The sequence below is a fragment of the Pseudomonas sp. EB271-G4-1 genome, assembly GCF_058791355.1.
Map to the genome: position 1 here is coordinate 1 of NZ_JBYTEO010000010.1, position 57083 is coordinate 57083.

Genomic DNA, 57083 nt, shown 5'->3' on the forward strand with positions numbered 1-57083 from the left:
AATGAGCGGTCACGCGTTAGCGAAAGGGTCGGTCACGATGTACCGAAACGGGCGGTCACGATGGGCCGAAATACGCAGCATTACGTAACTCTGCTAAACCATTAGCCGGTGAGTAACCCAAGCTACGCGCATCTAGTGCAGAGTGAGCCGCCGCGATGACATGTTCTGGAGGACTGAAATCCGGCTCGCCCAGCGTCAGATCAATGACATCGTGCCCTGCTGCTTTTCGGTCATCTGCGCGTTTGGCCATAGCCAGGATAGGGGATGGTGGAGGAAGTGCGATGCTCATGGGACGTATACCTTGCCTGGAGTTACAGACAGGGTATGGAGTGAAATGATTAAATAAAAACGGGATATTTTTAACTGACCGGTGAGAAAAACTAATCAGTTCGCAACGCCTTCGCTAGCACCCTAGTGAGGTGCTGCCTGCCGCTTTTTTGGTGTTCTAAAAGAACAATACGGCGGATGATTTGCGGATCTCCAAAAGGCAGCAGCGTGACACCTTGAAGCTTTTTCAGGTCTTCATCAGACAGTGGAACGACAGCAACTCCCAAGCCGCGAGATGCCATACGAGAGAGCGCTTCCTGGCTATCAAGCTCCATCTCCTCCGTGACTCGAATACCCATCCTGCTGAGCTCCTGCTCAATAACTCTACCCGCCCATGCGCGCTTATCGAATCGTAAGAAAGGTTGCGTCTCCAGCAGATCGACAAGACTGCTTCCTTGCAAGTGCTCAGCAGCGACTGCCCAGAAAAGATCCTGGTACAGAACAGTGACGCGCAAATTTGAAGGGAATGGTTTCACAGGCTCTGTAGTGATGGCGGCGTCTAGTCCCCCATCTTCTACCATGCGAGCGAGTTCAGAGGACATACCGGATACCACACTGATGTGCAGCTTGGGATGATGGTTTTTGATCCAGACCAGCGCGTCAGGTAGTGCGCCAGCAAGGGCCGTCTGGATAGCTCCAATTTTCAATCTGCCGCTCAATCCCGGGCCGACATAGAGCTGATTGGCCATGTCGTCGTACTGAGCAAGGATGACTTCCGCCTGAACTAGAGCGAGCTGTCCGGCTTCTGTCAGAGTGACCTGACGTCTGCTGCGATCAAACAAAGAGACCCGCAGCTCATCCTCTAATGATTTTATCTGGAGGCTGATGGCAGATGGCGTAAGGCTGAGAATATCCGCAGCTTTGACAAAACTGCCGTGCTTGGCAATGGCGATGAGCGAGCGAAGAGCCTTTAAAGACATTGATACACCACTTAATCCAGCCAATCTGTCGTGAGAATACGTGAAGGAATCTACGCTTGCGTCTGGAAATTATCGTTTAACTGGCGCTCATCACGAAGGGGTCAGAGAAATCAGCATTGCCAACCTGAGATTTTATGTACCTACCTACCAGTTGCCGTCGGAAACCGGGCCAAACCCTGAGACTATGTAAGCTGCTGGTCGGAACATGATGGCCGAAAAGAAACCAAGAATTGCTCGATCGAGTAGGAGGCGGATTCACATCCGCCGTCCTCTCACACCACCGTACATACGGTTGCCGGGTGTGTAGAGGACTTTCACCTCCAAGTCACCAGCGTGGCCACCATAGCCAAGCTGGTTGCGCTTGCGCGCAACGCGCCATGCCTGGCGCACAATGAAAAAGGGCCCTCGAAGGGCCCTCTTGTACTCAAACCAAAATCACTTGCTCAGCCAGGACTCAGCAGTCGCCTGCTAGGGAAACCCTGAAGAAGACTTCGTGATTTTGGCAAAATACCCAGATTCCACCCGCTGAGTTTTCCGATGAAGCAGATGACTTTCGCCGATGCCGAGTACGCCGGCAAACGCAAGTAGACCCGTAAAGAGTTGTTCCTGATCGAAATGGATCGGGTGGTTCCGTGGAAGGGTTTGATTGCTCTGATCGAGCAGCACTACCCGAAGGGTGATGGTGGTCGTCCGGCCTATCCGCTGATGGCGATGCTACGCGTCCACCTGATGCAAAACTGGTTCGGCTACAGCGATCCGGCCATGGAAGAGGCACTGTACGAGACTATTATTCTGCGCCAGTTTGCTGGGCTGAGCCTGGAGCGAATTCCCGACGAAACCACCATCCTCAACTTCCGTCGCCTGCTGGAAAAGCACGAGCTGGCAGCAGGGATTCTGGGCGTGATCAATGGCTATCTGGGTGATCGGGGCCTGTCGCTGCGCCAGGGCACCATCGTCGATGCCACGCTGATTCATGCGCCGAGTTCGACCAAGAACCAGGATGGCAAGCGCGACCCGGAAATGCACCAAGCCAAGAAAGGCAATCAATGGTACTTCGGCATGAAGGCCCATATCGGCGTTGATGAAGAGTCAGGCCTGGTGCATAGCGTGTTGGGTACGGCGGCGAATGTGGCAGATGTCACGCAGGTCGATAAGCTGCTGCACGGCGACGAAAATGTGGTCTGTGCCGATGCCGGTTATACCGGAGTGGAGAAACGCCCCGAGCATGAAGGTCGCCAGGTCATTTGGCAGATTGCCGCACGGCGCAGCACCCACCAGAAGCTGGGCCAGCGCAGCATTCTGTACAAAGCCAAGCGCAAGATCGAAAAAGCCAAGGCGCAGGTCAGAGCGAAGGTCGAGCACCCGTTCCGGGTGATCAAGCGCCAGTTCGGTCATGTGAAGACGCGTTTCCGTGGTCTGGCCAAGAACACGGCACATCTGGTGACGCTGTTTGCGTTGTCGAATCTGTGGATGGCCCGCCGACATTTACTGAGCAATGCAGGAGAGGTGCGCCTGTAATGTGGGGAATAGCCGCCGCGAGGTGCTCGCAGCGGCTAAAAAGCCAGGAATGAGTGAGTGATCTGAGCGTTTGGATCGGCTCACTACTTTCAAAATCGGCGGTGACCGAAGTCAGTCAAAAACACATGGCTACTTCAGACCATCCCTAGGTCACCGTTCCAGGTTTACACCCAAAGATAGAAGTCGCTCTATCTTTTTAGTAGCCTCGCGCATCAACTGAGTTAACGATGGAAGACTACGCTCATCTTTGCGGTACTGAGGAATCGTGGCCGAAATTGACCCGCGTATTTTACCGTCTGCAAAAAATGGCACAGCCAAGCCGAATGCGCCGATTACACGCTCACCGTCACCTGTGGCCCAGCCTCTATCGTGAATGACTTTCAACTCCGCCTTGAGCACCTCACGAGAAGTAATGGTTGCCTCGGTAATTTTTTCAAGCTCGATAGAATCGACTAATTTTTGATCACAGAAAGCTAATACAGCTTTACCAGCTGCACCGGCATAAAGCGGTACTTCCACGTTGACCTGTAGCTTGTACTGAATCGGTCGCCATCCTTGAATTACGTCGAGAAACTCAGCTTTCCCAGTGGTTTCGTCAAAGGCTAGAAACGCGATTGTCTCACCGGTCTCTTGGACTAATCCTGACAAAATTGACCGGGTGAGATCAGCGAGGTTGCGATGATCGCCGCCAATCCTGGACGCCCATTGATAGAGTTTTGAACCAGGAAACAGGGTTGAGCCAGATAAACTAACAATCCCCGCCTGGACTCCAGATTGAATCAATCGTTTGGCAGTCGCCTCATTGCATAAGAGTTGATCAGTCAACCCCACAGAGTATTTCAACCCATCCGGAAATGCGCAGGCCAACAGTAAAAGCCTTTCGAGACGAGTAACGGTGGACTTCGTCTCCTCGATCAATATGTCCGGCGCGCGCTGAGTGCTGCCCAGCAGTCGAGACTTTACAGCCACTTCTATCTGCTCTGCGACTCGCTGTACATGTGCATCAATTTGCGAGGTCTTTTTTGACCCGACGCTACCAACGGAATGCACAGAAACTGAAACGACCAGCCCATTCGCAAGACTTCTTGTGGCAATCGATAACGCGCCGGGAAATTCTGCCTCTGATAACAATCCCAGGGCATCGTGAGCCCTCGAACTGCAGTCTGCATCAGCGTTACCTTGCACATTTGAAGGTGATGAATCGGCTTCGATAAATTCAGCAAACTGGCGACCGATATCCCCGAATGTCAGCGGAAAGATCACGCCCAGTTCAGGCCTGAATGTAAGCGTAGCTTTGGCTTCGCGGCAGGCAGCTATGAAATAACCGTTACTCGGACGGCAGTACACAGAGATGAGTGCAGTGCATTGTGAAGCATCAGCTAGCTCACTCAGCGATGCCCCGCTCAACCCCAGAAGCAGACTTGCATCGCCAAGCGCTTTCGTAAGAACGCTTATCCTTGGCCCTAAGCTGTATTTGCCTATCGCCGCCTCAATGGCAAAACCATTTTCAACCAACGAGACCAGAATCCGATTAACGGTACTTCGACTCTCTGAAAGCTCTGCCGCAAGCTCTCGAACCCCCCATGGCTCCCCCCCCGCTCTCCTGACAAGTGCGTCCAGTACCTCTATCAGCCTGGTATGGCTGGACGCAGGGGTAGCGGGCGTAGAAGCGGAAATAGAGCGTTCTGATTGAGCCATCATTAGTTAGATCGAGGTTTCGGGCCCCCATTCTGGGGTTAAAAGCTGCCCAACAGCAAATTGCACCTGACTGTTGACAACAATCACGAGGTTCTAGAAGCTAGACAAAACAAAAGCAGGACAGTGTCCCATTTTTTGAATGGCCAAAGTCCGATAACCTCCGAGGTGCCCATGAACAACAATAACGTGATGGCGGAGACTGCCATGCTGCCTGCCGAAGAAACGGAGCAAACGAGGAAAGCCAAGAAAGCCACCAGGGCAGCTGTATTCGGGACGTTTGTTGAGTACTACGACTTCAGCGTTTACGGATACGTTGCTGCGACCCTGGCAATGGTTTTCTTTCCTGCGGACGATGCGACAACGGGTCTACTAAACACATTCCTTGTGTTTGGTTCCGCATTTTTGGTACGGCCTCTCGGGGCTATCGCTTTCGGCTGGCTTGGTGACAAAGTTGGTAGACGTGCAAGCTTGATAGCGAGCATCACCTTGATGGGTGCTGCAGCCACGCTAATTGGTCTACTACCCGGCTACGCGACGATTGGTGTGTGGGCTCCCATCCTTTTGGTCGCATTACGCATGCTCCAAGGGTTTTCCGCCGGTGGAGAGATCGGTGGCGCCGCGAGCTACATACGTGAATGGGCGCCAGCTTCGAGGCGAGCGCTGTACATCTCATTCCTGCCTTCCATTGCTCAATTCGGCAAAGGCCTCGCCGCAGCAATTGCTGGTCTTGCGGCAGCGACTCTCACTGATCCTGAGATGCTCGACTGGGGCTGGCGCATTCCGTTCCTGCTGGCCTTGCCTCTTGGCATCATCGGCTTGTACATGCGGCTGAGCATTGAGGACAGTCCAGAGTTCGAGTCCAAGAAAGACGATGCTGAAGTCAAGAAAAGCCAGCCGTTCAAGGAATTAATTCGCGACTATCGGATGCCTCTGACCAAGGTAATCTTGATTGCGTTGGTACAGAATGTTGGCACCTACATCGGCACCGTATTCATCGCCGCGTATTTCAGTTCGATTCTCGGGTTCTCCAAGGGACAGGCATCAACCATCGTCCTGATCGCTGTGATTTTGGCCGCATTCCTAATCCCACTCGCTGGTCAGCTGGGATCCTATAAAGGTGGAAGGGCCATCCTGCGTTACTCCTATATCGCCTACGCCGTAGTGTCGATCCCTTCGTTCATGCTGATGCAGCAAGGCTCGGTCAATCTCGCAATCGCAGGTTTGGCACTGGGCATGATTCCGTACGCGCTTTGCCAAGCCGGCACCTACTCAGTGATGCCTGAATTCTTCCCAATGCATATCCGCCACACAGGTGTCGCTTTCGGGCACAGCGTGGGAGCCGTCATTGGTGGAGGAGCTGGCCCCTTCTTGGCGACATGGCTCATTGGTGCAACCGGTAATCAATTTACGCCTGCCTTCATCTTGTGCGCCGCAGGCGTGATGGGGCTGATCGTCATTTCGACCGTTCGCAAAAATGCCCCTGCTGACTCCACCTGTCATCAATTCTCCTGAGTTCAAATCATGCCTTTAATTTATGTCACCAGCCCGATCCATGAAGACGTCCTGCAGCAGCTTTCTACCTTAGGCGAGGTACGACTCGGCTACGGCGCCAATGCAGTCACTTACCAAGAGATTCAGAATCAGGTAGACGCGGTTTTTCTCAGAGGCGGCCATTTGACCGCTGAGATGATTGCGGCTTCTCCCAGGCTGCGAATCATCGCGCGCCATGGTGCAGGTTACGACAACGTCGACTACAAAGCTGCCGCAGAACTTGGGGTATGGGTAACCAACACGCCTGGCGCAAACAGAAGAAGTGTTGTGGAGCATGTATTTGCTTTGCTGCTGGGTATTAGCCGCAAGATTCAACTGGCAACGGATCAGACCCGCAACAACATTTGGGCGGCAGATCGACTGTCTCTTACAGGTATCGAGCTTGAGGGTCGCACTCTGGGCTTGATTGGATTTGGCGACATTGGTCGGCACGTTGCGCCAGTTGCTGAAGCTTTCGGCATGAAGGTTCTGGCGACTGACCCGGCTTATGATTCGAGCTTCGATAAACGCTTGGTAGATCTCGATACCTTGTTGGCTCAGGCAGACGTGGTGAGCCTCCACGTGCCTCTGCAGACGGGCACTGAGAACCTCATTGGCGGGGCTGAAATCGAGAAGATGAAAACAGGCGCCATCCTGATCAACACCAGCCGTGGTGGAGTGATCGATGAAGCGGCGGTTGCTGACGCACTACGCAGCGGCAAGCTGGGTGGCGCAGGAGTCGACGTGCTGGCCGCAGAAAACAGCGACATGATCACCCCGTTCAGCTGCAACACCTTTCCCGTTTCAGACCTGCCCAACCTGCTCGTCACACCTCACGTTGCAGGGCAGACCAATGAATCACTGCTGCGCGTTGGCATGAGCGCAGTAGAGGCGATTTCTGCAGTTTTGCACGGCGAAGCCCCCCTACACCCAGTCAACAAACCTGTATCCAAGACGTTCAACTAATAACGCATCAAACGGATTCACGCCGAGGTCACCATGTTTATCAATGTATCTGATGAAAGCATCACAGTGAGCGAAGATTGGGAACGCGCATCCCTTAAAGAAATTAAAGAGATATCGCATTACCCGGTCGCGCTAATTGGCGATGTTTTGCAGCGCATGGGAATGATGGCTTCCGCTATCCACCATGTTGCAGGTAAAGCTTCGTTCTACGGAACGGTACTACCTATCCTCACGTGGGAAGGTGACAACCTGGCCATCCACAGGGCATTGGACGATGCCAAGCCAGGTGATGTTCTCGTGATTAATGGCAACGGTGAAACTAACCGTGCTGTTTTTGGTGATCTGCTGGGTGAGGTTTGTCTTGCCCGCGAAGTCGCAGCTGTGGTCATCGACGGCGCAGTTCGAGATGTGGAGGAGCTGAGCGTCATGGGGCTGCCGACCTATGCGCGGGCTGTGAATCCAGCCGGCCCATCCAAGTACGGCCCTGGACAGGTCGGGGCGCCTGTCGCGTGCGGCAATGTAGTGTGCAACCCGGGCGACGCAATTTTGGGGGACAAAGACGGAATCATCGTTATCAGCCGCCACTTGGTTCCATCGCTCGCCGGCAAGCTCAAGATCCAAGATGGGATCGAGAATAGTTTTAGAGAGAAAGTCAGGGCGAGCATTCGTTGAGGGTCGTCGACGTTTGCAAGGGAGGTGCTATCAAACCTCCCTTAGATGTCACTTGATCATCCAAACATGCCCACGGGCATCGCACCTCCCCTACCGCCAACACGTAGTCAGTCAGAAAAGCCGCATGCCGGTTGGAGTTTTTATCATGATCGCCCGGTTGCTTCCGTCCAAAAATCAAAGCGTGAACTACGACGAATTTCTGAAGCAGCTCACTATAGCGGGCTTCCGGGGAGATATCGCCCACAGCTATGGCCAGCGGATGGTGCTTGCAACAGACAACTCGATTTATCAGCGTCTACCTCAAGCCGCCGTATTCCCCGTAGATGCTAAGGACGTAGAGATTCTCGCGACCTTGGCGGCTGATCCCGAGCATCGAGCTGTTGTCTTGACACCACGAGGTGGCGGAACGGGAACCAATGGCCAGTCGCTGACCGACGGCATCGTCGTCGACCTGTCACGTCACTTGAACAGCATTCTTGAAATCAATGCTGAAGAGCGCTGGGTGCGCGTTCAGAGTGGCGTGGTAAAGGATCAGTTAAATGCTGCGCTTAAACCCTACGGACTGTTCTTCGCGCCGGAATTGTCCACTTCCAACCGGGCAACGATTGGCGGCATGATCAACACTGACGCCAGTGGACAGGGAAGTTGCACCTACGGCAAAACCCGTGACCACGTGCTGGAGCTTTCTACGGTGTTGCTTGGCGGTGAATTACTCCACAGCGGCGTGGTGGGTCAAAGCGCTCTGGTGCAAGAAACTGCGCGTCAGGATCGGATCGGTGAGGTTTATCGATGCGCTGTAGGCATTGCAGATAACCAGGCCGATCTGATCGAACGTACCTTTCCGAAATTGAACCGTTGCCTCACCGGCTATGACCTGGCGCATCTTCGCGAGCAGGGTGGCCGGTTCAACCTCAACAGTGTGCTGTGCGGCTCCGAAGGATCGCTGGGTTTCATTGTTGAAGCCAAACTCAACGTCTTGCCGATCCCGAAGTATTCGATCCTGGTCAACGTCCGTTATGCAGGCTTCATGGACGCGTTGCGTGATGCAAAGGCGTTGATGCTGCTTAGACCATTATCGATTGAGACCGTGGACTCAAAAGTCCTGATGCTGGCGATGAAGGACATTGTCTGGCACGGCGTCGCCGAATACTTCCCAGAAGATCCAAGCACACCGACCTTGGGCATCAACCTCATTGAGTTCAGTGGCGACGACGAAGTCGCCGTCCAGCAAAGCGTTCATGATTTCGTCTTGCACCTGCAGCGCGATACGTCCGTGGTGCGGCTGGGCCACACGCTCGCCATTGGCGCCGATGCACTCAAGCGCGTCTATGCGATGCGTAAACGCGCGGTTGGGTTGTTGGGCAACGTCAAGGGTGAAGCCAGGCCGCAGCCCTTCGTTGAGGACACCGCTGTACCGCCGGAAAATCTTGCTGACTTCATTCAAGAGTTCCGCGCGCTGCTGGACAGCTATGAATTGCAGTACGGCATGTTCGGCCATGTCGACGCTGGTGTACTCCATGTACGACCGATTCTCGACATGAAAGACCCCGTCCAGGCAGCCCTGATCCGTCCCATTTCCGACGCGGTTGCAGCCTTAACTCAAAAGCACGGCGGCTTGCTGTGGGGCGAGCACGGGAAGGGATTGCGATCCCAATATGTGCCCGATTACTTTGGCGAACTTTACCCGGCCCTGCAGGAGTTGAAAGCGGCGTTCGACCCTTGGAATCAGCTCAACCCCGGTAAAATCGCAACACCGAAAACACGGCCTGACACCCGGCTGACACGCGTTGACGAAGTAACGTTACGCGGTGAGCTCGACCGCACCATTGATGAAAGGATTTGGCGCAGCTACGACACCGCATTGCACTGCAACGGGAACGGCGCGTGCTATAACTTCGATCCTGACGACGCCATGTGTCCGTCCTGGAAGGGCACGCGCAATCGGGTGCATTCACCTAAAGGACGTGCCTCGCTGATTCGCGAATGGCTGAGGCTGCAGGGCCAGCACGGTATTGATGCAGTGGCTGCCGGTAATCAAATACGATCAACCAGCAATGTCGCAGGCATCGCAAGACGAGCCGTGAACACAGTCGCCCAAAAGATGGGCCAGCAAGACTTTTCCCACGAAGTCTACGAGGCAATGGCTGGCTGCCTGGCGTGTAAATCCTGCGCAGGGCAATGCCCAGTCAAGGTCAACGTGCCCGAGTTCCGCTCACAGTTTCTAGAGCTGTATCACAGCCGCTATCTGCGCCCGCTGAAGGACTACCTGATCGGCTCGCTGGAATACACGATTCCCTACATCGCACGCTTCCCGCGTCTGTACAACTTCGTCATGGGTGCTAGCCCCGTCCGGCTCATCCTTGAGCATGTGGCCGGAATGGTCGATAGCCCTTTGCTCAGCATGACGGACTTTGACGCTGTATGCCGTCGATGGGGTGTTGAAATCGCCACCCCTGAACTTCTATTGACACTGGAGAATGAACAGCGCGCTCGCAGCGTAATCCTCGTCCAGGATGCTTTTACCCGTTACTTCGAAACCCCTGTGCTATCGGATTGGATCGAACTGGTCTCAAGGCTTGGCTACCAGGTTTACATTGCCCCCTTCGCGCCCAATGGGAAACCTCTTCAGGTGCAAGGTTTTATAAAAGCGTTTGAAAAAGCAGCTCATTACAACAGCGAAGCTCTTGGTCAGCTTCAGCGCTACGAAATACCGCTTGTAGGACTCGATCCCGCGATGACGCTTGTGTATCGCCAGGAATATTCGAAGACACTGGGCGGCGATAAAGCACCCACCGTATTACTACCTCAGGAGTGGCTCGCCGGTGCGCTTCCACAGGCTCAAATTGTCAAAGACGCCGCCCCGTATTACTTCCTTCCCCACTGTACTGAAAAGACAAATGAGCCGAGCAGTATCGGCCTTTGGCAGCAAGTCTATGAGCGAATGGGGCTGCAACTGAACGTTCAAGCCAGCGGATGCTGCGGCATGTCTGGCACGTATGGACACGAGACGCAGAACGCGAAGATGTCTGACATTATCTACGGTCAGTCTTGGAGCCCGCTGGTAGAAAAATTCAACCGTTCGGGGCGCCTGTTGGCGGATGGGTATTCTTGCCGTAGCCAAGTTAAACGCAAGGATGGTGTGACGATTTTGCACCCGCTGCAGGCTCTTCTCGCTGTCGTGCGGGAGAAAAATCACTAAGTTAACGCTATCTCATGTCATTCGCATGAGGCAGTTCAACCGCATCTCTCGTATGGAATGCAAAGGCCCTCGAAGGGCCCTCTTGTACTCAAACCAAACTCATTTGGTCAGCCAGGACTCGACAGTTGCGGAGCCGTCTGCTTTCCACTCTTTCAGCATCTTATGATTGCCGCCCTTGGTTTCGACGACTTCATCGGTGTGAGGTTTTTTATAGACCTTCACTTGGCGTGGTTTACGGCTGCCAGACTTAGACTCTAGTGCTGGAGCGCGACGGCCTGCTTGTGGATCCTGCAGGTTAATCACGTCTTTCAAGCTGTAGCCGTACTTGGCAAGCAATGCACGAAGCTTCGTTTCGAATTCGATTTCTTGCTTCAGACCGGCATCACCCTTTAAAGCTTCGAGGGCCTGGAGTTGCTCGGCTAGATGTTTTTCGAGTTGACGGAATTCTGCGAGCTTAGACATGGCACTGCATAACAATGATAATCTGCAGTTGCGGATGCAGGTGCGCTTCCGGCTCTTCAATCAACAGCAGCTTATGCAGTGTTCGCTCCGGGCCCTCACCATCTTCGACGATCGATTCGGCGAGGATGGAGGCGATATAGAGCAGATTGTTGTAGCCCAGACTGTTCTCATCCAGCGAGCGGAACTGCGACAGTTCGGCTGGTGATCCATTGGGAAAATACAGCAAACGTAAACCTTCGACGATCCTGGTGAAGTTGGACTCTGAAAACTGGATCGTCGTGTTTTGCGACAGCCTTTCTCCGAGGGCTGCACGCAGGCTACTGGAAATCAGGGCATTCGCCCGTTGTGAATTGAAGTCGGCGACCTTCACTTCAAGCGGATGCAACGTTCCGCTCTTGGCGCACGCCTGTAATTGGTCCTTGCACAACGCCTTCATCAGCCCGGTGAGCCTTGACTGTCGTCCCTCCCGCAACTTCTGCTCCGCATCGCGCAGCGGGGCAGATAGATGCAATGAATCAGGTCCAACGTCTGTTGATTAAATATCCCCGTCCTGATGGCTCCGCCCCCGAGCTCCTGGCTGTAACGGCCGCGCATTTCGCGGTTAAGCACAGTTAAATTGAGCACTGCTTCGTCCTGCTCGCCACGCCAAGAGTCGACCGCTATTTTCTCGCAGACACTGAGGTCGCCGAAAATCGCCTGGATGGCGAAACTGGAGGCAGGCACGGCGTCCAGCTCGAATGACTTGTGGAAATCGCGTTCATTGACCGAACGTTTTCCCGACTCCGAATCCTGAAAAAGCTGGCGCAAAGCATTGATCACACCTGTTTTGCCCGCGCCGTTCTCCCCAACCAACACGTTCAGCCCTGCATGAAACTCAATCGTGAAACGCCTACCGAAACTCTTGAAGCACTCGATCTCTAGCTGTCTCAGATACACTAAATTTCATCCCTTAAATTTAACGCTCGGCACGTGCGCTGGCTTGCGCGCGCCTGGTGATACTGACCAATGTCGTTAAATACCCTGGAGATGTACATAGGCCATTAGCGGCAAAGTTGTGACTGGTGCAGGAACAATCCCAGCACTGGCGTACCGGACGCCGCATCTCCTGCACCGTCCGTGTCAGTTGTCGGTGAGTTTGTCGATAGTGATCCAGCGTATGGTCTTCCCCGACATTTTCAGTCGAGCTGACGTCAGGAGGACTGGTCATTCAATCCAGAGCGTGAACAACCGCTCTTGGAGCGCCACCGATCGTGATTTTTCTTGGAGAGAATGACTGGGGTATAGCCAATCCTCATACGCCCGCACCGGATACAGACACTTAGCGCCGTGACACTGACAGCTCATCCAGCAGTGCCTCACCAGCGCATGTTGCAGGGTTATTCAACCACCTACACCGCTAACGGCGCAGGTCTCCAAAGGGCGCGGTGGTATCGATGTAACGCATGGCCGACTTCACATCCCGCCAACCGACATAGTCCATCAGTTGCTTGGTGCTCCAGTTGTCATTGTTCGCCCAGGTCGCAAATCCTCGGCGCAATGAATGCCCGGTATAGGCCGCACCATCCAGACCGCTGCAAGCAAACGCCTCGCGCAGCACATAGGTCACGCCATCGGGCTTGAGGCCTTGCGGACTGATTTGCCCCCACTGGTTGATGGGACGAAATACCGGCCCATCCTGCAGTTCGCTGATCGACAGCCAGTCCTCGTAGGCCTGCACCGGACACAATCGCCTCAATGCCGGCAACACGACCACCTGCCCTCGATTTTCTCGATCAGTTTTGCTGCTGCTCAGGAACACCTCCAGCTGTTTTCCGCTGCATAACGTATTGTGCTCCACCCGCAGTCGACACAGTTCATCGGCGCGAAATGCCCGCCAAAAACCCATCAAAATCAACGCCTGATCACGGTAGGCACGCAGCCGTGCCACTGGGTTTTCATTGGCGAACCGTTCCTGCAGGCCGGCAACGCAGCGCTCCAGCTCGATCAACGGCAGAGGCTCGGCCTGTTTGACCAGGCGTGGGTGTTGCGCGCGAATGTTGCGCAGCACCTGGCGCACCTTGACGTTTTTGGTGGGATCGTCAAAGCCGTGGCGTTGATGCCACTCCGCGAGCGCGGCCAAGTGTAGGCCCAACGTGCTGCTGGACAACGTTTCGGCATGTTCCACCAGATACCGCACCACCATGTCGCCGGACGCTGGCAAGCAAGCGCCCCAACTCTGCTCGAAATAGCTCAGCACCCCCTGATACCGACGTTGGGTGCTGTCGCGCTGCACGGGCCGTAAATAACGATCCGCCGGGTCAGTCATGAAAGTTCCTCCTCGCGTACCGCGAAAAAGCCCCATTTTCAAAAAATCCTGCATAACTCCGGAGAAATCGGCATTCTCCAGAGTTATTTCGTCGCCCCGCCCGCTGCGATACGGGCTTTTGTACACCTGTACTTCCATACTGCGTAAAACACCACGAAATCGTCGGAGACCTAGCCATGGCGCGCGGCGGCATCAATAAGGCGGTGGTCAAGATTGCACGCAACGCCCTGCTCGCCCGCGGCCTGCACCCCAGCATCGACGCTGTGCGCGTGGAGCTGGGCAATACCGGTTCGAAGACCACCATCCAGCGCTACCTCAAGGAGCTCGGGGAAGCCGAGGCGCCAGCGCCGGAGATGCCGCTGGATGAAGAGCTCAGTCGCTATATCGCCAGTGTAGGCGCGCGCATCCAACAGCGAGCCGAAGAGGCGCTGGCGACCGATCGAGCGGCCTTCGACCGTCAGCAACTGGCGGCCCGGCAACAACGGGAGGTGGAAGCGGCGCATTTGGAGCATTTGCAACAGACTCACGCCGCCCTGGTTCAAGCCCGACAGGCAGGCCTGGTCCACGAACAGGCCCTGAGTGGCCAGTTACAGGCGTGTGAGCTGGAACGTCAGCGCTTGCAGGAGGCCCATGAACAGCAACTGCGCCTGCTGGAGGATCGGGCAGGACAGATCCTCTCTTTGGAGGGCAAACACCGTCTTACTCAGGACGCCCTGGACCACTATCGGGAACAGCACTTGTTGCAGCGCGAACAGGAAATCCAACGCCACGATCAGCAACTCCAGCAGTTGCAGCGTGAAGCACGGATAAACCGCGACCAGTTGCTCAGCAAACAGGAAGAATTAAGCCAGCTGTATCGTGACCTGGAGCGAATGAGTGGCGAGCAGTCGCGCCAGCATCAGGAGATGCGCCGCCTGGAACAGGCCCTGCAAACAGCTCAGGAGCAGGTGCAGGCCGCCGAGTTCGAACATCAGAGCGATCTGCGACAATTGCAGACCATTGCCCACCAGCTCACGGTCTTGCGCGAGAAGACCAAGCAGCAGTTGCTCAAACAGCGACAGGCCCAACGTGAGCTGCGGGCCCGAACTCTCCACATTAACCAGCTGCAGACGCTGGTGGAGCACCTGGCTAGATCAGCGCCGACCGACCTCGATTGAGGTTTTTTGTACCCCAGCTCCTTCCGTTCGCCATTTCGGCTTCCGCTGAACTGCCCCAAGGTATCGGCAGCCAAATACCCTGTGCTCCATAGACAGCCCCAGTTTGGCTGCCTTATCAAGCAGCCCGCTTCTCGCGACGCTTACCGTCCGTTTGTATGTCTTCAAGGTTAATTTGCAGGGTCGGAGACAAGTAGCGCATTTCCTTGGAGGTCAACACCCGCCGGTTCCAGTCGGCATCCCAGTACAAGCCATAGCCATAGTTCACCGCCTCAAAGCCTTCCGAATCCTTACAGAAAAAACCCAGTTCGAGCTCCCCTTGAATGCCAGCTATTTTCATCAACTGGCGCGGCAACACACGGAAACCGCGAAGCTGTATGTCAAAAGCCTCGGCACTGACCGGCCACCCGATCGATGGCAGGTGCCCCTCACGGAAATGATAATCCAGCAACGGATACAGCCATTTTTGGGCGCCGCTGAATTCGGGCTGCACACAGATCAGGAGGAGATAGACGAAGAACCGCTCGCGCATAAACTCGCGCGCCCAGCGGTATTTCTCGACAGCACCCGCCAGAATCACTAACCAAAATCCCAGATCTTGCCAATAGGCAGCCGTGATGCGCCGCTGTAGCCGCCGGCGCTGTAGTCCATGCAGCGACTTGCCATGCAGTTTGAGCTGGGTCACCAATGTCCGGCCATAATCGCTCGACACTTCCAGCAGTCGCAGAATCTCCCAGAGTGGGTTGTCCAACACCTGCTTCAGCATTGGAAACTCTGCGATCAAGGCAGTCTGCAGCTTAGGTTCCGGCATAACGCCTTGAAGGTATCTCTTCCATTTATTTGTGAACCCACCCCCAGGTCGAACGAGGCCCGCCCTCACTTCGAAGGCTTCACCCCAGCGCTCCAGCGCGCTTGGATTTCTGCGGCATTTAGCCAGCAGAATGAGGTGATTAATAAAAACAATCGCCTTCAACTGTTCGACAAGCCGCCATAGACGCTGTTCGGGGCTGACCATTTAAACCGTCCACCCACGTTCGTTTTATCGAACACAGTAGTTTAGTGCGTTCTACCCATAAAGAAAATTTAAGGGTGGCCAAACGATGCCATTCATAGCGAAATGATGGCATAGGATACACAAGTGTAAAGATGGCTAGAAAAGAAGATACTTCGAGCAGAAAGGCGAAAATGAACGATGAAGCCGCACAAAAATGGCGGATTAAATAGGATTCCCGGGATTATTTATTTTGGAGCCTTGCGTTAGGAATCCATTCCTTTATGGGAAACAGAGGGTGAATAATTTCCCTCGTCCCAAACCGGTTGTCGCTGGAGTTGACGTCGATTTCAATTCTTCTTCACGACCGTCGTGGGCACCATTGGTCCTGACCATCGAGAGCAACCTTCCTGAGTCGGTCAATGATGGCACATGAGGTTCGAAAACGAACATAGCAGCGAGCAGCACCGGCAGGCCGTACATCATCGCTTGGTGTCCGGCCCTATCAGCGCACTAGAGCTGACTCTAGACGCGCGCCTCACAGCACGTCCTAACGGCGTGCTACGGGAAACAATTGCGACGGCTGCGCTTTATCAGCCGAGAGCACGGGTAGGCCCTCACAGTTAAGGAGTCCTCGCATCATGAACTTAGACATCACCAACAAATCCAGCGCATCTGCCTCCATCCTCATCGAGACCAGGCAGATCACTTCAAACATGGAAAAGGCTGACGGCCTACCAGGCCTGCGCTGTTTCCTCTCGACGGCATGGGATCTGCAGCACGACTGCCCCATCGACCAGCGTATTACCTATGATGGAACGTTGGCCAAGGCAACGATCCAGTCGCCAGAAATGCTGACAAACTCCCCTAGCGGATCTAATTGTAAAGCGAGCCGCTGCCATCTCAGGCGCTGGTACCAGTTCCAAGGCGTCCGCCATGAAATATTGATCATTCGCAATGGCTGCGTCTGGTTGCGGCCAGTTGAATCGAAGCCATCCGCGGAGCGGCGGGTGGCGGCCCCGACCGAGGTTCGACAAGAGCCGGCCCCAATCCACTTTCTGCATAAGTCCTATGCGTCTCTTACGCAACAGCCATCCGCAATTCAACGTCTCGTGGGCTATTACGCCGAGTCGATGTACTGCGGCCGAGGCTTGAAAAAGGCTGAAGCGAGCCGGCGGATGCAGTCGGAAATTCAGATTATGAATCTCTCTCGTCGGCGTGATGACCAGCTGAAAATTCCGCCTCAAAAGACAATGTGCTTGTTCATCGACGAGTACCTTACCCGTGCACTGTCCGATGGGCTCGCTGCCAGGCGCTCGATGGTGAAAATGTTCTCAGGTGTAAGCAGTAAGCCACTAGATCGGCCAGTAATCCACACGGCAGAGCAGTCAACGCCCAAACTTGAACCGTAGCGGCCATAAGCGTGCGCATTGCGACGGCGCGAACATCAGCTACTGCGAACTACCGAAATAGCACTACCTCCACCGTTATTCGTTCAGGGCGACATAATGACTACACCCAGTCGATGACGGTGGTAGGCCAACTACCTGATTACGGAGAACATAAATGAAAGTCTTGCGACCGTCCACGCGCCATAACAGCCGACATGAACAAAGTGGCGGCAATGCATAGAGGAGCGAGCGTCCACCCGAATGTCGGCGGCAAAGACTGAACATTTGCATGAAGGTCGCCGCTCTCAGAGGCTCCTGCTGATCGCCGCCGGCACGTTCACCGTGCGGTGACCACACCAATAATTCCCGTTAGGGCTCGGCGCACACAACATCCAACGGCGCAGAGGGGCACACGTTCACGCGCATCTTTGACCTAGTCAAAGCGAGCGCCCTGCTGCGTCGACAAAACGCCGCTTAGGTAGCCGTCATTGTTCGATTCACTCATACGAGAGGAGACGAAAAATGTTCGCAGCATGCCGTCATCTTACAGAGCGACTTACCCGTTCGCCGTTAAGCAAAGGGCGTCCAGGCAGTCGCGTTACGTTTTTTCCATCGCAAAAAAATGGAGGTCCCGTCGCTTGCGGCAATCTGCAGCAAGCTGGCTACTGCGTCCTCATGGAGTACCAACCGGAAGTTCGTTCCTATCAATGCCGACCTCCAACTTTGCGCCGCGGCGATGTGCGCTACAAGGCCGACTTTCTTGTGTTTTTGAACAACGGCAGGGAGGTTTACCACAAGTTTCAACCGCCACCTGAAGCATTTAGCGCCGGCCAGAAACAAGCCGTCGAAACCATGCTTGTTGATAACGGCCTGTTTTTTCATTGGCTGATGCCCGAAGACTTGCCTCATCCCTTGGTCCATACCAATTTGCGCTTTCTCTATCACCACGGTTTTGGCAGCTCCCGACATGCTGTCTCTAGGGTGCGCAAACAGGTTCTAGCGCAGCCTGAGCGACAGATGTCGTTCAAGGCACTTCTGGCAAGTGGCGCAATACCCACTGATATCAGTCATGCCATTTTCCTTGATGAACTGAGGATCGATCTCGAACAACGCATCACATTAGAAACCATGATTTATGGAGGACATGATGGACATTGTTAAATTCAAGATCGGCGAACACTACCGCTATCGCGGTCAGCCTTTTCAGATTGTCGATTTACAGGGTGAGTGCGTACAACTGCGCGCCATCGAGGGACGAAAGATCGTACTGCGCCAGACTCAGGAGATTCTGCTTCGGGCGATGAGGCGGGGAGATTTTATCAAAGATCAAGAGGCTCCCATCGAAAAGGAGGCGGGAAAAATTATCTCGGGGCTTTGCAAATCAGTCGCCACCGTATTCGATCGACACGTGCAATACGTGGATCCGCTGATGAAGGAGCTCCATGGACACATGCCAGCGCGGCGCGCCCAATCTATCATCAACGCAGTGGCGAAACAGATCAGAGATGTCAGCCCGCCTAGCCTGAGTCTCGCGCGCAGTTGGATCCGAGGATATTGCAAGTCCGGATACAGCTACCTCTCTCTTATTCCCAAGCGAAAACAGAAAGCAAAACATCGCCTTGACCTTCAACCTTGGGAAATTCAACAGATCATCAAACCGCTGGTGAAAGAATTTTATCTGAAGTCAGAACCCGCCTGCAAAACTGAAGTAATCGATGCCATCGTCGAAGAGCTGGAAGCCTTCAACGCGGGCAGGCCTGAACACGACCGTTTGAAGATACCTTCGGCATCGACCCTCAATCGGATACTTCGGGAGTTGGATGACTATGAAACGAACCAAGCACAGCACGGAAATAAGTCTGCCCAGAAACGGCACGGTTGGACGCGCAAAAGGCCACGGTTAGGCCGGTTGTTCGAATTGGTCGAAGCTGACACTCAGGAGATGCACGTTATGGTAGTGGATGCCCACGGCGAGGTGATAGGTCGCCCCTACCTGACGCTCTTCCTGGAGGTCTATACGCGAATGCCCTATGCGTGGAGCATCGGTTTTAATCCCCCTTCTTTGGACACTACGCTTCAGGCACTCAAGCAGTCATTGTCCAGCGATAACGCCTATGGCGGCGTCGCCGTAAGGTACGTGTTCGACAGCGGGCCAGAGTTCATAGCGCAGAATCTTCGGCGAATCATCGCCATGCTCGGGGGTGAAGTTTGCTACTGCGAGCCGGCCACGGGCAATCAAAAACCACACGTGGAAGCTTTTTTCGGTGTCTGGTCGAAGGAGATCGCCCATGCGATGCCTGGTACGACCTTCTCGGATATTGCAGCGAGGGGTGATTACAACTCGGAAAAAGAAGCGCGTCTCACCATAGAAGAGGTCAGGGATGCTTTCGGACGCTGGGTGAACGACGTTTATTGTGAACGTGTGCATAGCAGCCTAAACACCACTCCTCGACTGGCGTGGGAGGCAGCTCGCTCGCCCATGTTTCCCCCACGGCGCTTTTCGCTTTCTGAACTGAACCAAACTTTCTTGTGCGCATTCGAAGCATCTGCGCAACAAGGACGCGTGCGGTATAAGTCGCTGTTTTGGACGGGACCAGCGGTATCATATCTGGCCAATCGGCAACCCCACGTGGACAAACTCCGCGTCTACTACGACCCAAGTGACCTGGGCCATGCGTGGGCCTGCCATCCCAGCTATCCCGATGACCTCCTAGAACTCCAAGCAGTCGATCCTGATTACCAGGAAGGTCTCACTATGCACTTGCATCAATTGACGGTTAAGCGCTTGCGGGCCAATCGCCAAACATTTGACTCCAGCAAGGCTCGAAAAGCCCGAGTGGCGCTGCTTCGAGAATTGGCCAAGGTAAAAACCCCGGCGCAGCGACGTCGACTACAGCAAGCGGCGGAAAAAGGTTCGCTTCAAAAATCACGTAAACGACTAGCCAAGGTAAAAGCAATCAAACCTCGAGCCCAAGAGGGTCACAACTTTAACGGCGACACGCCCGATGAGTATTCGTCCGCGGACGTATGAAGCCATGAATCTCTGGAGGCCATCGTCCGCAATCTTCATCGCAAACTCGCGCGACCAGGCTCAAGGAAAAATATTGGCGGCCATTGAATGGAAGAAACTTCATGGAAGTTTTAAAGCCGCATTCATTTGATCAATCGATACAAATGATGGCGCCAGTAACGTAGGGCTGCTGAATGCGGCCCTAGTGTTGGGGGATCTTCCAGCATCCGTCGCTCCGCCTGCTCAGTTCATCCATTAGAACTGAGAAAAACGAGGTGCATTGCCATGAAAACCAGCATCAAACAAATCGTCAGGACGTTCAAAACCAAGATTGTGTTCCATCCGCGCTATCGGCAGGCGTGCTCGCAAATCCAAGACGCAATTGAAGACACTGAAGCGCTAGGTGAACCGGTCTGCGCCCTCCTGTGTGGGCCAAGCGGCACAGGAAAGTCCACTCTCTGCAATTACATTCGAAATTATTACAGCGGTGACTCGGTGATTCGCCGTGAAGACGGTACTTACGAGAATTTGCCTGCCTTTTATTGTGAGGTCCCCTCTCCCGCGACTGTCAAGGGGTTGATCACAAACATGCTTCGTCTCCTGATCAACGAAACGCCTAATGGCACCATAGAAAAACTTACCCACCAGTTAATCACTTGTCTGAAAACCGCTCAAGTGAAAATCATCTTACTCGATGAGATTCAACGCCTCTGTTTCAATACAGTCTCGGAAAAAGTAAGGTTAGATGCCTTGCAATGGATTGTCTCTTTGCTTAATGGTGTCGGAATTCCCGTGATCCTTTCGGGTACAGAACTGTGTCGTGATATTAGGCGCGAGGATGCAGCGCTGGAAAACAGATACCCATACCTCGCGGAGTTGTCACACTTCACTTATGAGGCAGCAAACGATTCTGAACTCTTTGCAACACTACGACATCTTGACCAAGCGATGTATGAAATTGCAAGCCTTGAGAAGGGTGTCCATCTTAACGACCCAACCATTGCTGCACCACTTTTCGTAGCAAGTCGAGGCAATTTAAAGAGAATGCGTTTGGTTATTAATTACGCACTCAAGACGTGTTTGCGCAGAGCGGGCGGGATGGAATTAATGGCAAGTGATTTTTTTACAGCTTGCCAGTGTATAGACCTGCCGAATAACTTGTCAGCTGGCAACCCTTTCGCAATGTCCTACGACGATTCCTTAAAGCTTATTTTGGACTATCAGGAGTCTGATGATGACGAAATTACTGTTCATCCCTAGTCCACTGCCGGAAGAGAGCCCAACCAGTATGCTCAAGCGTATGGCTGTCAAACATGGATGCGGCAATTATACAGACCTACAGGGTATTATAGGTCGAACCAACATCTTTGCCTCACTCCTTAGTCGCTCGCACCCCGTCATTCAATCCATTGCAGGACGGGCCGGTGCCGCAGACGAAGAATTTCTTAGTGGGTTCTATGAACCAGTGGAGGCACGGCGTGACATTCCGCCGTTGAAAATTAATGGCATCACTGTCAATTCCGATATAATACGAAAAAGCGGAGCAGCATTTTGCTCCGACTGCTGGGCAGAGGGCCATGAGCACTACATTAAAGACCTCAAGTTTTGCAGTTACTGCCCCTACCACTTAAGAAAATACCTGTTCAAATGCCCTAAATGCCAATTGAACCTTCATTGGCATACCCCCTTTGAAGCGCAATGTAGATGCGAGCATTTACTGATATCGCCGCCTTGCACTTCGGACGAAGTCAAAATTGAACAGAAACTGCTCTGTATCTTTAGAGCGGGAGCTGCTGATGATTTCAGTAAATTCATGAATCACCTGAACCGCTTGGGATATCGTCTAGAATCTCCTGCTGAGTGCCCAGCGAATCGGTGCCTAATGTCTATGGCACTGGCCTTGTTCGAGAAAGACATGACGTCAATGCTAGCCTGCCTGCGCAACCTGAGTGCATTATACCCTGAAATACCCAAGCGCATCATCGCGGCTAAACTTTCATTGTTTAACGATGTTAAGGTACAACAATGCGCACGTGAGTTCGTGAGCGATAACCCATTTTGGGCAAGTCCAGATGATGCAGAGATGGAACGGATACCCATTCACCAATTTTCACTGACGCGACGCCAGATTCTCGCGTGGCTTAAGTTGACAGGGCAAAACTGGACAAAACTGCGGAGCCTGATGAATATGCGGTCAGAAAAAGGTCGATATACCTGGAGGCGAGCACAAAAAATATCGAAAAAAGTTCTTTCCATTAGACTTCACAACGAATTCAGGAAAAAGATAATACCCATTAACGGATTTTCGAAAAAAGAACTTCAGAAAGAGCTGCAGATTAGCGCAAGAGCAATATCTGACGCTGTTAATGAGAAAATTATAACTCTAAAAAAAAGACAACGTCGAAAGTACTTTTCCAAACCAGACATAGAGCAATTTTCGGATAATTACGTTTCAATCAACCAACTCTCGTCGCAAACCGGCATTCCCCTCTTACAAATCCGAAAAGCTATAAAACAGTTAGAAATAACGCCACTTAACTTTAAAAGTCGAGTACTGCGCTCTTCCCTCATGAGCACGAAAACCAGTCTTGTTGTGATTGAATGGTGCAAAAACAATGTCCCGTGCACTCCAAAGAAACAAAGGTGCCCCTCCCGCATGCTAGAACTTTACACTAGTAAGGAACCGGAGGATTGGCTTCCCACCGCTGCGGCGTCGACATACCTTAAAATATGTATACGTGTAGTACGTCACCTGATCAAATCTAAAATCCTAGTAGATGTTCAGCGGAAGGGACCTGGAGGGGGTTACTGCATTTCAATAAAAGATCTCGATAATTTCAAGTCCCGATACATGAGCGCGGCCGAGGCCAGAAAACTATTAGGTTGTCGGCGTGCCATGACTATCAAAACATTACACCGCATCGGAATAAAACCCTGGACCGGCCCAGGCATTGACAATAATCCTTCGACATTTTACTTGAGAGAGAAAATTTTAGCCTATATTAGTGCTAGAGAGCGGCTGGTTAGTGAAGAAAAAATTGGTTATACCAGGTTGGAAACTTGTAAGAAACTGCACTTAAATCACTGCACCATTCCGGTTCTACTCAAAAAAGAAGTTCTGCACCGTGTGAATTTAAAGTGCGGAGGGTGCGTCTTGATCAACGCTAGCGATGTCGATAGTTTTTATTATCGTTACGCCAAACTAACTACAATCGGACAATGGTTGAAAATTTCAAAATTTTGTGCGCGGCGACTTCTGGCGTACTTTTCAATAAGCCCCATATGCGGCGCACCTCTAGACACAGCTCCAGATTATCTATTCTCGATCGATGAGATTTTACAACATTTCCCCATTCCAACTGGCAAATCAGATAATAACAGAAATCATTATCGCGCCACCCCTTTTGCAAATGTTACAGAATTAATGGCCAAATACGAAATTAGCGCCATTTCTTTTGGCGCACTATTCATAAATTCAGGATTCACCAAACCAATTCAACTGGGCCCTACCAGGTACCTCCTTAGCCATGACATCTTGAAAGTCGAAAAAATTCTAAAAAAATACTATACAATCCCTCAAGCAGACAGTTATTTGGGAGGAACACAAATCACTAGACGCTTATTAAAACTTAGAGACCTTGTCGCTTCCTACCCATTAAAAACTCCACACAAACATCCAATGATTAAAAAAACAGAATTGCACGACTACGCCGCCCGGCATGACTACTTGTAAACTTTACGACGCGCTACATCTATCCCCGCAATCAAAATCCCCGAGCGACAACTAATTAACGTCGCTATCCTTCGCCGCCGTCCTCCATATTCAGAAAAGTCTTAAAAATGCTCGCCGATTTTGGCATCATCACCTTAAAATCCAACATATTTTGACATTTTGCTTCCAGCTCATTCTGACAAAACCAGCAAAATCAAAGGTCGATTTGATGGCCCATATTGAAAAACGGGGAAACCCTCGCACTGAAAAACCAAGCCCTGCACCCGCAGGGCTTTTTTTTCATTGATGGCATCTAAAGGCAAGGCTGACCGGCACTTTCCCGGCAACTTTGTGCTTAATCCTTTTGGCTATCTAACGCTGTCGGCACAGACATGAAATCGGTGCCCATTAAAGCCCTCAACTAAAGTTTCAAGCCGTTACGAGCCGCCTCTATTTCATTCTGACTGGCCTTATAAGCTTCGGCCTGCCCGGCGTAGGAAAATACGTAGGCCTTATCGGCATCCACCGCGGCAACCAATGTTTGAGACAGAACATGCCGGCCGTTTTGCGTGATGGTGCAAGTGGTTTCCAGCGCTGGCAAGCGACTCAAGGTGGCCGCGTGAATCCGGTTGCAAACACTTTGATAACCACCCCGGAAAAAGTCTTTCTGCACTGATTTGCGCATCTCCAGCAACACAGCTTCCAGGTTCACCTGGTGACCGGCCTGCACCCGGCTCACGGTCAATTCCATCACCATCAACGGCATGCCTTGCGCGTCGTTCTTGACCGCGCGCTGGCGACTGACACCGGAGCCGGCTTCGCCTTGGGCAACGGCTTCGACCTGCCAGCCCGGCGGCCACGCCACGACGGGCTCATCGGCGTGAGCCCGGGCCAACACAGAAAGCACACCACTCAGGATAATCAACGACCTGCACAATCGAATCATTGCCATCAACACCCAGCCAGTTAGCCCTGAAGTTTGATCTTCGGCCGGCGGTCAGGCAATAGCAGACGCTTTGGGTTTGGTGATGTCGCAACCCATGCGTATCATTGTCGGCAGCCCCATTTAATTTCCGGAGGGCCCATGAGCCTGCAAGATCTGAACACCTTCCCCGGCGTGACCGCACAGCCTGACACCGCCACCCAGAAATTTGTCTTCAACCACACCATGTTGCGGGTCAAGGACATCACCAAGTCCCTGGACTTCTACACGCGCGTTCTCGGCTTCTCGCTGGTGGAGAAACGCGATTTTCCAGAAGCTGAATTCAGCCTGTACTTCCTCGCCCTGGTCGACAAGCGTCAGATTCCGGCCGATGCCGCCGAGCGCACGCAATGGATGAAGTCGATCCCGGGCATTCTGGAACTGACCCATAACCACGGCACCGAGAACGATGCGGACTTCGCCTATCACAACGGCAATACCGACCCGCGCGGATTCGGCCACATCTGCATCTCGGTGCCGGACATCGTGGCTGCGTGCGAACGCTTCGAAGCGCTGGGCTGCGATTTCCAGAAGCGCCTGAACGATGGCCGCATGAAGAGCCTGGCGTTCATCAAGGACCCGGATGGGTATTGGGTCGAAATCATCCAGCCAGCCCCCCTGTAAAAATCTGGCTTGATCGTTCCCACGCTCCGCGTGGTAACGATCAGCAAAAAAAACCCCATGATCATTCATGGGGTTTTGTGTTTTCAGCGCCCGGTTTACGCCGGGGCCGAGGTGCGAATCAAGTGGTCGAATGCGCTAAGGGAAGCCTTGGCGCCCTCGCCCACCGCGATCACGATCTGCTTGTAGGGCACCGTGGTCACATCGCCTGCCGCGAACACACCCGGTATCGATGTCTCGCCACGGGCATCGACGATGATCTCGCCACGCGGCGACAACTCAATGGTGCCCTTGAGCCAATCGGTATTGGGCAACAGACCGATCTGCACAAAGATCCCTTCCAGTTCCACGCTGCGCAATTCGTCGCTCTCGCGATCTTTATAGCGCAAGCCGTTGACCTTCTGCCCGTCGCCCATCACTTCAGTGGTTTGCGCACGGGTGATCACCGTCACGTTCGGCAGGCTGTGCAATTTGCGCTGCAATACCGCATCGGCACGCAGCTGCACATCGAACTCCAGCAGCGTGACATGGGCCACGATACCGGCCAGGTCGATGGCCGCTTCGACGCCTGAGTTACCGCCGCCAATCACCGCCACACGCTTGCCTTTGAACAACGGGCCGTCGCAGTGCGGGCAGTACGCCACGCCCTTGTTGCGATATTCCTGCTCACCGGGCACGTTCATTTCGCGCCAGCGTGCACCCGTGGCCACGATCACCGTCCTGGCTTTGAGTTTCGCGCCGCTGGCGAAGTGGACTTCGTGCAGCTCGCCGTCTTTGCCCGGCAGCAATTTGTCGGCGCGCTGCAGGTTCATGATGTCCACGTCGTACTGCTTGACGTGCTCTTCAAGCGCGACCGCCAGTTTTGGCCCTTCGGTTTCCTGCACGGAGATGAAGTTTTCGATGGCCATGGTATCCAGCACCTGGCCACCAAAACGTTCGGCAGCGACACCGGTGCGAATGCCTTTGCGCGCGGCATAGATGGCCGCCGCAGCACCGGCCGGGCCACCGCCCACCACCAGTACGTCAAAGGCTTCCTTGGCGCTGATCTTCTCGGCCTGGCGCTCGATGCCGCTGGTGTCGATTTTGCCGAGGATTTCTTCCAGGCCCATGCGGCCCTGGCCGAAGTTCACGCCGTTGAGGTAGATGCTCGGTACCGCCATGATCTGGCGCTCATCGACTTCAGCCTGGAACAGCGCGCCGTCGATGGCGACGTGGCGAATATTGGGGTTGAGTACCGCCATCAGGTTCAACGCCTGGACCACGTCCGGGCAGTTCTGGCAGGACAGCGAGAAATACGTCTCGAAGTTGAATTCGCCCTTGAGCGAGCGGATCTGTTCGATCACTTCGACACTGGCCTTGGAAGGGTGGCCGCCGACTTGCAGCAAGGCCAGCACCAGGGAGGTGAATTCATGGCCCATGGGGATGCCAGCGAAACGCAGGCTGATATTCGCGCCGGGGCGGTTGATCGAGAACGATGGCTTGCGTGCATCGTCACCGTTATCGAGCAAGGTGATCTGGCTGGAAAGACTGGCAACGTCTTTCAGCAGTGCGAGCATTTCCTGGGATTTCGCACCGTCGTCGAGGGAGGCAACGATCTCGATCGGCTGGGTGACCCGTTCCAGGTACGATTTCAACTGGGCTTTAAGATTGGCGTCCAACATACGGGCGATTTCCATGCTGTTTGGTGAAGAGACGAAGACATAAAAAAACGCCCGAGCGAATCTCGCCCGGGCGTTTTTATTGGGCGGTGCAGCTTGCTTAGAAGGTGCGGAAGTCCGCCCTGATGAAGCGCGTCACAGACTTAGATCTTGCCAACCAGGTCCAGGGACGGCGCCAGAGTGGCCTCGCCTTCTTTCCACTTGGCTGGGCAAACCTGGCCCGGGTGAGCGGCGACGTATTGGGCAGCCTTGATCTTGCGCAGCAGCTCGCTAGCGTCGCGGCCAACACCGCCGTCGTTGAGTTCAACGATCTTGATCTGGCCTTCAGGGTTGATCACGAAGGTGCCACGGTCAGCCAGGCCAGCTTCTTCGATCAGTACATCGAAGTTGCGGGAGATGGCGTGGGTCGGGTCGCCGATCATGGTGTACTGGATCTTGCCGATGGCTGGCGAAGTGTTGTGCCAGGCAGCGTGGGCGAAATGGGTGTCGGTGGAAACACTGTAGATCTCGACGCCCAGCTTCTGGAACGCCTCGTAGTTGTCAGCGAGGTCTTCCAGCTCGGTTGGGCAGACGAAGGTGAAGTCGGCCGGGTAGAAGAACACCACCGACCACTTGCCTTTAAGGTCAGCGTCCGAGACTTTTACGAAGTCGCCATTTTTGAATGCGTCAGCTTTGAACGGTTTAACTTGGCTGTTGATGATAGGCATCGTTGACTCTCCGTCAGGGGTTAAGAAGTTGATGGAGAGAACTTTACCCACTCGACGGACGGTTGGCTCATTGGCAAACCTCATGCCGCTGATTGGCTTTCGCTATTAGCCGACTGCATTGATAGAAGAAAACCGAATTTACCCCGACAAATGCTAGAATGCGTTTTTCGTGGTACGTACCACACAGCAAAACAGCAGGAGATCTCATGGCCCGTGGCGGCGTGAACAAACAAGTGGTGCAAGCGGCGCGATTGGCGATCCTGGCCCGCGGCGAAAATCCCAGCATCGATGCCGTACGGATCGAAATGGGCAATACCGGCTCGAAAACCACGATCCATCGCTACATGAAGGAGCTCGATGATAGCACCCCGGGGCCAGACGAAGCCCCTTCCGAGCCGATCGACGAAGAGTTGCTGGCGCTGGTAACACGCCTCGCGCAGCGCCTTAAAGAGCAGGCGCAGGAACCCATTGACCAGGCCCGCGAACAGTACGAGCAACAACGCAAGGCGCTGGAAACGCAACTGCAGCAAGCCGAGCAAGCCAATACGCAACTGCAGCAACACTACGAGCTGCAGAGCCTGGCACTGACCCAGGAATCCGAGGCACTGCAAAGCACGCGCACCCTGCTTCAGGGTGAACAAACGCGCAATGCCGGGCAGACTCAGGCACTGGCTGATTTTGAGCTGCGCCTGCAGGACAAAGACGAGCAGATTCGCTCGCTGGAAGAAAAACACCTGCACAGTCGTGATGCCCTGGAGCACTACCGCAACGCGATCAACGAGCAGCGCGAGCAAGAGCAAAGCCGCCACGAAGGCCAGGTACAGCAACTGCAGATGGAGTTGCGCCAAGCCCAACAAAGCGCCTTGGTACGCCAGGACGAAATCACCCAGTTGCACCGCGACAACGAACGCCTGCTGACGGAGAATCGCGGCACACTGCGCGAGCTGAGCCTGCTGCAAGAGCAACTCAAGCAAAGCAACACCCGCCAGGATCAACTGCTCGACCAGGCCACGCGTGTCGACAGCGAGCGCACCCTCCTCCAGGAACGTCTGCGCGTAGCCATGCTGGAAAGCCAGGCGCTCAAGCAGAGCGTCGAGGAACAAGCGCAGGTTAACAAGGCACTGGAAATCGAACTGCAGAAAGCCCGGGCCGACCTCGAAAAAAGCCTACGCCTGGCCGCTGCCAATGCAGCAGCGCCAGACGTCGCCAGGGTCGATTAAGCGCCGACCGGTGTACGCAGGGTGACAAACTCTTCGGCGGCCGTCGGGTGCACACCGATGGTTTCGTCGAAGTGGCGCTTGGTGGCGCCGGCCTTCAAGGCGATAGCCAGGCCCTGGACAATTTCGCCAGCCTCCGGCCCCACCATGTGGCAGCCCAGCACCTTGTCGGTCTGGGCATCCACCACCAGTTTCATCAGCGTGCGCTCCTGACATTCGGTCAGGGTCAGCTTCATCGGCCGGAAGCGGCTTTCGAAGATCTGTACCTCGTGGCCCGCCTCGCGCGCTTCTTCCTCGGTCAGGCCGACCGTGCCGATATTGGGCAGGCTGAACACCGCCGTCGGGATCATCTTGTAATCCACCGGGCGATACTGCTCAGGCTTGAACAAGCGTCGCGCCACCGCCATGCCTTCAGCCAGCGCCACCGGCGTCAGCTGCACCCGGCCGATCACATCGCCCAGGGCCAGGATCGAAGGCTCGGCCGTCTGGTACAGGTCGTCCACCTCGACGAAGCCTTTCTGGTCGAGCTTCACCGCGGTATTTTCCAGCCCGAGATTGTCCAGCATCGGACGTCGACCGGTGGCGTAGAACACGCAATCGGCCTCCAGCTGACGACCATCCTTGAGCGTCACTTTTAAACTGCCATCGGCTTGCTTGTCGATACGCTCGATGTCGGCATTGAATTGCAGGTCCATGCCGCGCTTGGTCAGTTCTTCCTGCAAATGCTTGCGCACGGAACCGTCAAAGCCCCGCAGGAACAGCTCACCGCGATACAGCAAGGTGGTCTGCGCACCCAGGCCGTGGAAGATCCCGGCGAATTCGACGGCAATGTAACCACCGCCCACCACCAGCACACGCTTGGGCAGTTCCTTGAGGAAGAACGCCTGGTTGGAACTGATCGCGTGCTCGTGCCCCGGAATCTCGGGAATCTGCGGCCAGCCACCGGTTGCGATCAGAATGTTTTTAGCCGTGTGGCGCTCGCCATTGATCTCGACCGTATGCGGGTCGACGATCTTGGCGTGGCCTTCGTGCAGCGTTACGCCACTGTTGACCAGCAGGTTGCGGTAAATGCCGTTGAGGCGATTGATCTCGCGATCCTTGTTGGCGATCAGCGTCGCCCAGTCGAACTGCGCCTCGTCCAGGCTCCAGCCAAAACCCGAAGCCTGCTCGAAGTCCTCGGCGAAATGCGCGCCGTACACCAGCAGCTTTTTCGGCACGCAGCCGACGTTTACGCAAGTACCGCCCAGGTAGCGACTCTCGGCCACCGCCACTGTCGCGCCGAAGCCGGCCGCAAACCGGGCCGCCCGCACACCGCCAGAACCGGCGCCAATCACATAAAGGTCAAAATCGTAGGCCATTTTCTATCTCCTCGGCAGGTGACCAGCATACCTGTGGACGGCGGCTGAGCAAGTGTTGTGCAAAGCCTGCGTTCGACCTATGGAAATGAAGATCAAAAGATCGCAGCCTTCGGCAGCTCCTACAGGGGACACGCGCACCTGTAGGAGCTGCCGAAGGCTGCGATCTTTTGATTTGGCTTTTGATCTTCGTGGAGATTCTTATGGCGGCGGGCCCTGTAGGAGCGAGCAGGCTCGCGATGAACGTCAACGATGACGCTGGGCACCAGTCACCCCACGGCGCTCTCAGGCTCATCGCGAGCATGCTCGCTCCTACAGTTTAGATCGGGTACGGCCGTGGAAGATTGGTCGACCGTAAAACCTGGCTACTGGAAACCAAGCGCTTTTTTAGCGCGTACAAAGCAAACGCCCCGATCAAGTCGGGGCGCCTGTTCAAACCTTCATCAGCTTGTGAAGGTCGCTTTCAATACAAGCAGCTCAAGCGCTATCAGTAAGCCTTGCCCGTCTTGTAGAAATTCTCGAAGCAGAAGTTCGTCGCGTCGATATAGCCTTCCGCGCCGCCGCAGTCGAAACGCTTGCCCTTGAACTTGTAGGCCATCACGCAGCCGTTCTGGGCCTGTTTCATCAGGGCGTCGGTGATCTGGATTTCGCCGCCCTTGCCTGGCTCGGTCTGTTCGATCAGGTCGAAGATGTCCGGGGTCAGGATGTAGCGACCGATGATGGCCAGGTTCGACGGCGCATCTTCAGGTTTTGGTTTTTCCACCATGCTGTGCACGCGGTAGATGTCGTCGCGGATCATCTCGCCGGCGATCACGCCGTACTTGTTGGTCTCTTGCGGGTCGACTTCCTGGATGGCCACGATCGAGCAGCGGAACTGCTTGTACAGCTTGACCATCTGGGTCAGTACGCCGTCGCCTTCAAGGTTGACGCACAGGTCGTCCGCCAGCACCACGGCGAAGGGTTCGTCGCCGATCAGCGGACGGCCGGTCAGGATCGCGTGGCCCAGGCCTTTCATTTCGGTCTGGCGGGTGTAGGAGAACGAGCAATTGTCGAGCAGCTTGCGAATGCCGACCAGGTACTTTTCCTTGTCGGTGCCCTTGATCTGGTTTTCCAGCTCGTAGCTGATGTCGAAATGGTCTTCCAGGGCGCGCTTGCCACGACCGGTGACGATGGAGATTTCCGTCAAGCCAGCGTCCAGTGCTTCTTCGACGCCGTACTGGATCAGTGGCTTGTTTACCACCGGCAGCATTTCTTTAGGCATGGCTTTGGTCGCTGGGAGGAAGCGAGTGCCGTAACCGGCTGCTGGAAACAAGCATTTCTTGATCATATAAGTCCTTGAAAGGGCTGTGTGTACGGGTTTCGGCGCAGTCTAATCAGGCGGCGTACACCTTACAATGCCCCGCACTGGCTAACCGATGCCATCATAGAGAAATATTCTCGCCGTTAGTTCCGCAGCGAGCACCGCGAATGGACCGACAGCCTGTTATTGATAGCAGAGTCCGCCAGGTTTGCACGCCAAGTCAACCCATGGCCAAGTGCACCAACCCGCGCCCAGCGGCACCCGAACGGTGCATTTGGCGGTATCATGGCGCCCTTGAACCAGCCAACGAGGCAAATAGATGTCAGAAGCAAAAAGCGTCAACGGGTACTTGATCAACAAGGCCAAAGACGGCCAGTGGTGGGTAGCCGGCGTTGGCGGTGAGAATATTGCCGGACCTTTCCCGTCCGAAGCCATGGCGATCGAAGTGGCATCGGTGTTGCAACTGGAACACCCGGCACCAAAACGACGGGGCAAGGACAAGAATTGATCCAGGCCTGACGCCCTGTCCTTGTGCAGGGCTTCTTTTGCAAATATCCGCAAGAAGTGGCCTTTGGCTATAACCTTTTGCCCACCGCGCTGTCACAGGCTTTGCCCCCTCATCCTGACGACGACAACGACATGACCAAATTTTTGCCGCTGATTGCGGTCCTGGCCCTCAGTGGCTGCGCCACCTCCGAAACCACTTACCTGAACAATGGCGAACAAGGCCTGGCCATTGACTGCTCCGGCGAGGCCAATTCCTGGGCGACCTGCTACGAAAAGGCCGATGCGTCTTGCGCTGGCACCGGCTACCGGATCGTTGGCACTGACGGCTCACCCGCCCCCAAGGAAAGCGACAAGACCCTTGGCGTCGACGTTGGCAACTACAAGAATCGTAGCGTCGTGGTGGTCTGCAAATAGGGCATCGGGCCCTACATGTGGATTTCGGCGAACTTGATCCCCAGGCCGCGTACGGTCTCGATCAGTTCGTCGAGACTGCTGAAGGACTCGACTTCGTCGCTTTCGTCTACCAGGAAAAAACTGCGCCCGGCGCTTTTCTTGAAAAAAACGATCCACTCCCCCGGATTCGCCGGGTTCTGAATCACATGGGTGGCGCAGATTTGGCCCTCTGCATGCCGCTCCCGTACCCGCTCTCGCTTCATATTCGACTCCAGAAATGACAATGCCGGCAAAGGCGCGCTTTGACGGCATTGGTGCTGACGGTCGACAGTCTATCAGCCGGAAATGCACGCCGTGGCGGCATCGCGTACATCGAAGGGACGTATCGGCACATTGGAGATGCGCTCGTGCAGCTTGATGCTGCTGCCACCAGAGCGCTGTTCGATATCAAACACCGCGGCCGGCCCCGAGGAAAGCTTCTGCGGCACGATCACCCGCACCCCGTCTTTCTGCGTCTCGACCTGCAAGGCGCCACGGCTGTCGGCGAGTTTTTCGCTCAGGCATTGGGCGTACTCAAGGGGCTTCTTGCCGGAAATCACATTCATCGTCGGCAGCGTCTGGTTGATGTCCGAGACACTTGCACAACCACCGATTGCCAGGACCCACGGCAAGCCAAACATGCCCCACTTCATATGAAATCTCCAATAAAGACCCTCGGACAGCACAAATACGGGTTTTCTCCGGGCTTGACTGCTTTTTTCTTCCCAGGCACGCGATATATGCATTTTTATTGTCCACCCGGGCCCGGAGAGCCGGATAATAACGCCCCGGGGCTGATAAACTGCGCCAATCGACCATGCTATCGTTTTGATTTTGTAGAAAAAGCCCTTCTGGAGGCGCCTCATGAAATTTATCCACCAGCGCGAGCACCTCAACGAGGACGACATCGTCGTCATTCAATGCTCGCAAACGTGCAACATTCGCTTGATGAACGACGCCAACTTCCGCAGCTTCAAGAATGGCGGTCGTCACACCTATCACGGCGGCGCGTTCGACACCTTCCCGGCCCGCATCACGGCGCCGAGCACCGGGTTCTGGAACATCACCATCGATACGGTCAACCGCCGCCCGATCAGTGTGACGCGCAAGCCGACCCTGACGCATTCGATCAAGATCATCCGCCGCTCCAGTTCGAAACTGAGCTGAGCAGCGCCTTAATACACAGACTGACAGGTATGACCGTGGCCCAGACGACCAAATACGTCATCAAGTACAAACTCAATGGCGAACGCCGCTTCGAATTTGCCCAGCTGGAAAACGGCACGGTAGAAGAAGCCAAAGCCGCGCTGGACGGGCTTCATGGCCAGGGCGAAGACGTCATCAGCGACATCAGCGTCAGCAAAGCGCTGTAACAACGCCTGGAGCGACAATATGGACGTCCGCTCCCTGGCGACATTCGACCGCAAGTGTCGGAGTGTCTGCATTCGTCATACCCCTTAGTCTCGCCACCTCGATAACCTGAGGGCCTGGCAATGAGCGAGCAATACCTGGACAAGCTGGACTGGCCCCTGCTGGAACAGCAACTCGATGCGGACGGCTGCGCGGTCATTGCATCGCTGTTGAGCCCCAGGGCCTGTGATCAGATCAGCGCCTTGTACGGCCAATCCGAACACTTTCGCTCGCATGTGATCATGGCCCGGCACGGTTTCGGTCGTGGCGAATACAAGTATTTCGACTACCCCTTGCCGCCGCTGGTGGCCCGCCTGCGCAGCGCGCTCTACCCGCGACTGGTGCCGATAGCCAATCGCTGGCATGAGCAGATGGATTTGCCGAGCCGTTTTCCCGAGAGCCTTCCGGCCTTCCTCGAACGTTGTCACGCCGCTGGCCAACAGCGTCCGACACCCTTGCTGCTGCAATACGGACCACAGGACTACAACTGCTTGCATCAGGATGTGTATGGCGAGCATGTCTTCCCGCTCCAGGTGGCGATTCTTCTGTCGACGCCTGGGGAGGATTTCACCGGCGGTGAGTTCGTGCTGACCGAGCAGCGGCCGCGCATGCAGTCGCGCCCGCAGGTCATCGGTCTGAAAAAAGGCGACGGCCTGATCTTCGCGGTCAACCAGCGCCCGGTCAAAGGCGTGCGCGGTTACTATCGGGTCACCCTGCGCCACGGCGTCAGTCGCCTGCACAGTGGAAAACGGCATACTCTTGGGATCATCTTTCACGACGCATCATGAGCACCATGAAACCGACCACCCTGGACTTGTTTGCCGATGTAGAGCCCGAGCAGGATCGCCGACGCGAGCAGATCGGCGAACAGTCCTACGTCCTCAGGGGCTTTGCCCTGCCCTGGCTTGCGCGCTTGTTACCGGCACTGGAGACCGTGTTGGCGGCCGCACCGTTCCGGCAAATGGTCACCCCTGGCGGCTTCACCATGTCGGTGGCCCTGAGCAGTTGCGGGACCTGGGGCTGGACCACCGACCGCAGTGGTTATCGCTACACCCGCGAGGATCCCCGGACCGGCCTGCCTTGGCCCCCCATGCCCGAGGTGTTTTTGCAATTGGCGCAGGCGGCGGCACGGGAAGCAGGATTTGCCGATTTCGTGCCGGACTCCTGCCTGATCAATCGCTATGTGCCCGGGGCGAAAATGTCCTTGCATCAGGACAAGGACGAAAAATCCTACGCTGCACCCATCGTTTCAGTATCGCTGGGGCTACCCGCAATGTTTCTGTTCGGCGGCTTCGCGCGCAGCGACAAAAGCCAACGGGTGCCGTTGCTGCATGGCGACATCGTGGTCTGGGGCGGCGTGGATCGCTTGCGTTATCACGGTGTGCTGCCGATCAAGGATGGCTACCATCCACGCTTGGGCAAGCAGCGGATCAACTTCACGTTTCGTACCGCGCGGTGAGACCGTGGAGTTTGACCGCAAGCGCCGGAGTGTGGGCCTACGGGCCGCTGGTTAATCTGCGGCAAACGGGTCAACGGATGTAAAGCCATGACAAGCCAATCGACAACGAGCAGCACCGAAAACGATCCACGCTGGGCCGCGGTGGTCGCCCGCGATCCACAGGCGGACGGGCAGTTTGTCTATGCGGTGAAAACCACCGGGATCTACTGCAACCCCAGCAGCCTCTCGCGCTTGCCGAAACCGCAGAACGTCGAGTTCTTCGACAGCGCCGAACTTGCCCAGGCCGCCGGTTATCGCCCAAGCAAGCGCGCGGCCAAGGACCAAAGCGCGCTCGCCGCGCAACATGCCGCCACCGTGGCCGCCGCGTGTCGCCAGATCGAAACCGCCGAGGCGCTGCCCGCGCTGAACGAGCTGGCGCAAGCGGCAGGACTGAGCAGCTTTCATTTCCATCGGGTGTTCAAGTCCGTTACCGGCCTGACGCCCAAAGGCTACGCCGCGGCCCATCGTTCGCGCCGAATGCGCGAACGGCTGGCGGATGGCCGCTCGGTCACCGATGCGTTGTACGACGCCGGGTTCAACTCGAACAGCCGTTTCTATGAAGCGGCGGATCAGGTGCTGGGGATGAAACCTACTGATTACCGTGCCGCGGGGCAAAACAATGACATTCGTTTTGCGGTTGGCCAGTGTTCCCTCGGCGCGATCCTGGTGGCGCAAAGCGCGCGTGGGGTCTGCGCGATTCTCCTCGGCGACGATCCGCAGCAACTGGTTTGCGACCTGCAGGACAAATTTCGCCGCGCCACACTGATCGGTGCCGATCAGGCCTTCGAACAGTTGATCGCCAGGGTCGTGGGTTTCATAGAAGCCCCGGCCCTGGGGCTGGACTTGCCACTGGATGTGCGCGGCACCGCATTTCAGGAACGGGTCTGGCAAGCCCTGCGAGACATCCCCGTTGGCAGCACCGCCAGCTACGCCGACATCGCCCAACGCATCGGCAACCCCAAAGCAGTGCGCGCAGTGGCGCAAGCTTGCGGCGCGAACAGCCTGGCAGTCGCGATCCCCTGTCACCGCGTGGTACGCAGCGATGGCAACCTGTCGGGGTATCGTTGGGGCGTGGAGCGTAAGCGGCAATTGCTCGAACGGGAAAAGCCCCTATAGGAGCGAGCAGGCTCCGGGCGGCGTTCCGACGATGGTCGTCAACGATAACGCTGGGCACCTGACACCACACGGCGCTCTCAGGTTTTTCGCGAGCATGCTCGCTCCTACAGTCGATCAGCGATTCACATCCACCACCACTCGCCCGCGCAGCTGTCCGGCCAGCAGGCGCGGGGCGGCTTCGATCGCTTCGCTCAAAGCGATTTCATGGCTGATCAACGGCAACAAGTTAAAGTCCAGATCCTTGGCCAATCGACTCCAGGCCTCTACACGCCTGGCTTTGGGCTGGGTCACGCTGTTAATCCCGGCCAGCGTCACGCCGCGCAGGATAAAGGGCGCGACGCTGGCCGGAAAGTCCATGCCCTGGGCCAGTCCACAAGCGGCGACGGTGCCTTCGGAGCGGGTACTGGCACAGGCGTTGGCCAGGGTGTGACTACCCACCGAGTCGATGACCGCAGCCCAACGTTCCTTGGCCAGCGGCTTGCCGGGCTCGGATAAGGTGGCGCGATCGATGATTTCACTGGCGCCCAGTTGCTTGAGGTATTCGTGTTCCGACAGGCGACCAGTGGAAGCGACGACCCGATAGCCAAGCTTGCTCAGCAATGCGATGGCGAAACTGCCCACGCCGCCGTTGGCCCCGGTGACCAGAACCTCGCCTTGGTCGGGCGTCACACCGTTGCGCTCCAGCGCCATGATGCACAGCATCGCCGTGTAGCCTGCCGTGCCGATGGCCATGGCCTGGGCTTCAGTGAAGGCCTCGGGCAACGCAATCAGCCATTCGCCCTTGAGACGCGCCTTTTGCGCCAGGCCACCCCAATGCCCTTCGCCCACGCCCCAGCCATTGAGCAGGACTTTGTCACCCGCCTTGTAGTCCGGATGCGTGCTGACCTCGACAGTCCCCGCCAGGTCGATCCCCGGCACCATCGGGAATTTGCGCACCACCGGGCTGCTGCCGGTGATCGCCAGGCCATCCTTGAAATTCAGCGTGCTGTACGCCACACGCACCGTCACATCGCCCTCGGGCAGCTGGTCTTCATTGATCTGTTGCAGTGTGGCCCGGTACCCGCTTTCGTCTTTGTCGATCAAAATACCTTGGAACATTGCTGCCTCCTGGTGGGTTCACCTGTTGTGGTGTGATTTAAATACCACTTCGCAAAATATTACCGTATTGGACTTTAAGCCAATTCGCCTGCGGCAGACATGACTGGCATAACCGCAGGCATTGCTGTTACAAATCGAGCCCTGCCCGGTTCCAACGTCGGAGTACAACTGAAATGAGTCAATGGCCAGATACGCGCATTCTTGACCTGCTCGGGATCGAGCTGCCGATTATCCAGGCCCCCATGGCCGGCGCCACCACCGCTGCCATGGTCATTGCGGCGAGCAACGCCGGCGGCCTCGGCTCGATGCCTGCCGCCATGCTGAGCGTCGAGCAATTGCGTGACGAGCTCAAGGGCATTCGCCAACACTGCCAGCGCCCGATCAACGTCAACTTCTTCTGCCATCAACCGCCAGCGGTCGACGAGCAACGCGCCCAGGACTGGAAAAACCTGCTGCAGCCCTATTACCGCGAATTGGGTGTCGACTTCGATGCACCGACACCGGTGTCCAATCGCGCGCCGTTCGACCAGGTTGCCTGCGAAGTGGTCGAACAATTGCGCCCCGAAGTCGTGAGTTTCCACTTTGGCCTGCCGGAAAAATCCCTGCTGGATCGAGTCAAGGCCACCGGGGCAAAGGTACTGTCCTCGGCCACCACCGTCGAAGAAGCCATCTGGCTCGAGCAGCAGGGTTGCGACGCGATCATCGCCATGGGTCTTGAGGCGGGCGGGCATCGGGGTATGTTTCTCAGTGATGACCTGAGCAGCCAGGTCGGTACCTTCGCCCTGGTGCCCCAAGTGGTCGATGCCGTGAAAGTACCGGTGATTGCCGCTGGCGGCATTGCCGATGCGCGGGGTGTGGCGGCGGCGTTCATGCTGGGGGCTTCGGCGGTGCAAGTGGGCACGGCGTACCTCTTCACGCCAGAGGCCAAGGTCAGTGCCGCGCATCACCAGGCCTTGCGGACCGCCAGGGAACGCGAGACCGCGGTCACCAACATTTTCACCGGTCGCCCGGCACGGGGGATACTCAATCGGGTAATGCGCGAGCTCGGGCCGATGAGCGACCAGGCGCCGCGTTTTCCCCTCGCAGGCGGTGCATTGCTGCCGTTGCGTGCCAAAGCCGAGGCAGACTTCAGCAACCTCTGGGCCGGACAGGCGTTCACCCTGGGGGTTGAGTCGGGTACCGCCGAATTGACCCGACGCCTGGCCGAGGAAGGGTTGGCGAAGTTGCTTCAGCGCTGACCGTGGTGGCGGGCAACACGGTTAGCGCTGCAACACATTCCGTTTACCGGAATTTCGCTATATATTCCGATATATAGCGATTCACCCATCTTGCAGTACTTGCCTGTGACGGAGCCGTTTCATGACCATTCGTGCCTCACGTTTTGCCCCCACTTGCCTGGCGTGCCTGCTCGCCGTGTTCGCCTTCGGCTGCGCTCAGGCAGACGAAGTCCAGGTTGCTGTCGCTGCCAACTTCACCGCGCCGATCCAGGCCATTGCCGCTGACTTCGAGAAGGACACCGGGCACAAACTGGTCACGGCTTTCGGTGCCACCGGCCAGTTCTATACCCAGATCAAGAATGGCGCGCCGTTCGAGGTGTTCCTCTCGGCAGACGACACCACCGCGCAAAAACTTGAAGCCGAAGGCGACACCGTCAAGGGCTCGCGCTTCACCTACGCCGTCGGCACGCTGGCGCTGTGGTCGGCCAAGGCAGGCTACGTCGATGCCAAAGGCAACGTTCTGAGCGATAACACCTATCAGCATCTGTCCATCGCCAACCCGAAAGCCGCGCCTTACGGCCTGGCGGCGACCCAGGTGCTGGCCAAAAAAGGCCTGGCCGACAAGGTCAAGGACAAGCTCGTCGAAGGCCAGAACATCACCCAGGCCTACCAGTTCGTGTCCACCGGCAATGCCGAACTCGGCTTCGTTGCCTTGTCGCAGATCTACAAGGACGGCAAGATCACCAGCGGCTCGGCGTGGATCGTCCCGGCCGACCTGCATGACCCGATCAAGCAAGACGCAGTCATCCTCAACAAGGGCAAGGATAATCCGGCCGCCAAGGCACTGGTCGAGTACCTCAAGGGGCCAAAAGCCGCTGCCATCATCAAGTCCTACGGTTACCAGATCTAAATGTCGCTATCGAGTGCCGATTTTTCCGCCATCTGGCTGACCCTGAAACTGGCGTCCCTGACGACCGTCATCCTGTTGCTGGTCGGTACTCCACTGGCGTTATGGCTCTCGCGCACACAATCCTGGCTGCGCGGCCCGGTCGCGGCGATCGTCGCCCTGCCCCTGGTGCTGCCGCCCACGGTGATCGGTTTCTATCTGTTGCTGGCGCTCGGCCCCCACGGGTTTGTCGGCCAGTTAACCCAATCCCTGGGACTTGGCACCCTCACCTTCAGTTTTGCAGGGTTGGTGATCGGCTCGGTGCTGTATTCGATGCCGTTCGTGGTCCAGCCGCTGCAAAACGCTTTTTCCGCCATTGGCACCCGTCCGCTGGAAGTGGCCGCCACCCTGCGCGCCGGTCCCTGGGACACATTTTTCAGCGTCACCCTGCCCCTGGCCAGGCCCGGTTTCATCACCGCGGCCATCCTCGGCTTTGCCCACACCGTCGGCGAATTCGGCGTGGTGCTGATGATCGGCGGCAACATCCCCGACAAGACCCGAGTGGTCTCGGTGCAGATCTACGATCACGTCGAAGCCATGGAATATGCCCAGGCCCATTGGCTGGCCGGGGTCATGCTGGTGTTCTCATTTGCAGTGTTGCTGGCGCTGTACTCCAGCCGTAAAACCAAAACAGGCTGGAGCTGATCGATGATACAAATGCGGCTGAAACTGAGCTATCCGGGGTTCACCCTCGATGTCGACCTGCAGTTGCCCGGCCGCGGGGTGACGGCGCTGTTCGGACACTCCGGGTCTGGCAAGACCACCTGCCTGCGCTGCATCGCCGGGCTGGAACGCGCCGACGAGGGATTTATCCAAGTCAACGATGAAGTGTGGCAAGACAGCGCCAAGGGGGTTTTCGTCCCCCCGCACAAGCGCGCACTGGGTTACGTGTTTCAGGAAGCCAGCCTGTTCCCTCATCTATCGGTGCTGGCCAACCTGCAATTTGGCCTCAAGCGCATTCCCAAGCCTCAGCGCCGGGTCGACATGGCACACGCGACCGAACTGCTGGGTATCAGTCATCTGCTCGACCGCCATCCGCAGCACCTTTCCGGCGGCGAACGGCAGCGTGTCGGCATGGCGCGCGCCCTGCTCACCAGCCCGACACTGCTGTTGATGGACGAACCGCTGGCAGCACTGGACGCGCAACGCAAAAGCGAGATCCTGCCTTACCTGCAACGGCTGCACGATGAACTGGACATCCCGGTGCTCTATGTCAGTCACTCCCAGGATGAAGTTGCACAACTGGCCGATCACCTGGTCCTGCTCAGCGACGGCAAGGCGCTGGCCAGCGGCCCCATCGGCCAGACCCTCGCACGCCTCGACCTGCCGCTGGCGCTGGGTGACGACGCCGGCGTAGTGATCCAAGGGCATGTCGCCGCCTATGACGCCGACTACCAGTTGTTGACGCTGCAACTGCCCGATACGGACCTGAACATTCGCGTGACTCACACGCCGATGGCGATGGGCCAGGCGTTACGTTGCAAGGTCCAGGCGCGGGATGTCAGCCTCAGCCTGCTCGGCGATTACCAAAGCAGCATCCTCAATCGCCTGCCCGTGACGGTGGTCAGCGAAATGCCCGCCGACAACAACGCCCATGTGCTGGTGCGCCTGGACGCCGAGGGCAGCCCTTTGCTTGCACGTATCACCCGCTATTCCCGGGACCACCTGCACCTGCATCCGGGCCAACGTCTCTGGGCGCAAATCAAGGCCGTGGCCGTGCTGGCGTAACGCCGTGGGCACGACTGGCGCGGCGCGGGGTCAATGGCTGTAACGGCCCCTCGATCCCTCGCCCAGGACAATCGCCATGCCCGATGCACTGCCCCGTGACCTGCATTACGTCGATGACACCCAGCCCGGCATCACCCGCCGCAAACTGCGCGGCAAATTCTGCTATTTCGACCCCACTGGCCAGCGCATCGTCGACCCGCAAGAAATACAGCGCATCAACGCACTGGCGGTCCCCCCAGCCTACACCGACGTGTGGATCTGCAGCGACCCGCGCGGGCACCTGCAGGCCACCGGTCGCGACGCCCGCGGGCGCAAGCAGTACCGCTATCACCCGCGCTGGCGCGAGGTGCGCGACAGCGACAAATACTCGCGGCTGAGGGATTTCGGCCTGGCCCTGCCCAAGCTGCGCAAACAACTGGAAACCTTGCTGGAGGCGCCGGGTTTGAGTCGCGACAAGGTCATGGCCACCGTCATCACCTTGCTCGACGCAACGCTGATCCGTGTCGGCAATACCCAGTACGCACGAGACAACCGCTCCTACGGCCTGACTACCCTGCGCAACCGCCATGTCGAGGTCAACGGCAGTGCGATCCAGTTCCAGTTTCGCGGCAAGAGTGGCGTCGAGCACCAGATCACCGTGAAGGACCGGCGCCTGGCGCGGATCATCAAGCGTTGCCAGGACATTCCCGGGCAAAACCTTTTTCAATACCTCGATGAAAACGGCGAGCGACACACGATCACTTCCGCCGACGTCAACGCCTACCTGCAAACCCTGACCGGCGCCGACTTCACCGCCAAGGACTACCGCACCTGGGCCGGCAGCGCCCTGGCCCTGGCGGTTCTGCGCGAGCTCGAGTGGCAACCCGAGTCCCAGGCGAAACAGCACGTGGTGGCGATGGTCAAGGACGTCGCCAGGCAGTTGGGCAATACTCCGGCGGTGTGCCGCAAGTGCTACATCCACCCGGCGGTACTCGAGGGTTTCCTGCTCGGCGCCTTGGCGCAACTGCCAAAGCCGAGGGTTCGTAAAGGCCTGCGGGCGGAGGAAGTCGCACTGGCGATGCTGCTGGAGAAAATGGCGTCCGAGGCGACGAACTGACCTGCCTATTTTTTGCACGATTGCAAATGGCTTCTATAGTTGATCTGTACGCCAATCAGCTGCGGTGAAGCCATGGAAGACATTTTCGTCGTCAAGCGCTGCAACAAGATCATCATTCATGGACGCCGGGCTGGAGAAACCACGCATCAACCCGCTGAAGCCGCCGTCTGGTACCGCATCGCCGATACCCGCACCAACGGTTTCATCGGTGACGGCTACGATCATGAATACGATGCCCAGCGGGTATGCCGACAGCTCAACGCCCGGTCACAAGTGATGGTCCGGCAAGGCTGACGAGCATTCGCGGGTCTATACTGACAAAGTGCTGAAGGATCAGCGCCCATCGGTACAAAGCTCGCTTGCGGCGGGCTTTTTACTGCCAATCTTCAGGTTCTTAAACGGAGGTGTTTCCCATGTCCGAAAAAGAGTCCATCACCACCCTGCTCACCCTGCTCGACTCCCGTCAGGTTCGCCTGGCTGCCGCGTGCAAGGAAATCGCCGACTGGGTCGATCATCAAGGCGGACACCCGACTGCGCTCAGAATCCGTGATCGTCTGAACGACATCGAAAAGGATACACCCCTGATCCGCAATACACTGTCGTCGCTCAAGCCAGTCGACCCACCGCTGCCACGGTTCAGATGATCCTGATCTGGATACCGATGCGCAGGCAGGACCTGACGCAGGACGCATGATCGGCGACGCTACGTCACCGCGCGTGCGTGTGAGTGCCTGCCTGATTCCTGTCCTCCAACCCAGCCAGGTGCTGGGATTTTTTTTGCGCCTTTCAACCGCGAACATCACTAGAACAGGGTTGTCTAACGATTACTTCGTTACGAAGGAGACGTTCTGATGGTCACCCACTTCAAAGTCAGCGGGCACCTCGCCTGCGGTCACAAGGGCAGCAACCTCACCTCCACCCGGGAACTGAATCGGGTGAAATGCAGAAGCTGTCGCAACACCGACGCTTACAAAGAGGCGCGCAAAACCGAGCGCAACGCTGCACGCCGCGCCGCACGCAAGGCAAAAATCGCTCACGTGGTCAATGACTGGCGCCAGGCCTGGACCGAGCGGCTGACCGCCATGGCAGGACTGCAACGGCTGCCACGGGGCTTTCATGGGCAAGGCTTTGTCTAGAGGCACGAGGATCGGGTCGATCTGATCGGCCCGTTCCTGATCATCGATGCATCCCCCCCGGGTCTTTCGCAGCGACGTCCGACGCACCGCTGCAGCAGGTGCCCTAACCCGTCCGATGTGAGGCATTGGCGACAATGGCCTTCCTCGGCTAGGGTCATTTTGCGTATAGAACCAAGGCGTCTTGATTGGCAGAAATCACCCCAAGGAGGAAGCGATGTCATCCACTCGTAATGCCGAACAAACCTATCGCCAGTGGTCCAGCCCGATCCTGCTTGAACTCAAGGAGCGGGAACACCAAATGTCCCCGTCAGACCGCGAGGCGCTGCAAAACATCTTGCTGGAAAGAAGGCTGATCGACGTCGGCAACCCGAACGGCAACGATCGGCGCAAAGCGGATTTGAACACTGAGGATAAACAGCAATAACGAGCGGCCTGACACCCGACCAGTCTTTTGCGGATACCCCCAATCCCCTGTAGGAGCGAGCATGCTCGCGATGGACGTTAACGATAACGCGCCCTGTCTGGATGAATACGTTGTCAGGACCTTCTTCGCAAGCAGGCTCGCTCCTACAGGCTCACTCGCTATATGAATAAATTGAAACCACAAATCGCCGTTACCGCAGGAATGGATACTCGGACAGTTCCACCAGCAGCTTGCGCAGCTTGTCGACCTTGAACTTGCTCTCGAGCTTTGACTGCAGGTCAGACAGCTCAGGGCTGGCGGTTACCAGGTCAAGGTTGGCGTAAGGCGTGCCGGTAATGTTCAAGCGAATCTTCCTGCCATTACAGTTTTACGACATTGGCGGCACAAGGCCCGGATTAGAGCGATGGAGTGGAGACCTTCATGACCTGTTCAATAAATAACATCGATGGTCGAAGTGCAAATAATCGACGAACGACATCTAATCCACGAGCCACGACCACGCGGGGCGCGAATTGTCGAACTAATCTTGCACGACTGCCTTGAGCAGTGAATGGAAATGTCATCGCGTTGTTTGATGGCTACCTTGAACTGTCCAGGCTAAACGTTGGGGGTTACTAACGATCATGCTTGTTGTTTTGCGCTCGATGCTTGAGCGGCCCGCAACGAGTATCGGACTTGAGAAAGGAAACCTTATGAACGAGTTCGCGCACCGCCCCAGGTTTTACCTCGCCTGTTCATTGTTGATGGCAATCAACTTTGCCCAAGCTGCCCAAACCGAAAAACCCAATATCCTGTTCATCGTCTCCGACGACACCGGCTACGGTGACCTTGGCCCCTATGGCGGCGGCGTAGGTCGAGGGATGCCAACGCCGAGCATCGACCGGCTCGCCGCAGAGGGCACCACCTTCTACTCCTTCTATGCCCAACCAAGCTGCACCCCAGGCCGCGCCGCGATGCAGACCGGGCGCATCCCCAATCGCAGCGGCATGACCACGGTGGCGTTCCAGGGCCAGGGCGGCGGTTTGCCGGCGGCTGAATGGACATTGGCATCGGTGCTGAAAACCGGCGGCTATGAGACTTACTTCACCGGCAAGTGGCACCTGGGCGAGGCCGATTACGCACTGCCCAATGCCCAGGGCTACGACGTGATGAAGTACGTTGGCCTCTATCATCTCAACGCCTACACCTATGCCGACCCTACCTGGTTCCCGGACATGGATGAAGAAACCCGTGCCATGTTCGCCAAGGTGACCCAGGGCGCGTTGTCGGGCAAGGCCGGGGAAAAAGCCGTTGAAGAGTTCAAGATCAACGGCCAGTACGTCGACACCCCGGTAGTGGATGGCAAGCCCGGTGTCGTGGGCATTCCGTTCTTCGACAACTATGTGGAAAAGGCGGCGCTGGAGTTTCTCGACACCGCGGCCAAATCCGGCAAGCCGTTCTTTATCAACGTCAACTTCATGAAGGTTCACCAGCCCAACCTGCCAGCGCCGGAGTTCGTCCACAAGTCGATCTCCAAGACCAAGTACGCCGACTCCGTGGTTGAGCTCGATACCCACATTGGCCGCATCCTCGACAAGCTCAAGGCGCTGGGCCTGGATAAGAACACCCTGGTGGTCTACACCACCGACAACGGCGCCTGGCAGGACGTTTATCCGGACGCTGGCTACACGCCCTTCCGTGGCACCAAAGGCACCGTGCGTGAAGGGGGCAACCGGGTGCCGGCGATCATGTCCTGGCCCGGCAAGATCAAGCCGGACGCAAAAAACCACGACATCATCGGCGGACTGGACCTGATGGCGACGTTCGCCTCGGTTGCCGGGATCAAGCTGCCGGACAAGGATCGCGAAGGAAAACCGATCATGTTCGACAGCTATGACATGACCCCTGTGTTGCTCGGCACCGGCCCTGATCCGCGCAAGGAGTGGTTCTACTTCACCGAGAACGAACTCTCCCCGGGCGCTGCCCGTGTCGGCAATTACAAGGCGGTGTTCAACCTGCGTGGCGACAACGGCGCCGTGACCGGTGGCCTGGCCGTCGACAGCAACCAAGGCTGGAAAGGCCCGTCCAAGTATGTAGCGACCGTACCGCAGGTGTTCGACTTGCTGCAGGATCCGCAGGAACGCTATGACATTTTCATGAACAACTACACCGAGCGCACCTGGACAATGGTGCCTATCAGCATGGCAATCACCCAGCTGATGAAAACCTACGTTCAGTACCCTCCTCGCAAACTGCAAAGCATGAGCTATGACGGCCCGATCGAACTGTCCAAGTACCAGAAGTTCCAATCGGTACGCGAAGATCTGGAGAAAGAAGGCATCACTATTCCAATGCCCAACTAGCGCAAGCAGCCAGCGCCTGCGCTTGATCGGCGCGGCGCTGGCCTTCGACGGCGGATTCAACCCGCGGATGTTCGTTGAGAATCGCTGGCAGCGAGGTAGTTTTTGTCACTCTGAGCATTCATTACCAGGTTTCCCGAGGCAATCTCCCGCGCACGAGATACCCCCCATGCCAGTGCCGTGGTCATCGTATCGTGGGGCAAATAGTCGTGGGCCTCTTCAAATAAGGGCGAGCCGTTTTTGTCGTAGACACCGATGAATAGCTGCGTTCTACCCTTTCTGGAAACTCTTGTTTGAACATCAATGAGAGTGCCATCATTTTGCAATTCATCGTGGGATCGACAATGCAACTCGCAGTCCGCCCAGAGCCAATACGTGGAACCTCTGCGCATCATCTTCGTGGCCTCCCTCTTTGTTGAATTTCGATGAAAACCAACGCAATACGAAATATTTAGTACGACAAATCTACAGCGTCAACTTCCTGAAACCTGCCACTTGTCGGACGAATTCCTCCACGAAACTCATTGCCCCAACTATATATTTGCAATATCACTGTCGCTGCGCATTGAGCTTTCCTCTATGAATTAACCGCCTGTCGTGGCAATCAATCCAATGACTTTACGGTCAGGTCGAAAAACTTGACGGCAGGTCTTTGCCATAAACGTTGATGACTTAGAGATTGCGGCAATGAAAATCGCCCAAATAGCCCCGCTGTATGAATCCGTGCCCCCTTATCTCTATGGAGGAACCGAAAGAGTTGTAGCTCATCTAACGGATGCTTTAGTCGGACTGGGACATGACGTCACCCTTTTCGCCGCCGAGGGATCGCGCACTTGTGCAAACTTGGTTGCAGCCCGGGATCAAGCGTTACGGCTCGACAGTAGTCCGTTGAAGTCCGAGTTGGCGAGTCACTTGAGTTTGCTGTATGAGTTGCGACATCGAGCAGCAGCGTTCGATGTGCTGCACTTTCATATAGACCTGTTGCATTTTCCATTTTTCGAAGACATGGCGCATAAGGTCTTGACCACTATTCATGGTCGCCTTGATATCAAGGATCTGGAGGGAGCCTATTCTCGATGGTCTCACTATCCCTTGGTTTCAATCTCGCAACATCAGCGCCAGCCATTACCGAACGCCAATTGGATCGACACCGTTTATCACGGTTTACCGCAGTCCAGTCTGACGTTCCATTCAAGACCGGGTGACTACCTCGCCTTCCTGGGGCGTATTTCTCCGGAAAAGCGTCCCGACCGGGCTATCCGCATTGCGCGCGCTACCGGGTTGCCCTTGAAGATCGCCGCCAAGGTCGACGCCGCCGATCGCGAATACTTCGAACGGCAGATACGCCCTTTATTGGCACAACCAGGCATCGAATTCATCGGCGAGATTGGCGATGCCGACAAATCCGCATTCCTGGGCAACGCCCGGGCGCTGCTCTTTCCCATTGATTGGCCCGAACCCTTCGGCCTGGTGATGATCGAGGCCATGGCCTGCGGTACGCCGGTCATCGCCTGGCGCTGCGGTTCTGTCCCCGAAGTGGTTGATCATGGTGTAACCGGCTTCATAATCAATAGCGAACAGGAGGCAGTGCTCGCTGCCCGTCAGGTACTTGAACTTGATCGACAAGTGATACGTGACGTATTCGTCAGACGTTTTTCAGCCAAGGTGATGGCGCAACGTTATGTTGACCTCTACCGGACACTCACCAACAGGTCTGATTACGTAGTGCCGGACATAGCCCATGAATACCTCGTCCAGCAGTCCTGAACAGCCGCAACCAAAACCCGGTGCGAATGAACCCGTTGCGCATACCTTGTATGTGCTGGTCGATCACAATACGTACCTGGTGGCTAATGCATTCGGTGATATCGACGGGGGTGCCGTGGGCATGTTCTACCACGACACGCGTTTGTTATCTGAATATCAATTGACCGTGGCGGGTCGGCGTCCGTCGCTGCTCTCGGCGGCGGTCAGCCGCGACAACGTGTACTTCCGTTCACATTTGACCAACCACCCGCTACCGGTACTGGGAGAAGAGGACACACCGCAAGGCGTCATCCATATCGAGCGCAAGCGCTTTCTTTGGGAAGAGCGAATGTTCGAGCGCATCTGCTTTTTCAACTACAGCGAGCAACCTGGCAAACTACCGATCGAACTGCGGTTCCGTGGAGACTTCCTCGACATGTTCGAAGTTCGTGGTCAAAAACGGCCACTGCGTGGCACGCTGACCAAGCCTGAAGTGCTCGAACAAGGCGTGATGCTTCATTACCAGGGACTGGACCATCAGCGACGCTGCATGGCGATCAGTTTTTCCCGATTGCCAGAACACATCAGCGGCGACAGTGCGAGTTTCCACATCGATATCGGCGCTCACGAGCGCCGCGAGCTGTATGTTGAAGTAGGCTCCAGCATTGTCAGTCCTGGCCGCACGCGTTACCGGTCCGCCGCCGCGCAAGCTTGCCGAGCCATGCGCAGGAAAGAGCAGCGAGGTGCACGTATCAAGGCTTCCGGCCGGCTGTTCCAGGGTTGGATAAACAAATCCCGGGCTGACCTAGCCTTATTGACTGCCGATCTTCCCTCCGGCCCCTACCCCTATGCCGGCGTTCCTTGGTACTCCACACCTTTTGGCCGCGATGCGATTATCACAGCCTATCAATCACTCTGGCTCAACCCGTGCCTTGCCCGAGGTGTGCTCGCCTACCTGGCTGCTCATCAGGCCACGGAGATTTCGACCTTCAGCGATGCTGAGCCGGGCAAAATCATGCATGAGACGCGACAGGGTGAAATGTCGAAACTCAACGAATTACCCTTTGCCCGTTATTACGGAGGCGTCGATACGACCCCCTTGTTCGTGATGCTGGCCGGCGCTTATGCAAAACGCACCAACGATCGGGCGTTCATTGAAGCGCTTTGGCCGGCACTGGAACTGGCCACGCTCTGGATGGAGACCAATGCCTCGAGGAATGCCGAAGGCTTCATCAGCTACCAGCGAGGGGAAGTCACCGGCTTGGCCAATCAAGGCTGGAAAGACAGTCATGACGCCATTTTTCATCGCGATGGCCGCACCCCGGTTGGGCCCATCGCATTGATAGAAGTGCAAGGCTACGCCTGGCGCGCATTCTTGAGCATGAGCACCTTGGCCAGGCAACGAGGCAATGAGCAAGCTGGGGTTCGATGGCAAGGCATCGCAGAAAACCTGCGCCGGGCGGTTGAAAAATGCTTCTGGATGGAGGATCAGCAATTTTACGCACTGGCGCTCGATGGCAATGGCCAGCGTTGCGAGGTGAAAGCCTCGAACGCAGGTCACCTGCTGTTCACGGGATTACCCATGCCTGAACGGGGAAAAACGGTTGCCCGGCAATTTCTGACCAACATCTTCAATAACGGCTGGGGCGTTCGAACACTTGAAACCGGGGCCGTGCGGTTCAACCCCATGTCTTATCACAACGGTTCGGTTTGGCCGCATGACGTTGCCCTGTGCGCAGCAGGTATGGCCCGATATGGCGAGTATACGGGCGTCGTTCGTGTCCTCAGCGGGATGTTCGAAGCCGCGACGTTTTTCGGGATGCGGTTACCCGAACTGTTCTGCGGGTTCAAGCGTGGTCCGGGTGAGGCACCGGTTGCCTATCCAGTCGCCTGTTTGCCTCAAGCCTGGGCAGCAGGCTCCATTTTCATGCTCTTGCAGGCATGCCTGGGGATCAGCATTGATGCCGCTGACTGTCGAGTGGTCATCAGGCAACCTCGACTGCCCATTGGTATTGACCGTCTGGAAGTGCGGACACTCCAGATCAATGAACACAGCGTCGATCTTGGCTTTCAACGAATTGGCGACCGCGTTGCGGTTTACATAGAACGACAAGATGGTCCAAGCTTGATTCGACTCGACGTTAAATTGTAAATCGCTGTCATCCGCCGATATCCACGCCAGGGACCGGAATCGCGGTTTACCCTGGGCAGCTGTAGGCAGAGCTTGCCCCGGAGATCAAGGTGCCTCCTATGAGAACTACTCCCAGCCGCTCACCCAATGTTCCGCATCGAAAGGAGCTGACCCCCAGCAACCTCGCATTCCCGGTGGTCGGGATTGGCGCCTCCGCTGGCGGCCTCAACGCGGTGAAATCGTTCTTCGAACACATGCCCAATGACAATGGCATGGCCTTCGTGGTCATTCTTCATTTGGCGCCAGACCATGAAAGCATCGCCGACCGGATCATCCAGGACGTCACGCAAATGCCGGTGCGCCAGGTGACCGAGACGATCCCGATCGAGAAAAACTGCGTCTACGTCATTTCGCCGGCCCATGACCTGATCATGAATGACGGCTATCTGTCGGTCGCTCCTGCACAGCGCTCGGCGGGAAGCCACATTGCTATCGATCTGTTCTTCAGGGACCTGGCGGATGTGCACAAGGAGCGCGCTTTTTGCGTGGTGCTTTCTGGCGCCGGCTCCGATGGCGCGGTCGGCCTGTCGCGAATCAAGGAGCAAGGGGGCGTCACCCTGGTCCAGACGCCCGAAGAGGCTGAGTTCGACAGCATGCCGCGCGCGGCCATTGACACCCGGATGGTTGACCTGGTGATGCCCGTGGCGCAAATGCCACAAAAGCTCCTGGAGCTTTGGCACAACGCACAAACCATCACCCTGCCCGGCGCCAATGATCCAGGCCTCAAGACGCCCCTTCCCGAGGAGCAAGATGCAGCGAAGACCGAGCGTATTTTGCAGGACATCCTGCTGCACTTGCGCACCAATACCGGCCACGATTTCAAGCACTACAAGCGCGCCACGGTCCTGCGCCGGATAGAGCGACGCTTGCAAGTGACCGCCCAGCCAAACCTGGTCGCCTACTACGACTACCTGCAAACGCACCCGGAAGAAAACAACGCCCTGCTGGGCGATATGCTGATCGGCGTGACCAACTTTTTCCGCGACCGCGAAGCCTTCGAAGCGCTGGAACGCGAAGTGGTGCCCAGCCTGGTGAAATCGCTACGCGACTCCCAGCCGCACCGTGAGGAAATTCGCATCTGGTCTGCCGGTTGTTCGACCGGCGAGGAAGCCTATAGCGTGGCCATTCTGGTCAGTGACCAATTGGCGCTAGAGGCTACAGCGGCCAAAGTGCAAGTGTTTGCCACTGACATCGATGAGCGCGCCATCGCCGTTGGACGCAGGGGCCTTTATCCCGGGGCGATCATCACCGATGTCCCTCCCCAGCGCCTGCGTCAGCATTTCATCAAGGAGGGCCAGAACTTCAGGGTGCACAAGGAGATCCGTGACAAGGTGCTGTTCGCCAAGCACAGCCTGTTACAGGACCCACCGTTCTCGCAGATGGACCTGATTGTCTGCAGGAACCTGTTGATTTACCTGGACCGCGACGTACAACGCACCCTCTACGAGATGTTTCATTTTGCCTTGCGGCCGGGCGGTTTCCTGTTTTTGGGGGCATCCGAATTCGCCGATGGCTGCCCGGACCTGTTTACCCCGGTGGACAAACGCAATCGCATCTTCCGCGCCAAGAGCCCTGCGACCACGCCTCGGCGCGCCCCGGCCCTGCCTCACGACGGCTATGCGCGAACCGCCATCAGCGCCCGCCCCCTTGAAACCCCAACGACTCGCAAGATTTCCTTCGCCGATATCCATCTGCGCGCGCTGGAAAAGACCGCACCACCGAGCATTATTGTCGACGTCAACGGCAACATCCTGCACCTGAGTGAAGGTGCCGGGCGCTTTCTGCGGTATGTGGCGGGAGAGCTGACCCGCAGCCTGCTGGCACTCGCGCTTCCAGAATTGCGACTGGAGCTGCGCACGATGCTCTACCAGGTCCATCAAACAGGCGCTGCCGTCACCTCGAACAAGGTCCGTATCCAGCGCGAACAGCGGCATTACCAGGTGGATCTGAGCGCGCACCCGTACAAGGATGAAGAGACCGACAGCGAGTACGTGCTGGTGATCCTCGAGGAGCAGGAAATCGTTGCGAATGTACAGTTGGATGTTGCCTCGAACGAGAGCGACAACCAACTGCTGGCCAGCCTCGAGCATGAACTGCAGCGCACCAAGATGCACCTGCAGGAGACGATCGAACAGTCGGAAGTCTCCAGTGAAGAACTCAAGGCTTCCAACGAAGAAATGCAGGCCATCAACGAAGAGCTGCGTTCGGCCACCGAGGAGCTGGAAACCAGCAAGGAAGAGCTGCAGTCGATCAACGAGGAACTGCTGACGGTCAACTACGAGCTCAAGACCAAGGTTGAAGAAACCGACAAGATCAACGACTACCTTTCCAACCTGATTACCTCCACCGACATTGCCACGGTGTTCGTCGATCGCAACATGCGCATCCGTTGGTTCACCCCCCGGGCCACGGACATCTTCAGCATGCTGCCGGTCGATACCGGGCGCTCGTTGCTGGACATCACCCACCGCCTCGATTACCCGGAGATGGTCGAGGATGCGGAGACGGTTTTTGGCTCGCTGAACATGATCGAGCGCGAGGTCAGCAGCAACGACCAACGCTGGTACATCGCCCGATTGCTGCCCTATCGTTCCAGCGAGGATCATATCGACGGCACGGTGCTGACCTTTATCGACATCAGCAAGCGTCGCGCGGCGGAGGATGAGTTGCGCTTGAATAACGAGCGCATGCGCCTGGTTGCCGAAAGCACCCACGATTTTGCGATCATCATTCTCGATGAGCATGGCGTGATTACCGACTGGAACACCGGCGCGCAGCTGATTTTCGGTTACGCCAAGGACGAAGTGCTCGGCGCCTATTACGACCTGATCTTTACCCCCGAGGACCGCGCCGAGGGCGTGCCGGAAACCGAACTACGCCTGACCCGTGAGCAAGGCCGCGGCGAAGACGAACGCTGGCACCTGCGCAAGGACGGCAGCCGCTTCTATTGCAGCGGCGAAGTCACGCTGCTCAAGGGCGAGAACCTGCAGGGCTACGTGAAGATTGCCCGCGACCTCACCGGTCACAAGCGCATGCATGACCAACAAAGCCAGCAACTGGCCGAGACCCAGACCAGCAGTCACCTCAAGGACGAGTTCTTTGCGGTGATGTCCCACGAACTCAAGCACCCGCTCAATCTCATCCAGCTCAATGCCGAACTGCTGCGGCGCCTGCCGATGACCAAATCCGCCGGGCCGGCCATGAAAGCCGTGAACACCATCTGCGATGCGGTCGCCAGCCAGGCGCGGATCATCGACGACCTGCTGGACGTCGCCCGGGTACGCACCGGCAAGCTCAAGCTGAAAAAACAGGCAGTGGACCTGGGACGAATTCTCCAGGATATCTACACCGTGGTGATCAATGACCAGCATCCGTGCGAGGTCACGCTGCAGCTGCCCCAGCCTCCCGAGCCGCCCCTGGTGGTCGATGCCGACAGCACACGCCTGGAGCAGATCATCTGGAACCTGCTCAACAATGCACTGAAGTTCACGCCCAGGGATGGCCGCATCGAGCTGATCGCCCATCGTGTCGAGAACATGGCGCAACTGGACGTCATCGACAGCGGCGTGGGGCTCGAGCAGGACAATCTGCACAAAGTGTTCGATCTCTTCAGCCAGGCGGACAACCAGCATGCCAGCCATCAGCGCGAAGGCCTGGGCATTGGCCTGTCGTTGGTGCGGCAACTGGTGGAAGCCCACGGCGGTTCGGTAGATGTACAGTCCGAAGGCATTGGTCGTGGCTGTACCTTCACCCTCCGGTTGCCGCTCTCTCGGCCCTCACAACAGCCGGGCAAACAGCCGACAGTCGCCGAACAGGGGCGTCTGGTTGGCCAGAAAGTGCTGCTGGTGGAAGACTCCAAGGACGTCATGGAAGTCCTGCAAATGTTGCTGGAAATGGAAGACGCGCATGTCGAAGCCTTCAGCGATCCCCTGCAAGCCCTGAAAGCGGCGAAGGACAGCAACTACGACGTGATCATCTCGGACATCGGCATGCCGGTCATGGATGGCCATCAGTTCATCCGGGCCATCCGTCAGATTTCCCACCTGAAACACACGCCTGCCATTGCCCTCTCGGGCTACGCCACCAGCGAGGAGCAGAAAAAAACCAGGCAATCAGGGTTTAATTATCATGTAGGTAAACCGGTATCCCATGACGACTTCATCGACCTCATTGACGAGGCTTGCAATACGCGGCCTTATTGAGTGAAGCATTCATTCACGAGACTCGATCCAGCCCGGCCAAAGCCACTAGTCGGCCAATAGGTATTGCTCGTCCAGAGCGTGTTGACGCACCACCCTGCCAAGCGTTGAATTTTCTTGTAGCTCATACAGGGAGGACACCACATGGCAAAAATAAAAATCCTGGCGGGGGATTTCCTTGAAGGTTCTGCAGAACTTGAACCTGGGTTCATAACCATTCAAACGGCCGTCTATCCATGGCCAGGCCTGAAGATCACCACGTGCGAAATACTCGACGTCACGGTTGTCAATGAATCTTCTTATCGGGACGTATCGAGCGCTCTCGGCTTGGGGCTGGCCGGCGCATTGGCTCTCGGACCGATCGGAGCTGTCGCTGGCGTGATACTGGCAGACGATGAAATCGAGCTGACCTTTTCGATGCAACTGAGGGATGGACGGTCGCTGCTTTGCGCGACCGATAAGCGCACCTACCGAGACATTGAAGCCGCAATCGGTAAGCAGGCGATGACGAAGCACTTCAAATAACCTTGCGTGTGCAGACGCCGTATTCTTGAGCCCGGCCAGCAAATGTCCAGGCGAACAAGAAACCTGTGGTGAGGGGATAAAACCCTCACCACACAAGTCCTCTCACCACATGAATTCCTAGCGAATGCCCGCCCCTGCCAGGGACTCAGGCGACCACTGTGCCTTGGACAGCGCATTGATGTAGTGGATGCCGCCGTACGGGCCAACCACGCCGTTGATGTTGTAGGAACCGCCGACCAGGTCGTAGATCATGTACGGCGTGGCGTCCGGAACCTGCTTGTCATAACTCTGGCTCAGGAAGGCGAAGGAACCACGGTAGAGCTGCCCACGGGAATCGTACTGGTCAGAGGCCAGAGCGACCCAGCTGTCTTCATCCAGATAGAAGCGGCGTTTCTGGTACACGTGACGTGCGCCGGACTTCAGGTTGCCCTCCACCACCCAGACGCGGTGTTTCTCCCAGCGCACCATATCCGGTGCCAGGTGGTTGGAGGTCGTCAGCGACTTCGGATCCTGGGCGTAGGTCAGTTTGTAGGTGTTATAGGGCACGATCATTTCCTGCTTGCCCACCAACTTCCAGTCATAGCGATCCAGCGCGCCGTTGAACACGAACACGTCGTCGTAGGTGCCGGTGCCAGCCGTACCTGGGTTAGGCGTGTCGTAGGCCAGGCTCGGGGCCAGCTTCACCCGGCGCTGGCCAGGCAGGTACTGCCAGGCGCGGCGCGGCATTTCGATGGCGTTGGTCGCGTCCTTGAGCATGATGGCTTCACCGGCGCGCCGCGCCGGGCCGGTGTAATACAGTTTCATCTGGTAGTACACGTCGGAGCTGGTGATCGGCTGCGACATGTTCTCGTAGATCGGGTAGTTGATGAACGCTTGAGCGGTGGTCGCCAGGCTGGCCACACCGGCCGAATCGACGTTCCAGGAGTCGTACTTGGCATTGATATTGACGCCCTGGTAGCGCAGCAGGAAGTTCCACATGGCCTCGGCGCCCGATTGCGGAATCGGGAACGGCACGCCCGGCAAGACGTTGTCGATGGCCAACCCGCCTTCGAGAGACTTGGCCCCGGACGCGTTCTTCACGCTGTTGTCCAGGACTGCCTGCGGCAGTACTACAGTGCGGTGGGTCGGATAAACATCGACGCGGTAGCTGGGAAATCGCTCGATCAACTTCGCCGTGGTGGCCGTGAGCATGCCCTGGTACTGGGCGAGGTTCTTGCCGTCGATCACCAGCACCGGCTTTTCACTGGCAAAGGGGTCCGGACGAAACGTGTCGCCCGCCTTGAAGCTGGCCGGTGCGGTGGTCAGGCCGCCGCTGTAGGCCGGAATGGAGCCATCGGCACTACCGGCCTTTTCGGCCCCCACCAGCGTCAGACTGGTGCCCAGCCTGGCCGCCTGTTCAGGGGACACTGCGGCGTGTACCGCTGTTGTGAAAACCATTGCCAGGGAAGTCGCCATCAACCTTTTCACGAACATCATTGCTTAGATCTCCTGCCCGGCACCCGGGCAATGCGAATGTTTAGAAAGTTTTGTTCAAGGTCAGGCCACAGCCAACTGACTTCGCCGCAGGCACGCACTACAAACGCTATGTTCATGCATTGACTTGTCTCCGTTTATTTTTGTTTTTATCCAAACAACATCAAATACTTCGATGACGCATTTTCCCGCCGGAACTATTGTTAATAGCCTTTATTGAACTCAACCTTTGTAGCGAACACACGCCTGGCGTTGCTGGCCAAGTTTTTCAATACCCAGCGTAACAATGTCGTTTTCTTCAAGAAAA

52 protein-coding genes and 1 pseudogene (1 of these 53 running past the window's edge) are annotated in these 57083 nt (G+C 56.5%); 34 read left to right on the forward strand and 19 right to left on the reverse strand.

Annotation, left to right across the window (positions count from 1 at the left end; all coding sequences use genetic code 11):
* Positions 1–55: 55 nt before the first annotated feature.
* Both AC3WWR_RS07240 and AC3WWR_RS07245 read right to left on the reverse strand, forming a co-directional pair.
* Positions 56–289, reverse strand: coding sequence for a hypothetical protein (locus AC3WWR_RS07240; protein ID WP_492598574.1), 234 nt, complete (start codon positions 287–289; stop codon positions 56–58).
* A gap of 91 nt (positions 290–380) precedes the next feature.
* Positions 381–1247, reverse strand: coding sequence for a LysR family transcriptional regulator (locus AC3WWR_RS07245; RefSeq protein WP_492598575.1), 867 nt, complete (start codon positions 1245–1247; stop codon positions 381–383).
* 600 nt (positions 1248–1847) lie between these two features.
* Between AC3WWR_RS07245 and AC3WWR_RS07250 the strand changes: the two genes are divergently transcribed.
* On the forward strand, positions 1848–2765 hold the full coding sequence (locus AC3WWR_RS07250) for an IS5 family transposase (RefSeq protein WP_492598576.1): 918 nt from the start codon (positions 1848–1850) through the stop codon (positions 2763–2765).
* A 150-nt stretch (positions 2766–2915) separates the two neighbouring features.
* Here AC3WWR_RS07250 and AC3WWR_RS07255 read toward each other — a convergent pair whose 3' ends face one another.
* On the reverse strand, positions 2916–4466 hold the full coding sequence (locus AC3WWR_RS07255; RefSeq protein WP_492598577.1) for an IclR family transcriptional regulator domain-containing protein: 1551 nt from the start codon (positions 4464–4466) through the stop codon (positions 2916–2918).
* Positions 4467–4634: 168 nt separating this feature from the next.
* Here AC3WWR_RS07255 and AC3WWR_RS07260 point away from each other — a divergent pair, with 168 nt between their 5' ends.
* The 4 genes from AC3WWR_RS07260 (at position 4635) to ydiJ (ending at position 10830) form a co-directional block, all read left to right on the forward strand.
* The gene (locus tag AC3WWR_RS07260; protein WP_492598578.1) at positions 4635–5975 is read left to right on the forward strand and encodes an MFS transporter; all 1341 of its coding nucleotides are present in this window, start codon (positions 4635–4637) and stop codon (positions 5973–5975) included.
* Between the two features lie 9 nt (positions 5976–5984).
* Entirely contained in the window at positions 5985–6959 is a 975-nt protein-coding gene (locus AC3WWR_RS07265) for a hydroxyacid dehydrogenase (RefSeq protein WP_401314354.1), read from the forward strand.
* Between the two features lie 33 nt (positions 6960–6992).
* Positions 6993–7631, forward strand: coding sequence for an RraA family protein (locus AC3WWR_RS07270; RefSeq protein WP_401314353.1), 639 nt, complete (start codon positions 6993–6995; stop codon positions 7629–7631).
* Between the two features lie 145 nt (positions 7632–7776).
* Complete coding sequence (gene ydiJ / locus AC3WWR_RS07275) at positions 7777–10830, forward strand: D-2-hydroxyglutarate dehydrogenase YdiJ (RefSeq protein WP_401314419.1); 3054 nt, start codon at positions 7777–7779, stop codon at positions 10828–10830.
* A 99-nt stretch (positions 10831–10929) separates the two neighbouring features.
* Here the strand turns inward: ydiJ and AC3WWR_RS07280 are convergent, their stop codons facing one another.
* The 4 genes from AC3WWR_RS07280 to AC3WWR_RS07295 all read right to left on the reverse strand — a co-directional run bounded on the left by AC3WWR_RS07280 (position 10930) and on the right by AC3WWR_RS07295 (position 13597).
* Positions 10930–11292 (reverse strand): histone-like nucleoid-structuring protein, MvaT/MvaU family, encoded by a 363-nt coding sequence (locus tag AC3WWR_RS07280; protein ID WP_492598579.1) that lies wholly within the window; start codon positions 11290–11292, stop codon positions 10930–10932.
* On the reverse strand, positions 11285–11728 hold the full coding sequence (locus AC3WWR_RS07285) for an AAA family ATPase (RefSeq protein ID WP_492598580.1): 444 nt from the start codon (positions 11726–11728) through the stop codon (positions 11285–11287). Before AC3WWR_RS07285 ends, AC3WWR_RS07280 begins: the two co-directional genes overlap by 8 nt.
* Positions 11728–12228: an AAA family ATPase gene (locus tag AC3WWR_RS07290; RefSeq protein WP_492598581.1), complete on the reverse strand. Its 501-nt coding sequence runs from the start codon at positions 12226–12228 to the stop codon at positions 11728–11730. The genes AC3WWR_RS07285 and AC3WWR_RS07290 overlap by 1 nt, the downstream gene beginning before the upstream one ends.
* 460 nt (positions 12229–12688) lie before the next feature.
* Positions 12689–13597, reverse strand: coding sequence for a site-specific integrase (locus AC3WWR_RS07295; protein WP_401314349.1), 909 nt, complete (start codon positions 13595–13597; stop codon positions 12689–12691).
* Positions 13598–13773: 176 nt separating this feature from the next.
* On the opposite strand from AC3WWR_RS07295, the gene AC3WWR_RS07300 reads away from it, so the two are divergent.
* The gene (locus tag AC3WWR_RS07300; RefSeq protein WP_401314348.1) at positions 13774–14754 is read left to right on the forward strand and encodes a DNA-binding protein; all 981 of its coding nucleotides are present in this window, start codon (positions 13774–13776) and stop codon (positions 14752–14754) included.
* Positions 14755–14869: 115 nt separating this feature from the next.
* Here the strand turns inward: AC3WWR_RS07300 and AC3WWR_RS07305 are convergent, their stop codons facing one another.
* Positions 14870–15766, reverse strand: coding sequence for a hypothetical protein (locus tag AC3WWR_RS07305; protein WP_401314346.1), 897 nt, complete (start codon positions 15764–15766; stop codon positions 14870–14872).
* A gap of 617 nt (positions 15767–16383) precedes the next feature.
* Between AC3WWR_RS07305 and AC3WWR_RS07310 the strand changes: the two genes are divergently transcribed.
* The 5 genes from AC3WWR_RS07310 to AC3WWR_RS07330 all read left to right on the forward strand — a co-directional run bounded on the left by AC3WWR_RS07310 (position 16384) and on the right by AC3WWR_RS07330 (position 23876).
* Positions 16384–17154, forward strand: coding sequence for a hypothetical protein (locus AC3WWR_RS07310; RefSeq protein WP_401314344.1), 771 nt, complete (start codon positions 16384–16386; stop codon positions 17152–17154).
* Between the two features lie 501 nt (positions 17155–17655).
* Positions 17656–18294, forward strand: coding sequence for a hypothetical protein (locus tag AC3WWR_RS07315; protein WP_401314342.1), 639 nt, complete (start codon positions 17656–17658; stop codon positions 18292–18294).
* The gene (locus tag AC3WWR_RS07320) at positions 18281–20164 is read left to right on the forward strand and encodes a TnsB C-terminal domain-containing protein (protein ID WP_401314340.1); all 1884 of its coding nucleotides are present in this window, start codon (positions 18281–18283) and stop codon (positions 20162–20164) included. Before AC3WWR_RS07315 ends, AC3WWR_RS07320 begins: the two co-directional genes overlap by 14 nt.
* A gap of 264 nt (positions 20165–20428) precedes the next feature.
* On the forward strand, positions 20429–21403 hold the full coding sequence (locus AC3WWR_RS07325; RefSeq protein ID WP_492598582.1) for a TniB family NTP-binding protein: 975 nt from the start codon (positions 20429–20431) through the stop codon (positions 21401–21403).
* A complete protein-coding gene (locus AC3WWR_RS07330) occupies positions 21378–23876 on the forward strand; it encodes a TniQ family protein (protein ID WP_492598583.1) in 2499 nt (832 codons plus the stop codon). Before AC3WWR_RS07325 ends, AC3WWR_RS07330 begins: the two co-directional genes overlap by 26 nt.
* Before the next feature lie 400 nt (positions 23877–24276).
* Here the strand turns inward: AC3WWR_RS07330 and AC3WWR_RS07335 are convergent, their stop codons facing one another.
* Positions 24277–24801 (reverse strand): DUF4946 domain-containing protein, encoded by a 525-nt coding sequence (locus AC3WWR_RS07335; protein WP_432668210.1) that lies wholly within the window; start codon positions 24799–24801, stop codon positions 24277–24279.
* 138 nt (positions 24802–24939) lie between these two features.
* On the opposite strand from AC3WWR_RS07335, the gene gloA reads away from it, so the two are divergent.
* Entirely contained in the window at positions 24940–25461 is a 522-nt protein-coding gene (gloA, locus tag AC3WWR_RS07340) for a lactoylglutathione lyase (protein WP_020797214.1), read from the forward strand.
* Positions 25462–25556: 95 nt separating this feature from the next.
* On the opposite strand, the gene ahpF is transcribed toward gloA, so the two are convergent.
* Both ahpF and ahpC read right to left on the reverse strand, forming a co-directional pair.
* Positions 25557–27119: an alkyl hydroperoxide reductase subunit F gene (gene ahpF / locus AC3WWR_RS07345; RefSeq protein ID WP_492598584.1), complete on the reverse strand. Its 1563-nt coding sequence runs from the start codon at positions 27117–27119 to the stop codon at positions 25557–25559.
* Between the two features lie 140 nt (positions 27120–27259).
* Complete coding sequence (ahpC, locus tag AC3WWR_RS07350; RefSeq protein ID WP_110747742.1) at positions 27260–27823, reverse strand: alkyl hydroperoxide reductase subunit C; 564 nt, start codon at positions 27821–27823, stop codon at positions 27260–27262.
* 206 nt (positions 27824–28029) lie between these two features.
* Here ahpC and AC3WWR_RS07355 point away from each other — a divergent pair, with 206 nt between their 5' ends.
* Complete coding sequence (locus AC3WWR_RS07355; protein WP_020797216.1) at positions 28030–29043, forward strand: DNA-binding protein; 1014 nt, start codon at positions 28030–28032, stop codon at positions 29041–29043.
* On the opposite strand, the gene gorA is transcribed toward AC3WWR_RS07355, so the two are convergent.
* Both gorA and galU read right to left on the reverse strand, forming a co-directional pair.
* A complete protein-coding gene (gene gorA, locus AC3WWR_RS07360) occupies positions 29040–30398 on the reverse strand; it encodes a glutathione-disulfide reductase (protein WP_083349195.1) in 1359 nt (452 codons plus the stop codon). The genes AC3WWR_RS07355 and gorA overlap by 4 nt on opposite strands.
* Positions 30399–30882: 484 nt before the next feature.
* Complete coding sequence (galU, locus tag AC3WWR_RS07365; protein WP_008065368.1) at positions 30883–31722, reverse strand: UTP--glucose-1-phosphate uridylyltransferase GalU; 840 nt, start codon at positions 31720–31722, stop codon at positions 30883–30885.
* A gap of 292 nt (positions 31723–32014) precedes the next feature.
* Between galU and AC3WWR_RS07370 the strand changes: the two genes are divergently transcribed.
* Together AC3WWR_RS07370 and AC3WWR_RS07375 are read left to right on the forward strand one after the other, a co-directional pair.
* A complete protein-coding gene (locus tag AC3WWR_RS07370; protein WP_110747774.1) occupies positions 32015–32203 on the forward strand; it encodes a hypothetical protein in 189 nt (62 codons plus the stop codon).
* Between the two features lie 131 nt (positions 32204–32334).
* Positions 32335–32616 carry a lipoprotein gene (locus AC3WWR_RS07375; protein WP_033040807.1) on the forward strand — a complete coding sequence of 94 codons (282 nt, stop codon included), beginning with the start codon at positions 32335–32337 and terminating at the stop codon, positions 32614–32616.
* An 11-nt stretch (positions 32617–32627) separates the two neighbouring features.
* Here the strand turns inward: AC3WWR_RS07375 and AC3WWR_RS07380 are convergent, their stop codons facing one another.
* Complete coding sequence (locus AC3WWR_RS07380; protein ID WP_020797221.1) at positions 32628–32858, reverse strand: hypothetical protein; 231 nt, start codon at positions 32856–32858, stop codon at positions 32628–32630.
* 72 nt (positions 32859–32930) lie between these two features.
* Entirely contained in the window at positions 32931–33287 is a 357-nt protein-coding gene (locus AC3WWR_RS07385) for a hypothetical protein (protein WP_020797222.1), read from the reverse strand.
* Between the two features lie 211 nt (positions 33288–33498).
* On the opposite strand from AC3WWR_RS07385, the gene AC3WWR_RS07390 reads away from it, so the two are divergent.
* The 5 genes from AC3WWR_RS07390 to ada all read left to right on the forward strand — a co-directional run bounded on the left by AC3WWR_RS07390 (position 33499) and on the right by ada (position 36658).
* The gene (locus tag AC3WWR_RS07390; RefSeq protein ID WP_008065357.1) at positions 33499–33801 is read left to right on the forward strand and encodes a DUF1883 domain-containing protein; all 303 of its coding nucleotides are present in this window, start codon (positions 33499–33501) and stop codon (positions 33799–33801) included.
* Between the two features lie 29 nt (positions 33802–33830).
* Positions 33831–34007, forward strand: coding sequence for an RNA-binding protein (locus tag AC3WWR_RS07395; RefSeq protein ID WP_492598585.1), 177 nt, complete (start codon positions 33831–33833; stop codon positions 34005–34007).
* 120 nt (positions 34008–34127) lie between these two features.
* Positions 34128–34832: a 2OG-Fe(II) oxygenase gene (locus AC3WWR_RS07400; RefSeq protein WP_020797224.1), complete on the forward strand. Its 705-nt coding sequence runs from the start codon at positions 34128–34130 to the stop codon at positions 34830–34832.
* A 5-nt stretch (positions 34833–34837) separates the two neighbouring features.
* The gene (gene alkB / locus AC3WWR_RS07405; RefSeq protein ID WP_492598615.1) at positions 34838–35503 is read left to right on the forward strand and encodes a DNA oxidative demethylase AlkB; all 666 of its coding nucleotides are present in this window, start codon (positions 34838–34840) and stop codon (positions 35501–35503) included.
* An 87-nt stretch (positions 35504–35590) separates the two neighbouring features.
* Positions 35591–36658, forward strand: coding sequence for a bifunctional DNA-binding transcriptional regulator/O6-methylguanine-DNA methyltransferase Ada (gene ada / locus AC3WWR_RS07410; RefSeq protein ID WP_492598586.1), 1068 nt, complete (start codon positions 35591–35593; stop codon positions 36656–36658).
* A gap of 114 nt (positions 36659–36772) precedes the next feature.
* Here the strand turns inward: ada and acuI are convergent, their stop codons facing one another.
* Positions 36773–37756: an acrylyl-CoA reductase (NADPH) gene (gene acuI, locus AC3WWR_RS07415; protein WP_033042223.1), complete on the reverse strand. Its 984-nt coding sequence runs from the start codon at positions 37754–37756 to the stop codon at positions 36773–36775.
* A gap of 173 nt (positions 37757–37929) precedes the next feature.
* Between acuI and AC3WWR_RS07420 the strand changes: the two genes are divergently transcribed.
* From AC3WWR_RS07420 to AC3WWR_RS07460, 9 genes are all read left to right on the forward strand, one after another.
* On the forward strand, positions 37930–38994 hold the full coding sequence (locus tag AC3WWR_RS07420) for an NAD(P)H-dependent flavin oxidoreductase (RefSeq protein WP_033042225.1): 1065 nt from the start codon (positions 37930–37932) through the stop codon (positions 38992–38994).
* 121 nt (positions 38995–39115) lie between these two features.
* Positions 39116–39883, forward strand: a complete 768-nt coding sequence (gene modA / locus AC3WWR_RS07425) for a molybdate ABC transporter substrate-binding protein (protein WP_033042226.1) — start codon at positions 39116–39118, stop codon at positions 39881–39883.
* Positions 39884–40564, forward strand: a complete 681-nt coding sequence (gene modB, locus AC3WWR_RS07430; RefSeq protein ID WP_033042228.1) for a molybdate ABC transporter permease subunit — start codon at positions 39884–39886, stop codon at positions 40562–40564.
* A 3-nt stretch (positions 40565–40567) separates the two neighbouring features.
* Positions 40568–41647 (forward strand): molybdenum ABC transporter ATP-binding protein, encoded by a 1080-nt coding sequence (modC, locus tag AC3WWR_RS07435; protein ID WP_492598587.1) that lies wholly within the window; start codon positions 40568–40570, stop codon positions 41645–41647.
* A gap of 76 nt (positions 41648–41723) precedes the next feature.
* The gene (locus AC3WWR_RS07440; RefSeq protein ID WP_033042232.1) at positions 41724–42743 is read left to right on the forward strand and encodes a DNA topoisomerase IB; all 1020 of its coding nucleotides are present in this window, start codon (positions 41724–41726) and stop codon (positions 42741–42743) included.
* A 72-nt stretch (positions 42744–42815) separates the two neighbouring features.
* A complete protein-coding gene (locus tag AC3WWR_RS07445) occupies positions 42816–43037 on the forward strand; it encodes a hypothetical protein (RefSeq protein WP_020797233.1) in 222 nt (73 codons plus the stop codon).
* 119 nt (positions 43038–43156) lie between these two features.
* Complete coding sequence (locus tag AC3WWR_RS07450; protein ID WP_008055683.1) at positions 43157–43387, forward strand: hypothetical protein; 231 nt, start codon at positions 43157–43159, stop codon at positions 43385–43387.
* A 207-nt stretch (positions 43388–43594) separates the two neighbouring features.
* The gene (locus AC3WWR_RS07455; protein WP_020797234.1) at positions 43595–43879 is read left to right on the forward strand and encodes a hypothetical protein; all 285 of its coding nucleotides are present in this window, start codon (positions 43595–43597) and stop codon (positions 43877–43879) included.
* Between the two features lie 214 nt (positions 43880–44093).
* A complete protein-coding gene (locus tag AC3WWR_RS07460) occupies positions 44094–44303 on the forward strand; it encodes a hypothetical protein (protein ID WP_033042238.1) in 210 nt (69 codons plus the stop codon).
* A 208-nt stretch (positions 44304–44511) separates the two neighbouring features.
* On the opposite strand, the pseudogene AC3WWR_RS07465 reads toward AC3WWR_RS07460, so the two are convergent.
* Positions 44512–44661 (reverse strand): annotated as a pseudogene (locus AC3WWR_RS07465) (ParA family protein); the annotation flags it as partial.
* Between the two features lie 385 nt (positions 44662–45046).
* On the opposite strand from AC3WWR_RS07465, the gene AC3WWR_RS07470 reads away from it, so the two are divergent.
* From AC3WWR_RS07470 to AC3WWR_RS07490, 5 genes are all read left to right on the forward strand, one after another.
* A complete protein-coding gene (locus tag AC3WWR_RS07470; RefSeq protein ID WP_492598616.1) occupies positions 45047–46645 on the forward strand; it encodes an arylsulfatase in 1599 nt (532 codons plus the stop codon).
* 684 nt (positions 46646–47329) lie between these two features.
* Positions 47330–48409: a glycosyltransferase family 4 protein gene (locus tag AC3WWR_RS07475; protein ID WP_083349206.1), complete on the forward strand. Its 1080-nt coding sequence runs from the start codon at positions 47330–47332 to the stop codon at positions 48407–48409.
* Positions 48384–50540: an amylo-alpha-1,6-glucosidase gene (locus tag AC3WWR_RS07480; RefSeq protein ID WP_492598588.1), complete on the forward strand. Its 2157-nt coding sequence runs from the start codon at positions 48384–48386 to the stop codon at positions 50538–50540. Before AC3WWR_RS07475 ends, AC3WWR_RS07480 begins: the two co-directional genes overlap by 26 nt.
* A gap of 98 nt (positions 50541–50638) precedes the next feature.
* The gene (locus AC3WWR_RS07485) at positions 50639–54781 is read left to right on the forward strand and encodes a CheR family methyltransferase (protein WP_492598589.1); all 4143 of its coding nucleotides are present in this window, start codon (positions 50639–50641) and stop codon (positions 54779–54781) included.
* 141 nt (positions 54782–54922) lie between these two features.
* Positions 54923–55303, forward strand: coding sequence for a hypothetical protein (locus tag AC3WWR_RS07490; RefSeq protein ID WP_033040785.1), 381 nt, complete (start codon positions 54923–54925; stop codon positions 55301–55303).
* A 117-nt stretch (positions 55304–55420) separates the two neighbouring features.
* Here AC3WWR_RS07490 and AC3WWR_RS07495 read toward each other — a convergent pair whose 3' ends face one another.
* Entirely contained in the window at positions 55421–56779 is a 1359-nt protein-coding gene (locus AC3WWR_RS07495; RefSeq protein WP_492598590.1) for a DUF1329 domain-containing protein, read from the reverse strand.
* 219 nt (positions 56780–56998) lie between these two features.
* Positions 56999–57083, reverse strand: the 3' portion of a protein-coding gene (locus AC3WWR_RS07500) for a fumarylacetoacetate hydrolase family protein (protein WP_492598591.1). The gene runs 776 nt beyond the window's last position; only the last 85 of its 861 coding nucleotides appear in the window; the start codon falls outside the window, past its right edge; its stop codon occupies positions 56999–57001.

Excerpts from the sequence above, each read along its gene's own strand:
- AC3WWR_RS07310 (WP_401314344.1), top strand. The coding sequence starts at position 16,384 with ATGAACTTAGACATCACCAACAAATCCAGCGCATCTGCCTCCATCCTC.
- AC3WWR_RS07305 (WP_401314346.1), bottom strand. The coding sequence starts at position 15,766 with ATGGTCAGCCCCGAACAGCGTCTATGGCGGCTTGTCGAACAGTTGAAG.
- AC3WWR_RS07420 (WP_033042225.1), top strand. The coding sequence starts at position 37,930 with ATGAGTCAATGGCCAGATACGCGCATTCTTGACCTGCTCGGGATCGAG.
- AC3WWR_RS07325 (WP_492598582.1), top strand. The coding sequence starts at position 20,429 with ATGAAAACCAGCATCAAACAAATCGTCAGGACGTTCAAAACCAAGATT.
- AC3WWR_RS07255 (WP_492598577.1), bottom strand. The coding sequence starts at position 4,466 with ATGATGGCTCAATCAGAACGCTCTATTTCCGCTTCTACGCCCGCTACC.
- AC3WWR_RS07460 (WP_033042238.1), top strand. The coding sequence starts at position 44,094 with ATGTCATCCACTCGTAATGCCGAACAAACCTATCGCCAGTGGTCCAGC.
- AC3WWR_RS07270 (WP_401314353.1), top strand. The coding sequence starts at position 6,993 with ATGTTTATCAATGTATCTGATGAAAGCATCACAGTGAGCGAAGATTGG.
- AC3WWR_RS07245 (WP_492598575.1), bottom strand. The coding sequence starts at position 1,247 with ATGTCTTTAAAGGCTCTTCGCTCGCTCATCGCCATTGCCAAGCACGGC.
- AC3WWR_RS07455 (WP_020797234.1), top strand. The coding sequence starts at position 43,595 with ATGGTCACCCACTTCAAAGTCAGCGGGCACCTCGCCTGCGGTCACAAG.
- AC3WWR_RS07485 (WP_492598589.1), top strand. The coding sequence starts at position 50,639 with ATGAGAACTACTCCCAGCCGCTCACCCAATGTTCCGCATCGAAAGGAG.
- AC3WWR_RS07240 (WP_492598574.1), bottom strand. The coding sequence starts at position 289 with ATGAGCATCGCACTTCCTCCACCATCCCCTATCCTGGCTATGGCCAAA.
- AC3WWR_RS07285 (WP_492598580.1), bottom strand. The coding sequence starts at position 11,728 with ATGAAGGCGTTGTGCAAGGACCAATTACAGGCGTGCGCCAAGAGCGGA.
- AC3WWR_RS07335 (WP_432668210.1), bottom strand. The coding sequence starts at position 24,801 with ATGATTCGATTGTGCAGGTCGTTGATTATCCTGAGTGGTGTGCTTTCT.
- AC3WWR_RS07260 (WP_492598578.1), top strand. The coding sequence starts at position 4,635 with ATGAACAACAATAACGTGATGGCGGAGACTGCCATGCTGCCTGCCGAA.
- AC3WWR_RS07475 (WP_083349206.1), top strand. The coding sequence starts at position 47,330 with ATGAAAATCGCCCAAATAGCCCCGCTGTATGAATCCGTGCCCCCTTAT.
- AC3WWR_RS07440 (WP_033042232.1), top strand. The coding sequence starts at position 41,724 with ATGCCCGATGCACTGCCCCGTGACCTGCATTACGTCGATGACACCCAG.
- ahpF (WP_492598584.1), bottom strand. The coding sequence starts at position 27,119 with ATGTTGGACGCCAATCTTAAAGCCCAGTTGAAATCGTACCTGGAACGG.
- AC3WWR_RS07265 (WP_401314354.1), top strand. The coding sequence starts at position 5,985 with ATGCCTTTAATTTATGTCACCAGCCCGATCCATGAAGACGTCCTGCAG.
- galU (WP_008065368.1), bottom strand. The coding sequence starts at position 31,722 with ATGATCAAGAAATGCTTGTTTCCAGCAGCCGGTTACGGCACTCGCTTC.
- AC3WWR_RS07490 (WP_033040785.1), top strand. The coding sequence starts at position 54,923 with ATGGCAAAAATAAAAATCCTGGCGGGGGATTTCCTTGAAGGTTCTGCA.
- acuI (WP_033042223.1), bottom strand. The coding sequence starts at position 37,756 with ATGTTCCAAGGTATTTTGATCGACAAAGACGAAAGCGGGTACCGGGCC.
- AC3WWR_RS07370 (WP_110747774.1), top strand. The coding sequence starts at position 32,015 with ATGTCAGAAGCAAAAAGCGTCAACGGGTACTTGATCAACAAGGCCAAA.
- AC3WWR_RS07330 (WP_492598583.1), top strand. The coding sequence starts at position 21,378 with ATGACGAAATTACTGTTCATCCCTAGTCCACTGCCGGAAGAGAGCCCA.
- AC3WWR_RS07470 (WP_492598616.1), top strand. The coding sequence starts at position 45,047 with ATGGCAATCAACTTTGCCCAAGCTGCCCAAACCGAAAAACCCAATATC.
- ada (WP_492598586.1), top strand. The coding sequence starts at position 35,591 with ATGACAAGCCAATCGACAACGAGCAGCACCGAAAACGATCCACGCTGG.
- AC3WWR_RS07295 (WP_401314349.1), bottom strand. The coding sequence starts at position 13,597 with ATGACTGACCCGGCGGATCGTTATTTACGGCCCGTGCAGCGCGACAGC.
- alkB (WP_492598615.1), top strand. The coding sequence starts at position 34,838 with ATGAAACCGACCACCCTGGACTTGTTTGCCGATGTAGAGCCCGAGCAG.
- AC3WWR_RS07400 (WP_020797224.1), top strand. The coding sequence starts at position 34,128 with ATGAGCGAGCAATACCTGGACAAGCTGGACTGGCCCCTGCTGGAACAG.
- AC3WWR_RS07300 (WP_401314348.1), top strand. The coding sequence starts at position 13,774 with ATGGCGCGCGGCGGCATCAATAAGGCGGTGGTCAAGATTGCACGCAAC.
- AC3WWR_RS07495 (WP_492598590.1), bottom strand. The coding sequence starts at position 56,779 with ATGATGTTCGTGAAAAGGTTGATGGCGACTTCCCTGGCAATGGTTTTC.
- AC3WWR_RS07480 (WP_492598588.1), top strand. The coding sequence starts at position 48,384 with ATGAATACCTCGTCCAGCAGTCCTGAACAGCCGCAACCAAAACCCGGT.
- modC (WP_492598587.1), top strand. The coding sequence starts at position 40,568 with ATGATACAAATGCGGCTGAAACTGAGCTATCCGGGGTTCACCCTCGAT.
- modB (WP_033042228.1), top strand. The coding sequence starts at position 39,884 with ATGTCGCTATCGAGTGCCGATTTTTCCGCCATCTGGCTGACCCTGAAA.
- AC3WWR_RS07320 (WP_401314340.1), top strand. The coding sequence starts at position 18,281 with ATGGACATTGTTAAATTCAAGATCGGCGAACACTACCGCTATCGCGGT.
- AC3WWR_RS07450 (WP_008055683.1), top strand. The coding sequence starts at position 43,157 with ATGTCCGAAAAAGAGTCCATCACCACCCTGCTCACCCTGCTCGACTCC.
- ydiJ (WP_401314419.1), top strand. The coding sequence starts at position 7,777 with ATGATCGCCCGGTTGCTTCCGTCCAAAAATCAAAGCGTGAACTACGAC.
- AC3WWR_RS07395 (WP_492598585.1), top strand. The coding sequence starts at position 33,831 with ATGACCGTGGCCCAGACGACCAAATACGTCATCAAGTACAAACTCAAT.
- ahpC (WP_110747742.1), bottom strand. The coding sequence starts at position 27,823 with ATGCCTATCATCAACAGCCAAGTTAAACCGTTCAAAGCTGACGCATTC.
- AC3WWR_RS07280 (WP_492598579.1), bottom strand. The coding sequence starts at position 11,292 with ATGTCTAAGCTCGCAGAATTCCGTCAACTCGAAAAACATCTAGCCGAG.
- AC3WWR_RS07385 (WP_020797222.1), bottom strand. The coding sequence starts at position 33,287 with ATGAAGTGGGGCATGTTTGGCTTGCCGTGGGTCCTGGCAATCGGTGGT.
- AC3WWR_RS07445 (WP_020797233.1), top strand. The coding sequence starts at position 42,816 with ATGGAAGACATTTTCGTCGTCAAGCGCTGCAACAAGATCATCATTCAT.
- AC3WWR_RS07390 (WP_008065357.1), top strand. The coding sequence starts at position 33,499 with ATGAAATTTATCCACCAGCGCGAGCACCTCAACGAGGACGACATCGTC.
- gloA (WP_020797214.1), top strand. The coding sequence starts at position 24,940 with ATGAGCCTGCAAGATCTGAACACCTTCCCCGGCGTGACCGCACAGCCT.
- AC3WWR_RS07375 (WP_033040807.1), top strand. The coding sequence starts at position 32,335 with ATGACCAAATTTTTGCCGCTGATTGCGGTCCTGGCCCTCAGTGGCTGC.
- gorA (WP_083349195.1), bottom strand. The coding sequence starts at position 30,398 with ATGGCCTACGATTTTGACCTTTATGTGATTGGCGCCGGTTCTGGCGGT.
- AC3WWR_RS07380 (WP_020797221.1), bottom strand. The coding sequence starts at position 32,858 with ATGAAGCGAGAGCGGGTACGGGAGCGGCATGCAGAGGGCCAAATCTGC.
- AC3WWR_RS07355 (WP_020797216.1), top strand. The coding sequence starts at position 28,030 with ATGGCCCGTGGCGGCGTGAACAAACAAGTGGTGCAAGCGGCGCGATTG.
- modA (WP_033042226.1), top strand. The coding sequence starts at position 39,116 with ATGACCATTCGTGCCTCACGTTTTGCCCCCACTTGCCTGGCGTGCCTG.
- AC3WWR_RS07315 (WP_401314342.1), top strand. The coding sequence starts at position 17,656 with ATGTTCGCAGCATGCCGTCATCTTACAGAGCGACTTACCCGTTCGCCG.